This is a genomic window from Promicromonospora sp. AC04 (genome assembly GCF_003058225.1).
Lineage (GTDB): Bacteria > Actinomycetota > Actinomycetes > Actinomycetales > Cellulomonadaceae > Promicromonospora.
On the sequence record NZ_QBUG01000010.1, the window covers coordinates 114236 to 169387 of the forward strand.

57 protein-coding genes and 1 tRNA gene (2 of these 58 only partly in view) are annotated in these 55152 nt (G+C 71.0%); 36 read left to right on the forward strand and 22 right to left on the reverse strand.

Translation table 11 applies throughout. The features are described 5' to 3' along the window. Positions 1-804 carry the 5' portion of a D-alanyl-D-alanine carboxypeptidase family protein gene (locus C8K30_RS31035; protein WP_233257393.1) on the reverse strand. Its footprint begins 582 nt before the window's first position, so only the first 804 of its 1386 coding nucleotides appear in the window; its start codon is at positions 802-804; the stop codon falls past the left edge of the window. Positions 805-1217: 413 nt separating this feature from the next. Here C8K30_RS31035 and C8K30_RS23590 point away from each other — a divergent pair, with 413 nt between their 5' ends. Further along, positions 1218-1826, forward strand: a complete 609-nt coding sequence (locus C8K30_RS23590) for an antibiotic biosynthesis monooxygenase (RefSeq protein WP_108495342.1) — start codon at positions 1218-1220, stop codon at positions 1824-1826. A gap of 61 nt (positions 1827-1887) precedes the next feature. Here the strand turns inward: C8K30_RS23590 and C8K30_RS23595 are convergent, their stop codons facing one another. After that, positions 1888-2736: a glycerophosphodiester phosphodiesterase family protein gene (locus C8K30_RS23595; protein ID WP_108495343.1), complete on the reverse strand. Its 849-nt coding sequence runs from the start codon at positions 2734-2736 to the stop codon at positions 1888-1890. A gap of 190 nt (positions 2737-2926) precedes the next feature. Between C8K30_RS23595 and C8K30_RS23600 the strand changes: the two genes are divergently transcribed. Then, a complete protein-coding gene (locus C8K30_RS23600) occupies positions 2927-3430 on the forward strand; it encodes a hypothetical protein (RefSeq protein WP_132233024.1) in 504 nt (167 codons plus the stop codon). On the opposite strand, the gene C8K30_RS23605 is transcribed toward C8K30_RS23600, so the two are convergent. Both C8K30_RS23605 and C8K30_RS23610 read right to left on the reverse strand, forming a co-directional pair. Continuing rightward, positions 3405-4853, reverse strand: a complete 1449-nt coding sequence (locus C8K30_RS23605) for an FAD-binding protein (RefSeq protein WP_108495345.1) — start codon at positions 4851-4853, stop codon at positions 3405-3407. The two genes, C8K30_RS23600 and C8K30_RS23605, sit on opposite strands and share 26 nt — an antisense overlap. An 81-nt stretch (positions 4854-4934) precedes the next feature. After that, positions 4935-5453 (reverse strand): TrmH family RNA methyltransferase, encoded by a 519-nt coding sequence (locus tag C8K30_RS23610; protein ID WP_108495346.1) that lies wholly within the window; start codon positions 5451-5453, stop codon positions 4935-4937. Between the two features lie 701 nt (positions 5454-6154). Between C8K30_RS23610 and C8K30_RS23615 the strand changes: the two genes are divergently transcribed. Further along, positions 6155-6439, forward strand: a complete 285-nt coding sequence (locus C8K30_RS23615) for a hypothetical protein (RefSeq protein ID WP_108495347.1) — start codon at positions 6155-6157, stop codon at positions 6437-6439. 246 nt (positions 6440-6685) lie between these two features. Here the strand turns inward: C8K30_RS23615 and C8K30_RS30475 are convergent, their stop codons facing one another. From C8K30_RS30475 to C8K30_RS23630, 3 genes are all read right to left on the reverse strand, one after another. Beyond that, positions 6686-8866 (reverse strand): hypothetical protein, encoded by a 2181-nt coding sequence (locus tag C8K30_RS30475; RefSeq protein ID WP_146197579.1) that lies wholly within the window; start codon positions 8864-8866, stop codon positions 6686-6688. Positions 8867-9029: 163 nt separating this feature from the next. After that, a complete protein-coding gene (locus C8K30_RS23625) occupies positions 9030-9830 on the reverse strand; it encodes a protein phosphatase 2C domain-containing protein (protein ID WP_108495349.1) in 801 nt (266 codons plus the stop codon). Then, positions 9830-10648: a sigma-70 family RNA polymerase sigma factor gene (locus C8K30_RS23630; RefSeq protein WP_108495350.1), complete on the reverse strand. Its 819-nt coding sequence runs from the start codon at positions 10646-10648 to the stop codon at positions 9830-9832. Before C8K30_RS23630 ends, C8K30_RS23625 begins: the two co-directional genes overlap by 1 nt. A gap of 124 nt (positions 10649-10772) precedes the next feature. On the opposite strand from C8K30_RS23630, the gene C8K30_RS23635 reads away from it, so the two are divergent. Genes C8K30_RS23635 through xerC form a run of 12 tightly spaced genes read left to right on the forward strand, consistent with a single transcriptional unit; the run spans position 10773 to position 17988 of the window. After that, a complete protein-coding gene (locus C8K30_RS23635; protein WP_108495351.1) occupies positions 10773-11225 on the forward strand; it encodes a plasmid replication, integration and excision activator in 453 nt (150 codons plus the stop codon). After that, positions 11225-11485, forward strand: coding sequence for a hypothetical protein (locus C8K30_RS23640; RefSeq protein ID WP_108495352.1), 261 nt, complete (start codon positions 11225-11227; stop codon positions 11483-11485). Before C8K30_RS23635 ends, C8K30_RS23640 begins: the two co-directional genes overlap by 1 nt. 41 nt (positions 11486-11526) lie before the next feature. Next, positions 11527-11733, forward strand: a complete 207-nt coding sequence (locus C8K30_RS23645; protein ID WP_146197580.1) for a hypothetical protein — start codon at positions 11527-11529, stop codon at positions 11731-11733. Beyond that, complete coding sequence (locus C8K30_RS23650; RefSeq protein ID WP_108495354.1) at positions 11733-11978, forward strand: hypothetical protein; 246 nt, start codon at positions 11733-11735, stop codon at positions 11976-11978. Before C8K30_RS23645 ends, C8K30_RS23650 begins: the two co-directional genes overlap by 1 nt. Continuing rightward, on the forward strand, positions 11978-12196 hold the full coding sequence (locus tag C8K30_RS23655; RefSeq protein WP_146197581.1) for a hypothetical protein: 219 nt from the start codon (positions 11978-11980) through the stop codon (positions 12194-12196). The genes C8K30_RS23650 and C8K30_RS23655 overlap by 1 nt, the downstream gene beginning before the upstream one ends. Next, positions 12196-12438, forward strand: coding sequence for a hypothetical protein (locus C8K30_RS23660; protein ID WP_108495356.1), 243 nt, complete (start codon positions 12196-12198; stop codon positions 12436-12438). Before C8K30_RS23655 ends, C8K30_RS23660 begins: the two co-directional genes overlap by 1 nt. Beyond that, positions 12438-14081 (forward strand): FtsK/SpoIIIE domain-containing protein, encoded by a 1644-nt coding sequence (locus C8K30_RS23665; RefSeq protein WP_108495357.1) that lies wholly within the window; start codon positions 12438-12440, stop codon positions 14079-14081. Before C8K30_RS23660 ends, C8K30_RS23665 begins: the two co-directional genes overlap by 1 nt. Positions 14082-14083: 2 nt before the next feature. Beyond that, complete coding sequence (locus tag C8K30_RS23670) at positions 14084-14758, forward strand: DUF2637 domain-containing protein (RefSeq protein WP_108495358.1); 675 nt, start codon at positions 14084-14086, stop codon at positions 14756-14758. Beyond that, positions 14755-15027, forward strand: a complete 273-nt coding sequence (locus C8K30_RS30480) for a hypothetical protein (protein WP_146197582.1) — start codon at positions 14755-14757, stop codon at positions 15025-15027. The genes C8K30_RS23670 and C8K30_RS30480 overlap by 4 nt, the downstream gene beginning before the upstream one ends. Continuing rightward, positions 15024-16601 carry a replication initiator gene (locus C8K30_RS23675; RefSeq protein ID WP_108495359.1) on the forward strand — a complete coding sequence of 526 codons (1578 nt, stop codon included), beginning with the start codon at positions 15024-15026 and terminating at the stop codon, positions 16599-16601. Before C8K30_RS30480 ends, C8K30_RS23675 begins: the two co-directional genes overlap by 4 nt. An 8-nt stretch (positions 16602-16609) precedes the next feature. Beyond that, a complete protein-coding gene (locus C8K30_RS23680) occupies positions 16610-16807 on the forward strand; it encodes an AlpA family transcriptional regulator (RefSeq protein ID WP_108495489.1) in 198 nt (65 codons plus the stop codon). Continuing rightward, a complete protein-coding gene (gene xerC / locus C8K30_RS23685; RefSeq protein WP_108495360.1) occupies positions 16804-17988 on the forward strand; it encodes a tyrosine recombinase XerC in 1185 nt (394 codons plus the stop codon). Before C8K30_RS23680 ends, xerC begins: the two co-directional genes overlap by 4 nt. Positions 17989-18090: 102 nt before the next feature. Here xerC and C8K30_RS23690 read toward each other — a convergent pair. After that, positions 18091-18163 (reverse strand) — tRNA-Lys (locus C8K30_RS23690). A gap of 222 nt (positions 18164-18385) precedes the next feature. Here C8K30_RS23690 and C8K30_RS23695 point away from each other — a divergent pair. Then, the gene (locus C8K30_RS23695) at positions 18386-18670 is read left to right on the forward strand and encodes an iron-sulfur cluster biosynthesis family protein (protein WP_108495490.1); all 285 of its coding nucleotides are present in this window, start codon (positions 18386-18388) and stop codon (positions 18668-18670) included. Between the two features lie 119 nt (positions 18671-18789). Here the strand turns inward: C8K30_RS23695 and C8K30_RS23700 are convergent, their stop codons facing one another. Beyond that, positions 18790-19557: a M50 family metallopeptidase gene (locus C8K30_RS23700; protein ID WP_108495361.1), complete on the reverse strand. Its 768-nt coding sequence runs from the start codon at positions 19555-19557 to the stop codon at positions 18790-18792. 189 nt (positions 19558-19746) lie between these two features. On the opposite strand from C8K30_RS23700, the gene C8K30_RS23705 reads away from it, so the two are divergent. Together C8K30_RS23705 and msrB are read left to right on the forward strand one after the other, a co-directional pair. After that, complete coding sequence (locus C8K30_RS23705; RefSeq protein WP_233257394.1) at positions 19747-21297, forward strand: DEAD/DEAH box helicase; 1551 nt, start codon at positions 19747-19749, stop codon at positions 21295-21297. Between the two features lie 121 nt (positions 21298-21418). Continuing rightward, complete coding sequence (msrB, locus tag C8K30_RS23710; protein WP_108495362.1) at positions 21419-21817, forward strand: peptide-methionine (R)-S-oxide reductase MsrB; 399 nt, start codon at positions 21419-21421, stop codon at positions 21815-21817. Positions 21818-21833: 16 nt separating this feature from the next. Here msrB and C8K30_RS23715 read toward each other — a convergent pair whose 3' ends face one another. The 10 genes from C8K30_RS23715 to mshD all read right to left on the reverse strand — a co-directional run bounded on the left by C8K30_RS23715 (position 21834) and on the right by mshD (position 33555). Next, on the reverse strand, positions 21834-22382 hold the full coding sequence (locus C8K30_RS23715) for a MarR family winged helix-turn-helix transcriptional regulator (protein WP_108495363.1): 549 nt from the start codon (positions 22380-22382) through the stop codon (positions 21834-21836). A gap of 72 nt (positions 22383-22454) precedes the next feature. Next, entirely contained in the window at positions 22455-24071 is a 1617-nt protein-coding gene (locus tag C8K30_RS23720) for an MDR family MFS transporter (protein WP_108495364.1), read from the reverse strand. Then, positions 24068-24571 carry a MarR family winged helix-turn-helix transcriptional regulator gene (locus C8K30_RS23725; RefSeq protein WP_108495365.1) on the reverse strand — a complete coding sequence of 168 codons (504 nt, stop codon included), beginning with the start codon at positions 24569-24571 and terminating at the stop codon, positions 24068-24070. Before C8K30_RS23725 ends, C8K30_RS23720 begins: the two co-directional genes overlap by 4 nt. Before the next feature lie 190 nt (positions 24572-24761). Then, positions 24762-26201, reverse strand: a complete 1440-nt coding sequence (locus C8K30_RS23730; protein ID WP_108495366.1) for a sugar porter family MFS transporter — start codon at positions 26199-26201, stop codon at positions 24762-24764. 135 nt (positions 26202-26336) lie between these two features. Continuing rightward, positions 26337-27341, reverse strand: a complete 1005-nt coding sequence (locus C8K30_RS23735) for an inorganic phosphate transporter (RefSeq protein ID WP_108495367.1) — start codon at positions 27339-27341, stop codon at positions 26337-26339. Between the two features lies 1 nt (position 27342). Next, positions 27343-27960 (reverse strand): DUF47 domain-containing protein, encoded by a 618-nt coding sequence (locus tag C8K30_RS23740; RefSeq protein ID WP_108495368.1) that lies wholly within the window; start codon positions 27958-27960, stop codon positions 27343-27345. A gap of 339 nt (positions 27961-28299) precedes the next feature. Further along, positions 28300-28899 (reverse strand): hypothetical protein, encoded by a 600-nt coding sequence (locus C8K30_RS23745; protein ID WP_108495369.1) that lies wholly within the window; start codon positions 28897-28899, stop codon positions 28300-28302. A gap of 82 nt (positions 28900-28981) precedes the next feature. Further along, the gene (locus C8K30_RS23750; protein WP_199230664.1) at positions 28982-29977 is read right to left on the reverse strand and encodes an NUDIX hydrolase; all 996 of its coding nucleotides are present in this window, start codon (positions 29975-29977) and stop codon (positions 28982-28984) included. A 35-nt stretch (positions 29978-30012) separates the two neighbouring features. Further along, on the reverse strand, positions 30013-32268 hold the full coding sequence (locus C8K30_RS23755; protein ID WP_108495492.1) for an RNA degradosome polyphosphate kinase: 2256 nt from the start codon (positions 32266-32268) through the stop codon (positions 30013-30015). A 303-nt stretch (positions 32269-32571) separates the two neighbouring features. Further along, a complete protein-coding gene (gene mshD / locus C8K30_RS23760) occupies positions 32572-33555 on the reverse strand; it encodes a mycothiol synthase (protein ID WP_108495371.1) in 984 nt (327 codons plus the stop codon). A gap of 168 nt (positions 33556-33723) precedes the next feature. On the opposite strand from mshD, the gene C8K30_RS23765 reads away from it, so the two are divergent. From C8K30_RS23765 to C8K30_RS23795, 7 genes are all read left to right on the forward strand, one after another. Beyond that, complete coding sequence (locus C8K30_RS23765) at positions 33724-35073, forward strand: amidohydrolase family protein (RefSeq protein WP_108495372.1); 1350 nt, start codon at positions 33724-33726, stop codon at positions 35071-35073. A gap of 6 nt (positions 35074-35079) precedes the next feature. Continuing rightward, entirely contained in the window at positions 35080-35850 is a 771-nt protein-coding gene (locus C8K30_RS23770) for an ABC transporter ATP-binding protein (RefSeq protein ID WP_233257395.1), read from the forward strand. Further along, positions 35847-36731: an ABC transporter permease gene (locus C8K30_RS23775; RefSeq protein WP_108495374.1), complete on the forward strand. Its 885-nt coding sequence runs from the start codon at positions 35847-35849 to the stop codon at positions 36729-36731. Before C8K30_RS23770 ends, C8K30_RS23775 begins: the two co-directional genes overlap by 4 nt. Positions 36732-36813: 82 nt before the next feature. Beyond that, on the forward strand, positions 36814-37998 hold the full coding sequence (locus C8K30_RS23780) for a hypothetical protein (RefSeq protein ID WP_108495375.1): 1185 nt from the start codon (positions 36814-36816) through the stop codon (positions 37996-37998). Next, complete coding sequence (locus C8K30_RS23785; protein WP_108495376.1) at positions 37998-39350, forward strand: FAD-binding oxidoreductase; 1353 nt, start codon at positions 37998-38000, stop codon at positions 39348-39350. The genes C8K30_RS23780 and C8K30_RS23785 overlap by 1 nt, the downstream gene beginning before the upstream one ends. Continuing rightward, on the forward strand, positions 39350-40174 hold the full coding sequence (locus C8K30_RS23790; RefSeq protein WP_108495377.1) for a creatininase family protein: 825 nt from the start codon (positions 39350-39352) through the stop codon (positions 40172-40174). Before C8K30_RS23785 ends, C8K30_RS23790 begins: the two co-directional genes overlap by 1 nt. Then, positions 40171-41613 carry an amidohydrolase family protein gene (locus C8K30_RS23795; RefSeq protein ID WP_233257396.1) on the forward strand — a complete coding sequence of 481 codons (1443 nt, stop codon included), beginning with the start codon at positions 40171-40173 and terminating at the stop codon, positions 41611-41613. The genes C8K30_RS23790 and C8K30_RS23795 overlap by 4 nt, the downstream gene beginning before the upstream one ends. On the opposite strand, the gene C8K30_RS23800 is transcribed toward C8K30_RS23795, so the two are convergent. Further along, positions 41582-42178: a helix-turn-helix domain-containing protein gene (locus C8K30_RS23800; RefSeq protein ID WP_108495378.1), complete on the reverse strand. Its 597-nt coding sequence runs from the start codon at positions 42176-42178 to the stop codon at positions 41582-41584. The two genes, C8K30_RS23795 and C8K30_RS23800, sit on opposite strands and share 32 nt — an antisense overlap. A 138-nt stretch (positions 42179-42316) precedes the next feature. Between C8K30_RS23800 and C8K30_RS23805 the strand changes: the two genes are divergently transcribed. Genes C8K30_RS23805 through C8K30_RS23815 form a run of 3 tightly spaced genes read left to right on the forward strand, consistent with a single transcriptional unit; the run spans position 42317 to position 45739 of the window. After that, positions 42317-42847 (forward strand): flavin reductase family protein, encoded by a 531-nt coding sequence (locus tag C8K30_RS23805; RefSeq protein ID WP_158281110.1) that lies wholly within the window; start codon positions 42317-42319, stop codon positions 42845-42847. Continuing rightward, the gene (locus C8K30_RS23810; RefSeq protein WP_108495380.1) at positions 42844-44238 is read left to right on the forward strand and encodes an FAD-binding oxidoreductase; all 1395 of its coding nucleotides are present in this window, start codon (positions 42844-42846) and stop codon (positions 44236-44238) included. Before C8K30_RS23805 ends, C8K30_RS23810 begins: the two co-directional genes overlap by 4 nt. 13 nt (positions 44239-44251) lie before the next feature. Continuing rightward, positions 44252-45739, forward strand: coding sequence for an amidohydrolase family protein (locus C8K30_RS23815; RefSeq protein ID WP_108495381.1), 1488 nt, complete (start codon positions 44252-44254; stop codon positions 45737-45739). Between the two features lie 152 nt (positions 45740-45891). Here C8K30_RS23815 and acs read toward each other — a convergent pair whose 3' ends face one another. Further along, a complete protein-coding gene (acs, locus tag C8K30_RS23820) occupies positions 45892-47922 on the reverse strand; it encodes an acetate--CoA ligase (RefSeq protein ID WP_108495382.1) in 2031 nt (676 codons plus the stop codon). 179 nt (positions 47923-48101) lie between these two features. Between acs and C8K30_RS23825 the strand changes: the two genes are divergently transcribed. After that, the gene (locus tag C8K30_RS23825; RefSeq protein ID WP_108495383.1) at positions 48102-49193 is read left to right on the forward strand and encodes an NADH:flavin oxidoreductase/NADH oxidase; all 1092 of its coding nucleotides are present in this window, start codon (positions 48102-48104) and stop codon (positions 49191-49193) included. 523 nt (positions 49194-49716) lie between these two features. Here the strand turns inward: C8K30_RS23825 and C8K30_RS23830 are convergent. Beyond that, entirely contained in the window at positions 49717-50547 is an 831-nt protein-coding gene (locus C8K30_RS23830) for an HAD family phosphatase (protein WP_108495384.1), read from the reverse strand. Positions 50548-50835: 288 nt separating this feature from the next. Between C8K30_RS23830 and C8K30_RS23835 the strand changes: the two genes are divergently transcribed. The 7 genes from C8K30_RS23835 to C8K30_RS23865 all read left to right on the forward strand — a co-directional run. Next, on the forward strand, positions 50836-51624 hold the full coding sequence (locus C8K30_RS23835) for a pilus assembly protein FlpE (protein WP_108495385.1): 789 nt from the start codon (positions 50836-50838) through the stop codon (positions 51622-51624). Next, positions 51621-52781: a TadA family conjugal transfer-associated ATPase gene (locus C8K30_RS23840; protein ID WP_108495386.1), complete on the forward strand. Its 1161-nt coding sequence runs from the start codon at positions 51621-51623 to the stop codon at positions 52779-52781. The genes C8K30_RS23835 and C8K30_RS23840 overlap by 4 nt, the downstream gene beginning before the upstream one ends. Beyond that, positions 52775-53917 carry a type II secretion system F family protein gene (locus C8K30_RS31390; protein WP_233257397.1) on the forward strand — a complete coding sequence of 381 codons (1143 nt, stop codon included), beginning with the start codon at positions 52775-52777 and terminating at the stop codon, positions 53915-53917. The genes C8K30_RS23840 and C8K30_RS31390 overlap by 7 nt, the downstream gene beginning before the upstream one ends. Before the next feature lie 198 nt (positions 53918-54115). Next, positions 54116-54334 carry a DUF4244 domain-containing protein gene (locus tag C8K30_RS23850; RefSeq protein ID WP_108495387.1) on the forward strand — a complete coding sequence of 73 codons (219 nt, stop codon included), beginning with the start codon at positions 54116-54118 and terminating at the stop codon, positions 54332-54334. Between the two features lie 3 nt (positions 54335-54337). After that, positions 54338-54682 carry a TadE family type IV pilus minor pilin gene (locus tag C8K30_RS23855; RefSeq protein WP_108495388.1) on the forward strand — a complete coding sequence of 115 codons (345 nt, stop codon included), beginning with the start codon at positions 54338-54340 and terminating at the stop codon, positions 54680-54682. Beyond that, positions 54679-55083 (forward strand): Rv3654c family TadE-like protein, encoded by a 405-nt coding sequence (locus C8K30_RS23860; RefSeq protein ID WP_108495389.1) that lies wholly within the window; start codon positions 54679-54681, stop codon positions 55081-55083. Before C8K30_RS23855 ends, C8K30_RS23860 begins: the two co-directional genes overlap by 4 nt. 54 nt (positions 55084-55137) lie before the next feature. Next, positions 55138-55152, forward strand: the 5' portion of a protein-coding gene (locus C8K30_RS23865) for an ABC transporter ATP-binding protein (RefSeq protein ID WP_199230665.1). Its footprint extends 942 nt past the window's final position; the window shows 15 of its 957 coding nt (coding positions 1-15); the start codon lies at positions 55138-55140; its stop codon lies beyond the right edge, outside the window.

Genomic DNA, 55152 nt, shown 5'->3' on the forward strand with positions numbered 1-55152 from the left:
CTTCTGGAGGGACGTCGCCACCTTCTCGATGCGGTCGGCCGACGGCGCTGTCGCGTCCGCCGACGTCTCCGCGGCGTCCTTGGCGTCCGAGGTCTTCTCGGCCGCTTCCTGCGCCTCGGCGGTGTCCGAGACCGAGTCCGCGAGCGGGGTGTCGAGGACGGGAAGGTCCTCGGCCTCCTGCTCGATGATCGGAGTGACGCCGGCGACCGCACCGGCCAGGTTCGTCGGCTCGACGGCGGCGGCCGTCTCAGTGGTCGCCTCGTCGGTGGTCTCGGCGGTGGCCGATGTGTCCGTCGCGCGCTCCGCGAGCGACGTGCGGTCGGTGCTCCGGGAGGCGGCAGCGGTCAGGCGCGTCTCGACGGCGGTGCCGGCGGTGTCACGTGCCTGCTCCAGCATGGTCCGCAGCTTCTTGGCCGCCGCCCGGACCTGCTTGCGGTCCTTGACGGTGAGGTCGCCCTCGCGGGTCACGTAGTCGGCGTCGGTCAGGACGGCGTCCGCCTTCGCGGCGGCAGTCTTCACCGCGTGGTCGATGGCGACCGCGCTGGTGGCGGTGACGACGGCCGGCTCAGCGGCCGCGGTGCCACCCGAGGATCCGACGGCGCCGCCGTCGTTCCCGGTGAAGCTGACCGCCGCGGTGGTGGTCAGGGCAACCGTGGTGAGTGCGGCCGCGAGCGCGAAGGACGAGCGGCGCACGAGCTGGCTGGACCGAGCGAAGTGCCCTGCGGCGGGGACGGCTGCGTGCGCACCCTGTGCGCCCGGGCGTCGCGTACGACGGGGGACGAGGGTGTGGTCGCCGCGCCTCAAGGGCGCTCCAGACACTCGGGGACAGGGGCAAGGCACACGATGGGGTGCGCGACGGGGTTCGGCGTCTGGGGCACGCTGACTTCCGTTCTGCGGCTGGGCACGGGCGACACCGTGAGGGACTCTTCCCTCGGGTGGACGGCGACGCCTGCTCCGGCTGCTGTCTGGCCACGGCGCGCGACGTGTCGCGAGGGTCATGGCGGTTGCCGCGAAGAACTCGGCTCGAGGGCCCAGGGGGTTAGTTCTTCGCGGCAACGCTTCAATCTTGAACGACCGTCCAAGAGTTATGTAACCCCCCATTCGGAGGCGTGCCTCACAAAAACAGCGCAGAGACCGTGGCGTAGGCGTGAAGGGTGGACAACCCGGGTGTGAGCGCTCACATTGAGGCGCGCGAGGCCATGCGTGAGACTTCGGGTATGGCCCATCACGATCAGGCCGCGAACGGATCCGTGCCCACCCCCGCCGGACAACCCGTGACCGTGTCCATCCACCGCATCGTCAACCCCGACCACGTTCCCGAGGTCACCCGCTGGGTGCAGTCGGGCGTCAACCTCGCCAACCGCTGGGACGGCTTCCTCGGCTCAGGCTGGATCCGCGCCGCCGAGGGGTCGCGCGACTGGCACATGCTCTACCGCTTCGCCGACGCCGACCGGCTCGCCGCCTGGGAGCGGTCCACCGAGCGCCGCGACTGGCTCGCGCAGGGCACGGGGCTCGTCGAGGAGCTGCGCTACCAGCAGCGGACGGGCATCGAGGGCTGGTTCGACGACCCGGCGCGGACGGACGAGCCGGCGGACGTCGCGGCCGTCGTCGTACCGCCGCGGTGGAAGCAGGCGACGAGCATCTGGCTCGGGTTCTTCCCGGTGAACCTGCTGTTCACCGCCCTGTTCACCTATCTGGTGCCCGGGTGGGACGACGTGCCCCTCGTGCTCAAGGTGCTCGTCTCGACGCTGATCCTGACGCCGATCATGGCGTACTGGGTGCTGCCCTGGGTGACTCGCCGCCTGCACGGCTGGCTGCACCGGTAGTGGTCCTTTGGCGTGTCAGGCATAGGGGCCACCCGGGTGACCCGTATGCCTGACCCGGAGATCAGGCCCGGCCGGCTGCAACCCGCCTGACCGGTGCGCGTCGCGGACGCCGCAGCCGGATCCCGCCCCTGCCCGGCACGGGCACGGACGCGGACTGGTCGGTCCGGCCCGCGAGCCAGCCGGTGAGCCGCTCCGGCCGGTCGGTGATGACGGCGTCGACGCCCTTGCCGTCGTCGGCCGTCACGAGGGTGGCCCACGCGGCCGGGTCGTTCGCGGTCCAGGACATCACCCGCAGGCCGGCGGCGTGCAGGCGGGACACGAGCCGCGGGCTGCCGGCCACCGTCGAGACCGAGGGGTTGCAGGCGACGACGTGAAGCCGCTCGCACAGGCGCAACAGCCCGGGCGGGTCGAACGAGACGAGCAGGCCGCCCGGCAGGTGCGGTGCGACGTCGCGCACCGTGGCGACCGTGCCCGGCCAGAAGCTCTGCACCAGGACCCGGTTGTCGAACCCGGCGGCGTCGATGGTGGCGGCGACCCGCTCGACCTGCTCGGCGTTCCAGGAGCCCTTGAGCTCGAGCAGCAGGTCCGTGTCGGGGTGGCGGGCAAGCACGCCGAGCACGTCGTCGAGCGTGGGGACGCGCTGGCCCGCGAAGGCCGGAGCGAAGCGCGACCCGGCGTCGAGCCCGAGCACCTCGTCCGAGGTGAGGGCGGAGACCTTGCCGGTGCCGTCGGTGGTGGCGTCGACGGTCTCGTCGTGGATCACGGCGCCCACGCCGTCGGCGGTGGGCTGGAGATCGATCTCGACGGCGTCCGCGCCCGCGTGGCACGCGGCCTCGACCGCGGCGAGCGTGTTCTGCGGCGCCACCGCGGAGTACCCACGGTGGGCGATCACTGCGGGACGAGCGGCCATGCTGACCTCCGGTTCTGCGGTTCTGCCCGCCATGCTAGGCCGCCGCCGAAGGCCTTCCCAGCTCCCTGGTGCGAGTTCGGGGAGAGTTCCAGGACCGTTCACCGGGCGGCCCCGAGGGCGCCGTGTCGGCCAACCGGGCGAAACCCGCAGGATGCGCAGATTCTCAGCGCCGGGTGGTTTCATGTGCGCCATGGTCCGACCTGTCATGCACGCTGCCCCCGGCCTCCGGGTCCGCGGAGGGCTCGCCGCCGTCATCGCGACGCTCGTCCTGCTCGCCGGCTGCTCCGCCGGAGCAGAAGGAGGGGCCGACGCCGAGGCGAGCGCGTCGCCGTCGGGCAGCGGGAGCGCCGCGCCGACCGAGACCTCGGACCCGGAAGCGCCCATGGACGCGAACCAGGCGTGTGCCGCCATGTACGTCAACGGCGACAAGACGCTCGAGGAGCGCATCGGTGCGGCGCTCGTCGGCGCGAGCGACGGGCTGGACGTCGCCGCCGCCGACCAGATGCACGCGATAGCGGTCGAGCTCGGGCGGCTCGAGCCGCGCGTGCCCGAGGAGTTCCAGGGCCCGGTGGAGAAGGTCCGGGTGCCGTTCCTCCAGCTCCAGGAAGCGCTCGACCTGGGCACGGAGCAGCAGATCGAGCTCGACGTCGCCTCGACGGTCGAGGGGCTCAAGCAGTATCAGAAGCTCTGCTGAGGTCCTCGAAGATGCCCTGACCCGGCGTGAGCACCCGGCGCGGGTCGTAGCGGAGCTTGGCGCGCAGGACCGCCGGCCAGCGGTCACCGTAGTGGATGCGCCAGTCGGCAGGGCTCAGGTGCAGGGCGTTGACCGGGTACTGGGTGCCGCCGGCGGCGAGGACCCGGGCGTACAGCGCGTCGTTCTCGGCGATCAGGCGCTCCGCCTCGGCGCCGTTGGGCGGGCTCACCGCGCGCAGGAGCGCGAGCAGGAAGAAGACCGGGCCGTCCGGGACCATCACCTGGGGCCGGGTGATTGGCGCCCGGCTGGTCGGGTACAGCAGGGCGACGCCGCCGGCGTCGGCCGGGGTGAGCGTGGTGAGGAGGTCCGTGACGATCTCGTCAGTGGCCGCGTCCGGGATGAACGCGTTGAGCCACGGCCCGGGCAGGCGGAGGGCCTCGATCTGCTCGACGGTCTCGTAGATGCGGTTCAGCCACTCGAAGTACGGGACGTCCACGACGTCGATGCCGGACGGGTCGAGGCCGGCCAGCAGGGCGTCGTCGTCGGGCGGCTGGGTCGTGAACCACGCCCCGCCCTCCAGGACGAAGGCGAAGCCGTCGTCGTCCGTGGGGACGAGCTGTCCCTCCAGGTAGCCGAAGCGGCCGTCGGCCAGGGCCGTGCGCTGCGCCGCGGTCAGGTCCGTGATCAGCGGGTAGGTCAGCGTGTAGATGCGCGCCATGCTGGGAGCGGGCACGAGCCGGACCGTGGCGCGCACGATGACGGCGAACTGGCCCAGCCCGCCGAGCACCGCCTCGAACAGGTCGGGCTGGTGGTCGGCGGAGCAGGTGACCAGGTGGCCTTCGCCCGTGACCACCTCGAGCTCGAGCGTGTTGTCGGCGATCGTCCCGAAGTGCTGGGAGGCGCCGCCGATCCCGCCGACGCAGAGCGTGCCGCCCACGGACAGGCCCAGGTAGTCGGTGCTGACGGGCGGCGCGACGCCGTCGGTCAGGGTGGCGCGGATCAGGTCGAGCCACTGCACACCGGCGTCGACCACTGCCCGGTCGGGTGCGATCTCGTGGATCGTGGCCAGGGTCCGCGAGTCGATCACGACGCCGCCGTCGGCCTGCGCCTGGCCGAACGTCGAGTGGCCCTGGCCGCGCACGGCCACCGTGAGCCGGTGCTCGTTCGCGAACCGGACCACGGCGACCACGTCGTCGACCGAGCCAGGGCGCAGCACCGCCCGGGGGCGGTGGTGGGCCAGGTGCCCGTAGTCGGTGGCGGCCTCGGTGAGCGACTCCTCGTCGGTGACGAGCTCGCCGTCGAGACGGGGGATCTGAATCGCTGCGGAGTTCTCCGGGAGGCTGGTGAGCCAGCGCGAGGTCACCGGGTCGAAAGCGACGACGGCGGCGCCTGCCAGGAATGTACGGCGATCGAGCTGTGCCATGTGAGCCCCTCAGCGTCAGGTCGGGCGACCACGGTACAGGCCGGAGCGCGCGCGGAGTGGGAACGTTCGGTGGACGTGGTGTCACGACAGGCCCGCGAGACGGTAGGCGACGAGGCTGCCGGCCACGGCGACGTTCAGGCTCGCGCCCCAGCCGACCATCGGGATCTCGACGCACTCGTCGACGCCCGTGAGGACGTCGTCGGGAACGCCGTTGTGCTCGTGGCCGAGCAGCAGAACCGTCGGGATCCGGGCGGGCTCGAGGCGGGACAGGGGCGTGGCTCCGTCAGCCAGCTCGACGGCGACGAGCCTGAAGCCGCCGGCGCGCTGCTCGTCGAGCCAGTGCTCCTTGGACGGCGCCACCCAGTGGATGCAGGGCCGTCGCCCGCGCAGGGTGTCACCCCTGGCCAGGGCTTCCTTGTAGTGCGGGGTACGGGGAACGGCGAGGCACGCGCCGACGGCGTCGCAGGTGCGCAGCAGCGTCCCGAGGTTCGCGTCGTACGCCACCCAGAGCGGGGCAACGATGAGGTGGCCCCAGCAGCCGTGCTGCCGAGCGCGTCGCTGTCGGCGGAGCTCGGTGGGCTTCGACTTGGACCCGCTCACCGGATCGTGGTGGTGGCTCCCGGAAGAGTGAACATGCGTGGGTGCCTTTCAGCGGCGGCACCGGTCCATCGAAGGCGGCGTGAAGATCGCCGAGGAGTCGCTGACGGTACACCGAGGGATGTGGTCGTGACCAGTGCTTTCGCGCGTGCATCGCACACTTCGTCGCACATCTACGGGCGGTGGTCCGCCCCGCCAGGAGACGAGCGGAGACGGATGGGTGATCAGGGCGTTGCTGTGGTGGGCCCCCCGGGGATCGAACCCGGAACCCGCGGAGTCCTGTCAAAGGCGGGGCGTGAGCACTTTTGGCCCGTGACCGCTCGGGATGCGCTGCGGTTCGTCATGGACGTTTGTGGTTACTCGTCACCCGCGACGTCACCCTTCCTATCGCGGCCGTGGGTGGGCATCGCCCGGCTCCCTGCTGCGTCTTGTCGACGTCGGATCGGGTCAAGGGTGGGCGGAGCCCATCGCGCGCGACGCGTAGCGCCCTTGATGCGGTCCGACGTCGATAAGAACCTCCGAGAGCCGGTCGTTGCCTGTCTCGTGAGAACTACCGCGCCACAGCTCGGCGCAACCCTGTCGTCGTCGGGCGGGCGGTTGTTAGGCGGGTTCGGGACCGTTCTGGTTACGGATGCCGTCCGCCGTGACCGTCCGCGATCTACGGGCCAGATTCACAGCGATGCATGCGAACGTATGATCGAATCGTGCACTACACCGATCGACGGGACGCGTGGGACGCCTACCGGGACATCTGGCAGCGGATCACGAACGCGTATGAGATCCCGCCGCGTCGCTCGCAGCGTGACTGTCAGATCGCGGTCGCCGCGCGGTTGGTCTGGGAGCGTGACGGCGTCGAGTTCCTGGACACGACGGCCTACGCCTGGTCGGGTGACCTGGTCTTGGTCGAGGTGCTCGATCATCGCATTCGGTCCAATGGCGTATGGGTCCACAAGAGTGACGTCCGGCGGCGGCCAGCTCGTGAGCGGTGACGAGCTGCCTCCTCGAGCCTGACTCGGCCTCACGACGAACAGGACGGTCCTGGTACTGAAACCGGGACCGTCTTCGTCATGTCTGGGGCCGGTAGGCCGTCGGGGTGCGGTGGGGTGCGCGCAGGGCGCGCAGCGCCCGGAGCGCGGGGCCCCATCGCGGGCCCCCGCCGGCCGGACGGCCCAGCGCGGCGCAGCCGCGCCTTGAGCCAGTAAAGAAAGTCCTCACAACGAGATTCGCGATCCGAGCTAGGGTTCACCGTCCATGAGCTGATCGTCCACTGCGGCACTCAACCTGTCCTGCGACGCCGCCGTCGCGATCCGCGCGTGATCGAGGGCGTCCCGGACCTCGCGCCGGATTCTCAGCTCGCTATATCCGGCGTACTTCTGCCGGGTCTCGCTCGCGATCTTCATCAGTTCATGCGGGACGTTCTCGAATCTCCTAATCTCGATAGTGACCGGGAGGGGCGAGATATCTTGAGTTTCTGGCCTACGACGAAGCGGTCCGAAGCGCAGCATCTGCGAAAAATAGTCTGGGCTGATTGCGGGCGAATGCGGAGCTTCATCACCCAACTTGTCCTTCAACCACGTCTGCAGTTTGAAGGCAGTTCGATCTAGGGTGAGGAGCCAGGCTGTGTAACCTAATGGGGATGCCTGGGCGCGCTTGCGATACTCGATGACGCCAACCACATTCTCCACATCATGCTCCGCCAGCTTATCCACAGTACCGATGTTCATCGTCGATCCCTGCCGACGCTTAGAGTGCGAATCTATCCAAAGTTCTTGCACAGCTCCCCTGAGCGCGATTTCCGCGACGTCGGAATACTCGGACAGGTCTCGCCGCTCGATTCCAAAGCGCCCCTTGAGCGCCTCAGTGATATCAAGCTCCGGGCGATGGTTGCCCCGGAACTCCGCCACCCATTCGGAAAGTTCCTCTTCGGCGCGGCCCGACGACATGTATGCCGAGAGTACGTACGGGATGCGGTCGCGCCACTCTGCGCCCAGCTTCACGCAGAGCAGACAGTTGGAGAGATGGTGGCTTATCTCTTCGATGACACCAAGCGTCACGTACAGCTTCAGGCCTGACTCACGGGCGGCAACGAAAAGAGCCGTAAACGGCCTCTCTTCCTCCTCATCAAAAGCAGTCTCAGCGATAAGAGGCAAGACCGCTGAGGTGTCGAGCCATATCTCGCCGCCATCAAAGACCTTGGACAGCACCTTCTGCACATCAGGAGTCTGCTGAAGGAACGCCATGAGCGTGTAGGCGTCCATAATCCGTCTGAGATAGTTACGCGTCCGATCCGACGGCATCGACAAGACCGTCACGATCGCAGTTGCGGCCTGTTCAGTTCTCACCCGGAAATCTAGCTCGTAGGAAGCCAGGTTCTCCGAGACGTCGCGCATTGCAATATCGGCCAACGATCCCTGGGCAATCGAGTTAGCAAACGACTCCCCGCTCTCAAGCAAAAGGCGCTCTAGCCCACCACGGAGCCGTTCGGCCTCCTCAGCCAGCGCTGTGGGTGAATCGTCGAGCTCGTCATTAATCCCGAAGAGAGCTGCTGAGAGGTCGCGCTCAAGCTCCTCCTGTTCGAGCAGGAACTCAGCTGCACCTGCCCGCCATTGGGTAGAACTTTCGTAGCTAACGTGGTAACTGTCGCTCCCGCGAATATGCTTTATCGGCCCTCGCTTCTTCGAGAGGCGCGAAAGCGCACTCGCAGTGAGGGCTCTAACCTGCTGAGGCTTCGAGGTTGCAAGCATCCGCTCGACCGCCGCACACACCTGGTCTTTTGTGCGCGCCGATTCTGCTGATGTTTCAATCAAAGCCGCCTGCACGAGTGCGTCGAAACATGTCTTTGTGAGTGACTGGTCGGATTTTCTATCACTGTCATTGAGCGCGAGCTGCAGTAGAGCAACCTTGCTCTCGTCTTGCGTGATCGGAGTTACGATCTGGTCAATGATGTTCCGCTTCTTGAGAAACGGTTCGACAATCATCTGCGCAAGTTCTTCACTTGCGGTACGTCGGACCGCCGAGTCGGCTTCGCGTTCAATGAACCAGTTTCGATCCCTCAGGTCCACCTGAATGCCGTGCTTGTCCCATATATCCTCGCGAAGTTGGTCAATCTGCGCTCCAATTTCTCGGCTCGTGCAATAGATCAAGCGATTGGCACCGGGCCAGGTCGTCCCGATCCTCTCGATCGTGTCCTTGATCTTTTCTTTCCAGTTGGCCGTAACGGAGTACTGGAAAACAGTCTTCGGAAGCTCGTTAAGGCGAAATACTTCCGCATCTCTCCCCCCGTCACCGCTAGGGGATGCCGTTGTGCGTATCGCCGGAAAGTCCGAGGCGAGGAACTCTGATGCGAATTTCTCAAAGTAGCGCCACTCGCCTGGACCCAACTTTTCGAGTGCTAGTTCGAGTCTGGGATTCACCATGAAGAGATGCTAGCGGTGTACGCCTTAGCTGCGCACTCACTCACGAGGCCTCTGTCGGAAGATCACCCTCGTCGCGATTGCGACTGAAATATATGCGAGTGCATCAATATGGAGAGGCCTGGCTGTCGTGTGGCGTAGACGCTCAGGCGGAAGGGGAAGATTGCTACGACGGGATCGCGATCACGATGGTCTTGTCGTCGTGGGGCTTCGAGCGAGGCCAGCGCGACCCGTCGGGGTCGGCATCCTCTGCGCCGTGGATGCTGCGGAGGACGTTGTCAGGCCCGTGCTGCTGCACTTCGGCGAGGAGTTCAGCCCAGGTCGTTGCGTTCGGGTGCCGTTCTAGCGCGACGCCGTCGCTAGCGAGGATGACAGCAGCTACGTCGCTCAATGCCGTGATGTCGGTGATCCCGTGCTGCGCGGCGTCGGGGTCTGTACCCGCGATCCAGTAGCCGCCTGGCCGGTTGCGCCGCTCGGCTTGTTCGGCCTGTAGGTCGAGGAGTGTTTCGCGGTGCGCTTGGCCGTATCCGTGCCCGGCGGCGAGCTGTGACCTGTAGGTGGTGCGTTTTGCTGTGGCGACGGCGGCGAGGCGGTCGTCCTCGTGGACGCTCGCGGTGCCATCGGGATGTAGGACGACGGCGGGGCTGTCGCCCAGGACGTACGTTTCCAGGGCGTCGCGGCTCCACCGCGCGATCGCGATGGTGCTTGTCGGCGCGGAGTCGGGCTGCAGAGCGTGGGTGTCGCGAACGGTCCGGATGGCTCGTTCAACGTGGTCGGCGAGCGGACCCCCCTCGGGGATGGTCCGGGCGAGGGAGTCGGCGAGCTGCTGCGCGAACCAGCCTGGATCGTGCGAGCGGTCCCCCGCGACGGAAGTCGCGCCGTCCAGAACGGCGGCGAAGTTGTCGCCCACGACGTAGCGGTCCTGGTTTCGTGATGCGCCGCCAAGAGTCGCAGCGAGTGTCTTCATCAGTGCACCTTTGGTCCCCACAGCGCATCGGTCTCTGTCACGGTGAGGTCGTCGAATGTGCTCTCGACGACGAGCGAGAACGGCTCTTCGCGCACGGTGTCGAACAAGTCATCGAGGTTGCGTCGGAGGTACTCCACCGCCCCGATCGATCCGAGCGCGTGTACGCCCGCAACGACGAGCACCTGACGGTTGTTACGGACGAGGCGCGCCACGTAGGCGATGTCCTTCGTCTTGTCACCGACGTCCCATGGTGAGACGAACACCTCCCCGGTCTGCCGATCTGTGATGACCCATCGGCCCTCGCTGTCAGGCTCGAATGACAGGTAGGGGTCGGCCTCGATCGCCTCGGCTGTGACGTGGGATGACTTGGGGCCGCAGATTGCCACGGCGTCGGCGGGCGGCTCCCACTCGCCGCCGGGTGGGATCTCGTAGGAGCGTGGCTGATGCCCGAGGAGTACGAGCAGTTCCGCCATCGCATCCGCTGCCGCCTGGTCCTCGCTGGCGATGACGCCGAGTGGTCGTTCATCCAGTGCGCGTCGGGGAATAGCCACGGTGACCGGGCCGACGCCAAAGAACGCCCGGGCGACCGGTGGGGCGCTCTTCCGGATCTGCGTGATCCGGCCCTTGGTCACTCCGCTCGCCTTCGCGATATCCGTGTACGAGCGGCCCTCTGTGTACGCGCGATCGATCGCGGCCCTGCGAAGGCGGGCGAGCTCGGCGCTCCGGTTCTTGTAGACGTCGATGAGTTCGGTGGCGCGTTGCGCCTGGCGGAGTGGGTCTTTCTCCGCCCTGATCTGCTCGAACTCGTCGGTGTCCATGGTTCCCGAGTTTAGACCCCTTGACGGATCGCCCTGCGGGGCCTACCTTCGTGTTTAGACCCCTCAACTCGACGGGTTCTGAAGCGGGTCGGGTGTTTAGACCCCTCAACAGGAGGAGAAGAGCATGGCGATGCAGCGACGGTTTGCGGTGGCTCACGGGGACGTGTTCCCGGCGGGTGCGGTGATGAAGGGTGAGGTCCAGCCGGTGGGGGACTTCGATGCTCCGAAGCGTGAGGACGGGTCGCGTCCTCAGCAGCTCGACAAGGAGACGGGTCTGCCGCTGTGGCAGGTGGTGGTGGCTGACCTGGATGACGAGGGGAACAAGAGCGACGCGGGTGTGTCGGTCAAGATCCCGTCCCGGGTCCAGCCGGTGCCTCCGGTCGCGGTCTCGATCCCGGGCACGCCGATCACGCTGCGCCTGGTGGAGTTCGTGGGGCTGACGGCTCTGCCGTACGTGGACGACAACGGCAACCGGCCGCGTCTGGCGTGGTCGTACAAGGCCGAGGACATCTGCGCCCCGGGCAAGGCGGATGTGGCCACCCCGGCCCGCCCGGACGCCGGTAAGGCCGCGGCCTGATGTCCCGGGCGTCGTCGCTGGCGGCCGCTGCGGACTACCTGTCTGAGGCCGTCCGTGGCCTGGCTGGTGCCGCTCGGTTGCTCGACCACGCCGGGGTGCTGGGTGGCGCGGACTCGGCTCGGGACCTGCACGGGCGGGCCGAGTCCCTGCACACCGATATCAGTCTCGCGGCCTCGGTCGCGCACCGGGCGGAACGCCCTGAGTTCTACGACGAGTCCGGCCGGTGGGTCGGGCGCACGGATGGAACGGAGAAGAGCTGATGGCACGCACGCGTACTACCCGGCGGGTCAACCGTCGTGTCGTGGCAGCGCTGGAGGCAGCGGCGCAGACCGCTGAGACGGGCCGTGAAGGGCTGCGCAAGGCAGCGATGGCGATGGACGTGGTGCAGGCGGAGACGCGGCTGCATGACGACCTGGCCGACCGGGTCAATCACGCATGGGTCAACGCGGCAGACGCCGCTTTCGAGCTGCGGGCCCGGCTGGCCGCTGAACAGAACGGAGAGCGCTGATGGCACTGGATGAGACGACACGGCAGGTCAACCGGCGCGCGATCGCGGCGTTGGAGGCGGCGAAGAAAGGGCTCGGTGATGCGGCCAATGAGCTCAGGGTGGCGTGCTGGCCGCTGGAGGACCTGAGCCAGGTCACCAACGCCCATGACCCGGCGCTGGAGGAGATGCACGCGGTCCTGGCCCGGGTCCGGGCTGCCCGGGAGGACGTGGCCCGTCGCTGGCTCGCTGAGAGCGAGGGCGAGTGATGAACCAGGCAGAGCGGGAAGCCATGCAGGCAGTCCAGTGGTCGCTAGGTCAGGCGCTGGACGAGCTGGCGTGGGCGCTTACCCGAGCACCCGAAGCCCCGGGTACCGAAGAGACCGTGGCCCGGCTGGACAAGTGCGCGGACGTGCTCGATGAGGTCAAGACCGAGGTGGAGCGCCGGTTAGGCGTCCCGCTGTTCGTACCCGAAGGAGAGAGCTGATGTTTGAGCTGTTCAAGCGAGACAAGCGCCAGGTCCTGGAGCCCGAGGACGTCTACCACTTCGAGTCCGGATACCAGCACATGGACTTGGCCGCCGAGGCAATGCGCGTCGCCGCGTCACAGGTCGGAGAACTGGACATCGACCTCGGCGAACGCGCCTACAAGCTCGCCCAGCGAGCCCACCAGCTCCAGATCGACTTCCGCGCCGCCTACCAGCGCGCCGAGCAGGACGGAGAGTACTGATGGATACCGACCGCCTGCGCTTGGCGCTGGACGAGCGAGTCAAGGCCGCCCGGGCACGCCTGCGGGCCGCCACGGTGGGTCGTCCCGGGTGGTCCGGCCGCACCTGGCGAATCCTGGCCTGGATCGCGTACCGGGACTGGATGTTCACCCGTGGCCTGACCATGTGGATGGCCAAGCACGCCGTGTTCGTCCTGGTCGTCGGGGCGGTCTCGTTCGGGTGGTGGGGCATCCTCACCCTCGCCGACCTCCCCGGCGACCGGATCACCGGCCCGGTACTGCTGGCCCTGGTGTTCCTGTCCCCGGGCCTGGTGCATGGCCTGTGGGCCGCGATCACGCCGTACGGGTACCTGGTCCGCATGCACGGCCGCAAGATGGTCGCCTCCTGGCCCGCCGTCGCTGCCGCCTGCGGGATCGGTGAGCGTCAGGTCGGCGGTGAGGTCTTGGTCCCGAAGCTGTCCAAGATCCGCTACGAGACCGGTGCGATCGTCCTGCGGATCCACACCATGGCCGGACAGACCCTGGACACCCTGCACCGTGCCGCCCCCGCGATCACCACGACCTACAAGGCCCACGGGTTCTCCACCACGACCGTCCGCCCCGGGGTGCTCGACCTGGGCCTGTTCACCACGGCACGCATCGCCGGGGCTGTTGCCCGGCTGCCGCGCCTGGAGGCCGCGACACCCGACTGCCTGGCCGTCGGCCGGACCCGCTCCGGACAGGTCGCCCAACTCGTTGTCCGGGGACGGCACACCCTCGTCGTCGGTGCCACCGGCGCGGGCAAGGGCTCGGCGTTGTGGTCGGTGGTCGGCAACCTCGCCCCCGCCGTCCACACCGGCGCTATCGAGCTGTCCGGCCTGGACCTCAAGGGCGGCATCGAGCTGGAGATGGGCCGGACCCTGTTCACCCGCATCGCCTACGAATCCACCGACTCCCTGCGGGTCCTGAACGAACTGGTGGCCATCATGAACCGCCGCAAGGAGACCATGCGCGGCGTCTCCCGCCTGCACGAGCCTCGCCCCGGTGACCCGCTGCACGTCCTGGTCATCGACGAGCTCGCCGACCTGATGGCCTACTCCGACTTCGAGACCCGGCGCGAGGCAGACCGGCTCATGTCCAAGCTCCTGACCCAAGGCCGCGCCCTCGGCGTCGTCGTCCTGTCCTGTGTGCAAAACCCCCGGCAGGAAGCCGTCGGGCAACGCAACCTCTACCCGCAGAAGATCGCGCTACGCCTGGACTCCGACATCGAAACGGACATGGTCCTTGGCCCGGCGATGGCTCTTGCGCCGGCGCACACGATCCTGGAGACCGACCCGGGCACCGCGTACCTCGTGCGGGAGGACGGCTCCCCGGAGCTGATGCGGTTCGACTACTGGCCCGACGATCTGATCCGCGACGTCGCCCTCCGGTTCGCCGCGCCCCGCCCGGCTCGAGCCCCCTCGGGCTCGGTCTCCGTATCGGACGCGGACGCCGTGACGGCCTGGGCCACTGCCGGTCGACGCCTGCACACCGTCGCCGCCGACGTGCCCAACGAGAACGGGCCCGGCAAGACCAGCGACAACCCCACACCACGCCAGCGCAAGCCCCGCGCACCGCGCAAGCCCCGCGCGCCCCGCCCGGCCGCTCCGGCCACTGAGGAGGTCTGACCATGAACCGCACCGTCGTCCGGATCGCCGCTGACTCTCGCCCGGTGCTGACGTTCACCGTCGTGCTGACCGTGGCCGTCGCACTGGCCTCGTTCGCCCTGTCATTCGCGTCACTGCGGGACGCCGCCCTGTGGGGCCGGGTCCCCGAGTCACTGGCGTTCCTCGTCCCCGTCGTCATCGACGCGAGCGTGCTCGTCTACGGCCTCGTCGCCCTGGTGCTGCGGGCTCGTGGCCGGTCCTCGGCGTGGGCCTGGACCCTGATGTTCGGCTTCACCGTCGTATCCATCGGCGCGAACGCCGCCCACGCCTACGACGTCGACCCCGAACTCAAGACCCTCGTCGGCGTCGTCCTGGTGGCCCTCGCACCCCTGTCGGTCCTCACCTCGACACACGCCCTCGCGTCACTCGTCGTCGCAGACGGTCCCGCCGTCGAACCGGAGCCGGTCCCGGCTACTGAGCCAGTCGCCGTCGCAGTCGCACCCGAGCCCGTTCCGGTCGTGATCGAACCGGCGCTACCCGTCGCCACGCCTGCCCCTGAGGCTTTGCCGGCCGAACCGGTAAGTGCCCCGGTCGGTGCCGCTCCCGCTGCTCGCCGTCCCCGTCTGGGGCGGGTCCGCCCGGTCACTCAGGACGCCCTGGACCTGCCCGGTCTGAACATGGTGGGGGCCGACGCATGATCGCCTCACCGGGAGCAACGTTGCGCGCTTCTTGCGCCCGGCCGGAGAACCAGGACCTGCCCTGGATCGCTGAGGACGCCTCGCCCCTGGCACGGGCGCTGATGGCCCGGGTGTGCGCCTCCTGCCCGATTCTGGCCGCCTGCGCCCTCGAAGTCGCCACCACGTCGACCACGGCGGGGTTCTGGGCCGGACGGGACCGCACCCTGTGGCGTGATCCCGTGACGGTGCAGGACACCCTGCCCGGTCTCGAACTCGGCACGGCAGCATGAACACCGAAACACAGGGCACGTTCCCCGGGTTCGGGGAGCATGCACCGCTGGAGGTCGGTCCCGGTGCCCTGGGGTTCGCTACCCAGTCGGCCCGGGGCCGGTCCCTGCGCTCCGCCCTCCAAGCCTTCTCCGAGACTGCTGCCGCCGTCGGGTACTGCTCGCACCCGGTCAAGCTCTCCGGGTCCTCCATGACGATCGACACCACCACTGGCGAGGTCGTCGGGCAGTACTCCTCCGACGACGCACCCATGGGCCAGCTCTACCGCCCCTGCGGCAACCGGCGTGAGGACGTCTGCCCGGCCTGCTCCCGCGTCTACGCCCGCGACACGTTCGCGATGATCCGATCCGGCCTGCTCGGCGGCAAGACCGTGCCCGAGACGGTGGCAGACAACCCGCTCGTGTTCGCCACGCTGACCGCACCCTCGTTCGGCCACGTGCACGGCATCCGGTCCAAGAACGGGCACAAGTCCGGGGGCATGTGCCGCCCCTACGACCGGAACAAAACCTGCGAGCACGGCCGGTCCAAGTCCTGCATGACCACCCACTCGGAGAGTGACCCGGTGGTGGGTGCTCCGCTGTGCTGGGACTGCTACGACTGGACCTCAGCCGTCGTGTGGCAGTGGCACGCCCCGGAGCTCTGGCGGCGCTTCACGATCGCCCTCCGCCGTGCCCTGGCGGGCTACCTCGGCCTGACCGACTCCGAGTTGAAGCGGGCGGCGTCGGTGCAGTACGCCAAGGTCGGCGAATACCAGTCCCGCGGCCTGATCCACTTCCACGCCCTGGTCCGCCTCGACGGCCCCGACGGACCCGGCACGCCCGCCCCCGTCGACGGCGTGACGCTTGCCGAGCTGATCGAGTCGGCCGCACGGGGTGTGCGGGTCGAGGTTCCTCCGGTCGATGGTGCAGACGTGCCGCGCGTGCTGGCCTTCAGGTCCCAGCTCGACACACGGACCGTCCGCACTGGCCTACCGGGGTCGGCTGCCGACGACGCTCGTTCGTCCGGCACTCTCGTGCCCGAACAGGTCGCGGGGTACCTCGCGAAGTACGCCACGAAGTCGACCGACGTCGACCCCGCATCACCCCGGCCGCACCTGGCCCGGATGACCCGTGAGTGCCGCCGGTTGGCTGACCGTGCCGCCACCTCGTGCCGCCGGCCCGGGTATGAGCCGGAGGAGGACGAAGACGGATGCGTCTGCGGGACGTGCGCTGAGTCGCCGTACCGGCTCCTGGCCAAGTGGGCGCACATGCTCGGCTTCCGAGGCCACTTCTCCACCAAGTCACGCCAGTACTCCGTGACCCTCGGGCGGCTGCGGCAAGCACGAGCACGGTTCGCCCGCCTCCAAGCCGAAGCCCAGCGAGCCGGTGAACCCCTCGACGTGACCGACCTGGAACGCCGCCTCCTGGCCGACGACGACGAAACAACCCTCGTCGTCGACGGCTCCTGGTCCTACGTCGGGACCGGCTGGCCAACCAACGGCGAGAAAGAACTCGCCGAGGCTGCCGCAGCTCGAGCACGCGAATACGCCAAGTGGAAAGCCGACCAGAACCGACAGGGAGGAAAGGCAGGGAAATGACTACGGACATGGCAACGCCAATCACTGATCGCTTGTGGACGGTGCAGGACGTCTCGGCGTTCCTCGGTGTGCCCGTCGGCACGCTTTACGCCTGGAGGTCTACCGGTAAGGGTCCGGATGCTCGCCGCATCGGTAAGTACGTGCGCTATCGACCTGATGACGTGCGTGCGTGGGTTGCGGCCCTTCCCGTCGGGGTGGCGTCATGAAGCAGCGACTGGAGCCGGGGGAGCGCGGTGAGGTCTACTACGAAGCTGTTTCGGCTGGCTGGCGTGCGGTGCAGTACTACCGCGACAACGCGGGGCGCCGGCGTAAGGGCACGGGCGTCGGAAAGACAAAGGACGCGGCCCGGCGAACGGCGAAACGGAACATCGATGCTGCCATTGCATCGGACGGCGAGACCTTCAAGAAGGGCACTCTCCTGGAGGTCGCGGTCCGGGAGTGGCTGAAGACGTATCGAACGCTTGTGGCCGATGGCTCACGCGCGCCGACGACGCTCGACCAGTACGAGCGCTACGCGCGGGTTGAGATCTACAAGACGATTGGACGAACGCGCATCTCGGATCTGACGACTGGCCGGGTCGATCAGTTCATCGCTGACCTGCGCGGTCGCAAGGGGTTCGCGACCGCAAAGGCGGTCCGTTCGATCCTGAACGGAACGTGCGGGATGCTCGTTCGTCGCGATGTGCTCCGTTACAACCCGGTGAGAGATGTCGCGCGCCTCGAACAGGGGCGTCGAAATGCTCCACGTGCGCTGAGTATCGATGAAGCTGCCCGATTCCTTGCCATGCTCGATGGCAGTGAGTTCGCCCGGCGCCGTGACCTTCCGGACCTGATGCGTTTCCTGTTGGCGACCGGTGTTCGGATCGGTGAGGCGCTTGCGTTGCGGTGGTCCGAGATTGACCTCGACGCGCAGGTGGTCCAGATCGATTGGACGGTCACGCGGGTCAAGGGGCGGGGGCTGGTGCGCAGTCCTGTCAAGACCGAGACGTCTGAGCGTTCGCTTCAGTTGCCGATCTGGTGCGTGGAGATCCTGCGCCGGCGTGCCGTCGGCCAGGCGCCGGACGCCCTGGTGTTCACCGATGCGAAGGGTGGGCTTCGGGATGTCGGGAACACGGGGAAGGACCTGCGGAAGGCGCGCGGCGAGGAGTTTGCTTGGGTCAAGTCGCACACGGCGCGGCGGACGGTGGCGACTCTGCTCGATGTCCAGGGGCTGAGTGCGCGGGCCATTGCTGACCAGCTCGGACACGCGCGCCCGTCGATGACGCAGGACGTGTACATGGGTCGCAAGATCGTGGGGCAGGTGACAAGCCCGCTCGATGGCCTGTTCGCGTCGACCAACGAAGAAGACCCCACCAGGAATGCCGACACGGACGGGGACGCTGCGTGATCTGGGGAGACGTCGTCACCCGTGTTGTCACCCGTGCGGTGGTTCGGGAGCGGGCTGACCGCCTCGTTGGGTGCGAATTGCCTGGTGGTGGCGCTGTCAGGGTGGGCCCCCCGGGGATCGAACCCGGAACCCGCGGATTAAAAGTCCGCTGCTCTGCCAGTTGAGCTAGAGGCCCGCGTGCCCGGGGACCGGGCGGCGCGAGTAGAAAGCCTACCGGTCAGGTCTCGCATAGTGGTTGGGCCCTCCGAGCGGGGCACCATACGTCTCCTGGCGGTGGCTGTCACGCGCTGTCCCACCCAGTGGGAGATATCGGGTTAAATGCGTCTCACGCTTGCAGTGTGGGTGCGGGCTTGGTTCGGTGGACGGGACCGCGGAGAACCAATGTGAGGAGCTCATCGTGCTCACCGTGACTGACAACGCTCGTACGGCCGTCCAGGACCTCGCCCAGCAGGCTGGGGTACCGGTCGAGGGCGGGCTGCGCATCGCGCAGGCCTCCGGCCAGCCGGGGAACTTCGAGCTCGCGCTGGTTCCGGCGCCGCAGCCCGACGACCAGGTCGTCGACGCTTCGGGTGCCACCAACGTGTTCGTCGAGGCGCAGGCTGCTCCCGCTCTGGAGGCGCTGACCCTGGACACCGACCCCCGCGCCGAGGGCCCGGGATTCGTGCTCACGCCTTCGGCGTGACCTCCGGCGCCCAGCACTGGGCGTCGACCGGACGACAAGCCCCCCGGGACCCACCTGCCAGGTGGACCCCGGGGGGCTTGCCGTTGCTGGCCCAACCGACCTCGCTGAGGTGCCGGCTGTTAGAGCGCCACGTCGAGGATCCACGCGCCGCCCAGCGCCAGCGCGCCCAGGGTGACCAGCAGGAACAGCGCGACCCAGAAGAAGCCGGCGACGCCGGTCAGGCGGGAGAGCATGTCGGCGTCGGACGTCCGCGCGTGGCCGCGGGAACGCTGGATCTGCAGCTCGAACACCGGGCGTACCGCGCCGAGCAGCAGGAACCACGTCACGGCGTAGGCGACGGCGCTCTGCACCTCGGGCGCCAGGAACCAGGTGACGAACACGAGGGCCGTGCCGCTGACGAGGATCGACCACAGGCCGAACCAGTTGCGGATCTGCAGGAGCAGCAGGGCGAGCAGCACCACGAGCAACCACAGGAGCCCTACGGCGTATCCCTGCCGCAGCAGCCATGCGGCACCCAGGCCGATGATGCCCGGCCCCACGTAGCCGGCGAACGCCGTGATGACCATCCCCGGGCCGCGGGGCTTGCCGCGCGAGACGGTGAGGCCGGAGGTGTCGGAGTGCAGCCGGATGCCCTCGAGCTTTCGGCCCGTGAGCAGGGCGCCGAGGGCGTGCGACGCCTCGTGGGCGATGGTGATCACATGCCGCGTCATGTGCCACAGGGGGCGGAAGATCACGACCACCAGGGCGATCGCGCACATGCCGAGCACCATCAGGTTCGACGGCGGGTCCACCGGGGTGACCGCGTTGGTCCAGATGGTGCCGAGCACGTCGCCGATGGCGGCGAACGGTCCGGCGGAGCTGGTCGCTGCGGGAATCATGCGCCACATAGAACCACACCGAACGTGACGTGCGCCGCAGCCATCGACGATCAGGCCGTGACACAATGGGTAGCCGTGGGCGGCTTCAGCCGCCCGACGTCGTGGCCCCGGCCCGGGTTAGCACCCCGCCGCCTGGTGTGAGCACGGCGGACCACCGGCGCGATACGCGCCGCCACCGAGCCCGAGAGGCCCATCTCCTTGACTACCTTTGCCGACCTCGGTCTGCCCGCGCCCGTTCTGCGCGTTTTGACAGACCGCGGCATCACCTCGCCGTTCCCCATCCAGACGGCGTCCCTGCCGGACTCCCTCGCCGGTCGCGACGTGCTCGGCCGCGGCCGCACCGGCTCCGGCAAGACCCTCGCGTTCGCGCTGCCGGTCGTGACCCGCCTCGCCACGTCCGCCGCTCGTTCCGCCTCGGCGGGACAGTCGCGCCGCGCGGCGGGCCGCCCCCGTGCGCTGATCCTGGCTCCCACGCGTGAGCTCGCCAACCAGATCGACGAGTCGATTGCGCCCCTGGCGCAGGCCCTCGGTCTGAAGACCACCACGATCTTCGGCGGCGTGGCGCAGTCGCGCCAGGTCACCGCGCTGAACGCGGGCGTCGACATCGTCATCGCCTGCCCGGGCCGGCTCGAGGACCTGCTCGGCCAGCGGCACCTGACGCTCGACGACGTCGAGATCACCGTGCTCGACGAGGCCGACCACATGGCCGACCTCGGGTTCCTGCCCGGCGTGAAGCGCATCCTCGACCGGACGGGCTCGCGAACGCAGCGCCTGCTGTTCTCGGCCACTCTCGACAACGGCGTGGACGTGCTGGTCAAGCGCTACCTGCACCAGCCGGTCACGCACTCCGTGGACGACGCCGCGGCGCCGCCGCCGCAGATGACGCACCACATCCTCGCCGTCGCCGACAAGGACGTGAAGAAGAACGTGGTGCACCAGCTCGCGCAGGGCACCGGCCGCCGCATGCTGTTCACGCGGACCAAGCACCAGGCCAAGAAGCTCGCCAAGCAGCTCACCGCCGCGGGCGTGCCCGCCGTCGACCTGCACGGCAACCTCGGCCAGGGTGCGCGCGAGCGCAACCTCGCCGCGTTCTCGTCCGGCGAGGTGAAGGTGCTGGTCGCGACCGACATCGCCGCCCGCGGCATCCACGTCGACGACGTCGAGCTCGTGGTGCACGTGGACCCGCCCGCCGAGCACAAGGCGTACCTGCACCGCTCCGGGCGGACGGCGCGAGCCGGCTCCGGCGGCGACGTCGTGACCATCATGCTGCCCGAGGAGCGCGGGGACGTGCGTGACCTGACCCGCAAGGCGAAGATCACCGCCCGCCCGCAGGACGTCCGCCCCGGCGACGCCACGGTGACCAGCCTGGTCGGCGAGGTCGCGCCGTACGTCGAGTACGTGCCGCCGGCCCCGCAGCAGCAGCCGGCCCGCCAGGGCCAGCCGCGGCGGCAGGGTGGGCGCTCGCGCTCCGGTCAGGGCGGCTCGGGTCAGGGCGGCGCCCAGGGCGGGCGTCAGGGCTCCGGCCAGGGCGGCGCGCAGGGCGGCGGCCGGCAGGGCCAGTCGCGCGGTCAGGGCACCGGCGGCGCCGGCCAGGCGGCAGGGCAGCGCGGGGCCGCGCGTCCGGCGTCGGGCGGCGGGCGTACTGCCGCCGACCACTTCCCGCGGCCGGACGGCGCCGCCCCCCGCCGTCGTCGGCGGGGCGGCCGTGGCCGCGGCGCGGGCAACGCGAACGCGTCCGCCGCGAGCTGACGCGGCCACAGCAGGACTTGTGGGGCCTTCCGACCGGTCGTCCGGTCGGAAGGCCCTACGTGTTCGTCACCGCCGGAACACCGGCGGCGAGCGGGGAGTTGCTCTGTGCGGAGGTGTTGAGATGACGTACAAGATTTCGAAGTCCGACCAGGAGTGGCGCGAGCAGCTCTCGTCCCAGGAGTACGCGGTGCTGCGCCAGGCGGGCACCGAGCGGGCCTGGACGGGCGAACTGCTGGACGAGAAGCGCACCGGCGTCTACCGGTGTCGCGCGTGTGACGCCGAGCTGTTCCGCTCCGACACCAAGTTCGACTCGCACTGCGGCTGGCCGTCGTTCTACAGCCCGCTCGCCGGCGACTCCGTCGAGCTGATCGAGGACCGCTCGCTGGGCATGGTGCGCACCGAGGTGCGCTGCGCGACCTGCGGTTCCCACCTGGGGCACGTGTTCGACGACGCGCCGCAGACCCCGACGGGCGACCGGTTCTGCATGAACTCGGTGAGCCTCACGTTCGAGGAGAGCTGACGGCGAGCCGGCCGGCTCAGCGCCCGGCCAGCTTCCACGCCACGATGTCGGCAGAGTAGCGGTTGAGGAGCCGGGCGAGCTGGGCGACGTCGTCGGTCGCCCAGGTCGCGAGCGCTCCCTCCAGCATGGCGACCCGGCTGGTGCGTGCCCGCTCGAAGCGGGCGCTGCCGTCTGGCGTCAGGGTGATGTTCTGTCCGCGGCTGTCGTCGGGGTCGACCGTGCGCTCGACGAGCCCGAGCTCGACCAGGCGGCTGAGCTGTCGCGACACGGTGGCGCGCCCGACGCCGAAGAAGGTCGCGAGGTCCGAGCCGCGCGCGCCGGGCCGTTCGGCGATGTGTGCCAGGAGCGGGTAGGCGCTGGCGTCGAGCTCGGGGTGGACTCGCTGGGCGATCGACGCCCCGTTGGACTGCGCGCGGCGGATCACCAGCCGGAGCTCGCGCTCCAGGCCCTCGAACGGCCCCGGACCGGTCACCCTGTCACCGACCGTGTCGTCGCCGGCACCCGTGCCGGCGACGACACCGTCTTCGGACGTGTCCGTGCTGGACCTGCCTGTACTCGAGAGCATGCGCCAATGATGGCGTGTCAAGCGCCCGGATCACAGTCCTGGGGCACGAATTCCCCCGCTTGCTGCGCACACTTAGCCCACTGCTGGTTCGAGGTCCTTGAGCTGGTCGATGCCCGACCGGTGGCCCAGCGGGACCTCCTTGATGAGGGACACGCAGAGCAGCGCGATCAGGGCGAGCGGGACGGCGGCGAGGAAGATGTCCGCGATGCCGTTCGCGTACGCCTTCTCGACGACCTCGACCAGGATGGGCGGCAGGGTCGAGAGGTCGGGCAGGGTGCCGCCTCCGGACTGGAGCGCGGCCGGGTCGATCCCCTGCTTGGCCAGCTCGGGGGCGATCTCGGTGATGCCGTCCCGCAGGCCGCCCTGCACGCTGTGCCCGAGGATCGCGCCGAGCGCGGAGACGCCGATCGCGCCGCCGAGCGAGCGGAAGAACGTCACGGTCGACGTGCCACTGCCCGAGTCCTTGATGTGCAGCGTGTTCTGCGTGGCCAGCACCATGTTCTGCATGAGCAGGCCGACGCCGGAGCCCAGGACGAACAGGTAGATCGACACCAGCACGAACGACGTGTGGTAGTCGAGCGTCGACAGGAGCAGCAGTCCACCCGTCAGGAGCACACCACCCGCGACCATGAAGGGCTTGTACCTGCCGGTCTTGGAGATGAGTTGCCCGCCGACCGTGGACGACAGGAACAGGCCGACGACCATCGGGATGGTGTAGAGGCCGGACTCGGTGGGCGTCTTGCCGCGCGAGAGCTGCATGTACTGGCTGAGGAACACCGACGAGCCGAACATCGCGACACCCACGGCCACCGAGCCGATGACGGCCAGCACCAGCGTCCGGTTCTTGAACAGGTACATCGGGATGAGCGGGTTCTTCACCCGTAGCTCGACGAGCACGGCGGCGGCGAGGACCGCGAGGGAGCCGCCGACCATCACCGCCGTCTGCCAGGAGAGCCAGTCGTACTCGGTGCCCGCGAAGGTGATCCACAGCAGCAGGGTCGCGATCCCTGCGGCGATCAGCGTGGCGCCTGCGACGTCGATCTTCGCGGAGCCGCGCGGCCGCTTCGGCAGCTTGAGCGTCATCTGCAGCACGATGATCGAGGCCACCGCGAACGGCAGGCCCACGAAGAAGTTCCAGCGCCAGCTGATCGCGTCGGTGAGGAAGCCACCCAGGATCGGGCCGCCGACCATGCCGATGCCCATGATCGAGCCCATGAGGCCCATGTACCGGCCGCGCTGGCGCGGGCTGATGATGTCGGCGATGAGCACCGCGGCCAGGGACTGCAGGCCGCCTGCGCCGATGCCCTGGAAGGCGCGGAACGTGATGAGCTGGCCGACGTCCTGCGAGAACCCGGCGGCCGCGGCCGACAGCACGGAGATGACCAGGGCGACCTGGATCAGCGTCTTGCGGTTGGTGAGGTCGGCGAGCTTGCCCCAGATCGGGGTGGAGATCGTCGAGGTCAGCAGGGTGGCGGTCACCACCCACGTGAACGACGACTGCCCGCCCTCGAGGTCGGTGATGATCTTCGGCAGGGACGAGGAGACCACCGACATGGCCAGGACCGAGACGAACATGCCCAGGAGGATCCCGGACAGCGCCCGGAGCACCTCGCTGTGCGTCATGGCGGGTGGTTCGCCCTGGAGGTGGTCGGGCTCGACCGCTACGGACTGGGTGCTAGGGCTGGTCATGCATACTCCTGCTCGTTCTGGGGCGATCTCCGGTGCGCGGTGTCCGCACTGATGGTGTCGACGAGGCGGTCCAGCGTGCGGGTCGCCTCGGCGAGGTCTTCGGGCGACCAGGCGGCGAACGCCCGGTCGATCAGGTTCGTGTACTGCTCGGAAGCCTCGGCTGCGAGCGCGCGCCCGGTGTCGGTCAGCTCGATGGTGCGGACCCGCCGGTCCTCGTCGTCGACGGTCCGGACGACGTATCCGGCGTCGGCCAGGGTGCTCACCTGACGGCTCGCGACGGAGAGGTCGACCCGCAGGCGCGCCGCGATGTCGGTCAGCGAGACCGGGCCGCACTTGGTGAGCAGGTGCAGCACGGACAGGCCGGCCCTGGGCCAGTCGAGCTCGTTGGCGATGTGCGCCGCTGCTTCCCGCTGGGCGCGGGAAAGACTCTGGAGCGCGGTGATCAGGGCGACGGCTGGAGCTTCGGTGCCGGACGGCGTCCGGCTCATCTGGGAAGTCATAGTGCCTCGCATTTGATTGCTTAGGGCAACCATATCGCGATGGTTGCCGAATGCAAGGGTCTCCGGGAACTGTTTCGCCGGCCGCGGTGTGACCTGCGCGACACGGGTCCGAGCGCTGCTCCCGGCGCACGAGAACGGCGCCGCTCCCACGGGTGGGGGGCGGCGCCGTCGGATCGGCTGCGCGGGTGGGTCAGGCGCTGGTACGGGACTCCTCGCCCATGTCCTCGAGCTCCATGCCCTTGGTCTCGGGCACCTTGCTGAACACGAAGAAGAAGCTCAGCGCCGCGAAGGCCGCGTACATCAGGTACGGCACGCTGGCGCCGAAGGCGGACAGCAGCGGCGGGAACGTCAGGGTGATGGCGAAGTTGGCGATCCACTGCATGGCCGCCGCGACGCCGAGGGCGGCGGCGCGGATGCGGTTGGGGAACATCTCGCCGAGCAGCACCCACACGAGCGGGCCCCACGAGGCACCGAAGAAGACGACGAACGCGTTGGCGCAGATCAGCGCGATGACGCCCCACGGGCCGCTCAGCGAGATGTCCTCGCCCGCGCCGGTCGCCTGCGTGAACGCGAGGGCCATCAGGCCGAGCGACACGGTCATGCCGGCCGAGCCGATGAGCAGCAGCGGACGGCGGCCCACCTTGTCGATGAGCGCGATGGCGATGAACGTGACCGCGACGTTCGTGATCGAGGTGATGGTGGAGACCAGGAACGCCTGGCTCTCGTCGAAACCGACGGCCTGCCACAGCGTGCTCGAGTAGTAGAAGATCACGTTGATGCCGACGAACTGCTGGAACACCGAGAGCAGGATGCCCACCCAGACGATCGGCTTGAGGCCCAGCGCGCTACCCCTGAGCGAGCCCTGGGAGGCGTTGGCCTCGTCGATCGCGATGCTCCGGTGGATCTGGGCGAGTCGGTCGTCGGCGTCCTCGTCGGGGCCGAGCACGCTGGCCAGGACGGCGCGCGCCTCGTCGTCGCGCCCCTTCGCGGCGAGGTACCGCGGCGACTCGGGGATGCGCAGGGCGAGGATGCCGTAGACGGCGGCCGGGATCACGGCGACGAGGAACATCCAGCGCCAGGCCTCCCAGCCGAGCCACAGCACGTTGGCGGCGCCGCCGGCCGACTCGGCGAGGATCTGGTCGGAGAGCAGCGCGGCGAAGATACCCACGGTGATCGCGAGCTGCTGCAGCGAGCCGAGGCGGCCCCGCATCGCGGCGGGCGCGATCTCCGCGATGTACGCGGGCGCGATCACCGAGGCGATGCCGATGCCCACGCCGGCCATGAAGCGCCAGATCGCGAGGTCCAGGGCGGAGAACGCGATGGCGGACAGGATGGAGGACACGAAGAACAGGACGGCGCCGAGCACCATGACGTGGGTGCGGCCCCAGCGGTCGGCGAGGCGTCCGCCCGCCCAGGCGCCGAGCGCGCACCCGAGCAGCGCGATGGCGACCACGAGGCCGGTGACGGAGGCGTCGAGGGAGAACTGGCCTTCGATGGCGTTCACTGCGCCGTTGATCACGGAGCTGTCGAAGCCGAACAGGAAGCCGCCCACCGCTGCGGCGAAGGCGAGAGCCGTTGCCTTGCGGTGGGCCGATTGTGCAGTGTTCGTGGCCGAAGGGGTGGCGCTCATACGAACGATGCTAAATCGCCCGCCGGGCCGTTCGCGCGCGGAGCCGCTCGCTGTGAAAAGAGTCTCCGATCCGGCGCGGCTCCCCCTGCGGCCCGTTCCGGTCAGGTCGTCGGGTCGGGTCGTCAGGTCAGGTCGTCAGGTCAGGAAGGGCCACAGCGCCCACGTCGCCAGCGCGGCGACCAGGGCCGCGGCGGGGATCGTGAGGACCCAGGCGACGGCGATGTTCTTGGCCACGCCCCAGCGCACGGCGGAGAGCCTGCGGGTGGCGCCGACGCCCATGATCGCCGAGGTGATCGTGTGCGTGGTGGAGACCGGGGCGTGCAGCGCGAACGCATTGACGTACAGCACGAGCGCCGAGACGGACTCGGCAACGAAGCCGCGGGCCGGGTCGAGCTCGATGATCTTGCGGCCGAGCGTCCGCATGATGCGCCAGCCGCCCGAGTACGTGCCGGCCGAGATGGCGGCCGCGGCGCACAGCTTGACCCACAGCGGGATGCCCGTCGCCGGGTTGGCCCAGCCGACGGTCAGCAGCGCCAGGTAGATGACGCCCATCGTCTTCTGCGCGTCCTGCAGGCCGTGGCCGAGGGCCATCGCCGCGGCGGAGGCGGTCTGCGCGATCCGGAAGCGCCGGTGCGCCTTGGCCGGCGCGGCGTTGCGGAAGATCCACATGATGCCGACCATCACCGCGAAGGCGAGGCCGAAGCCCACCAGCGGCGAGATGATCATGGGCAGGACGACCTTGTCCACGATCGCGCCCCAGTAGACGCTCATGCCGCCCGCGAGCCCGGCGCCGACCAGGCCGCCGATGAGCGCGTGCGTGGACGACGAGGGGAGACCGAACCACCAGGTGATGAGATTCCACACGATCGCTCCGAGCAGCGCGCACAGCACCACCGTGAGCTCGGCTTGGGTACTGGCCCCGGTCAGGTTGACGATCGACGTCGCGATGGTCTCCGCGACCTCGGTGCCCAGCAGGGCGCCGGCGAAGTTCATGGCGGCCGCCATGAGGAGCGCGACGCGGGGCGTCAGCGCCCGCGTCGACACCGACGTCGCGATCGCGTTGGCGGCGTCGTGAAAGCCGTTGGTGTAGTCGAAGCTCAGGGCGAGCGCCACCACGAGGACGACGAGGGCGACCTCCAACTCACGACTCCTTGAGGGCGATGGTCTCGACCAGGTTCGCCACCTTCTCGAAGCTGTCCGCGGCGTTCTCGAGAACCTCCACGATCTCCTTCAGCTTCATGAGCTGGACCGGGTCGTTCGCCAGGTCGTCGAAGAGCTGGGCGATGAGCTTCCGGTGCAGCTTGTCCGCCTGGTTCTCCAGGCGGTTCACCTCGATCCAGTAGTCGGTGAGCTTGTCCATCGAGCGCAGCCGGGGCATGGCCTCGGCCGTGAGCTCGGCGCACCGCTGCAGCACCTGGACCTGGTCGGACACGCGGTCCGGCAGGCCATCTACCTTGTACAGGACGATGAGGTCGGCGGCCTCGTCCATCTCGTCCATGCAGTCGTCCAGCGCCGACGCCAGGCCGGAGATGTCCTCACGGTCGAACGGGGTGACGAAGGTCTGGTTGAGGCGGCGCATGATCGAGTGCGTGGCATCGTCGGCGAGATGTTCGACGTCGTGCATCTCGTCGGCGAGCTTCTCGCGGCCGGCCTTGTCCGCGCCGAGCAGCTCCGCCAGCAGGGACGAGCCCCGGACGAGGTGCTGGGCCAGGTCGGCGAGAAGATCGAAGTACTTGGTGTCGCGCGGAGTAAGGCGCACGAAGGCTCCCGTTCTGAGGGCTCTGGAACAGGCATCAGCGTAGGGCTGTTGCCGACCATCGCCAATTTGCAAGGTCGCACTTTGGCAACTCGTGACACACGGCACAGCCAGCGAGCACAACTCTGCCGACGGCATCGTCGGCCAGGAGGTGGGGGGAAAGAGAGCGACGCCGAACCGGGAGCGCCTCTCGGCGCGGGGCCGCTCGTAGCGGCTTGAGGTGGAGCCCGGGGCTTCCGCAGCCCGGCGTCGCCTGCACCATCTTAGTCGCGTGCGTGGATCTGCCAAGGGGGTCGGACGTCACACGGTGCGCCGGCGCGGAGGGCTTGACAGCGCTCGGAGCTATTCCAGGGCGCCGGTTCTCCACAGGTCACCGGCCCGTTCCAGCTCCTCGGCGGTGCGTAGCAGCGAGCTTGCGCTGCGGGTCATCCGGGTGGCGCCGGTGGGGTCGGCGACCTCGCGGGAGTCCGCGTCGAACGCCGCTCCGGTCGACAGGATGCGGCAGAACGCACCAGCCCGTTCGAGCGCTACGGCGAGGTCCCCGGTGAACACGCCGGACAGGACGGCGTCGGCGAGAATCTGCAGGTCACCCGGCTCCGGCGGGCTCGGCACACCAGCAACGGCCTCCTGGACGGGCGCGGCTTCCACACCGAGTCGATACCGGAGCATGACGGTAGCCATGTCGCGGCGTACCCACTCGCGCAGCACGTACAGCCGCCAGAGCGCGCCGGGCAGGGAGACGGCGGCGGCGTCCGCCCACAGGCCCGCCACCGTGTCCAGGCCCTCGTTCTCGACGAGGTGGATGAGCCGCTCCACCACCTTCGGGTCCTCGGTGGTGCGGGCGCGGTCCACGAGGGCGCGTGCCGTCGCGTGCGCGACCTCGTCGCGCAGAGCAGGGTCCACTTCACCCGGGAGCGCCTCGGCGTCCCGGGGGTCCAGCATGGCCGGCCGTCTCGGCGGTCGTTGGTCGCTGCTCATGGTGACCGATAGTGCGCCGAAGAAGAGCGTGTGTCCACCACCACGGTCACCAGACCTGCGGGCTTACCTTCTCTGTGGCCACCACCCGCGGTCCCGAGGGGGTGTCGGCGACGTGGGCCACGAGCGCCTCCCCGGGCTCGAGGAACGGGTCGCGCGTGGGCAGGCCGTCGGCCACGGTGCGCGACGCGTGCTGCGCGAGCGCGTCCAGCACGGTGGGCAGGACCGGGCGGTGGGTGCAGATCACCGACGACTCGGTGGCCTCCTCGAGCAGCTCGCGCACGGTCGCGGCGACGCGCGACGGCGACCGCTCGTGCTGCGCCTCGGTGAGGTACTCGCTGTAGCTCGGCCGCAGGCCAGCGGCCCGCACGTAAGGGTCGATGGTGGTGGCGCACCGCTCCCACCGCGAGCTGATCACGTGCTCGACGCCGTAGGCCGCCAGCACCGGGACCAGCGCGGACGCCTGCCCGTGCCCGAGCGGAGTGAGCGGACGGTCGCGCTCGGCGCCGTGCCAGGAGGTGCGCGGCACCGCCCGGCCGTGCCGCGCGATGACGAGCGTGCGGGTATCCAGCACACCCTCGGACTCGGCGGACACGAGGGCGTTCAGCGGCCCGCGGTCGGACGCCCGGGTGAGGCGCTGCGCGGCGTCGGCCGCGTTCAGCCACTCCACCCGGTCGACCTCCTCCCGGTCGACGGGGGCCACCGGCGCGCGCGCCGTGAGGGCCGCCGTGTCGTGGCCCCTGCGCGCGCGACGCGCCGCCCAGTAGTGCACGCGCTTCACGCGGCCCTCGGGCGTGAGGTACTGCAGGCCGGGCAGGGGCCGGCCGAGCACAATCTCCTTGCCCGTCTCCTCGCCGACCTCGCGGATCGCGGCGCCCTGGAAGGACTCCCCGAACTCGAGCTTGCCCTTGGGCCACGACCAGTCGTCGTACCGGGGCCGGTGCACCAGCTGCACCTGGAGCGCGCCGCCGCGCCGACGCCAGACGAGCCCGCCCGCCGTCATCACGACAGGGGTGTGCATCCCCGTGGCGGGGGACGTCGCCATCGTCGCCTCTGTACCCACCACGGACCTCCGGCCCGTCACCGGACAGGCTCGAGCCGGCGCCGCTGCCGCTGGATGAGGACCGCCTGCAGGTCGCGGAGGCCGTTGCCCTCCGAACCCGACGACGGGCGCTCCCATCGGCCGTCCGGCAGGAGGTGCCACGACGCCGTCGTGTCCGCCATGGACTCGTCGAGCAGGCCGAGCAGCTCGCCCACGTGGGTCGGGTCGGAGATCCGGATGAGCGTCTCGACCCGGCGGTCGAGGTTACGGTGCATCAGGTCGGCCGAGCCGATGTACACCTCGGGGCCGGACTCCGGCCCCTCGGCGATGGCCGGCCCGGCCGAGTTGGCGAAGACGAAGATACGCGAGTGCTCCAGGAACCGGCCCAGGATGGACCGCACCCGGATGTTCTCGCTCAGGCCCGGGACGCCCACGCGGATCGCGCAGATGCCGCGCACCACGAGGTCGACCTGCACACCGGCCTGGGAGGCGCGGTACAGGGCGTCGATCACCGTCTCGTCGACCACCGAGTTGATCTTCATCTTGACCCAGGCCTCGTGGCCGGCGCGGGCGGCGTTCGCCTCGCGCTCGATGCGCTCCACCAGGCCCGAGCGGACGGCGCGCGGTGCCACGAGCAGGCGGTGGAAGGTCGACTTGGGTGCGTACCCGGAGAGCTGGTTGAACAGGCGGGTCAGGTCCTGGCCCACGTCCGCGTTGCAGGTCAGCAGACCGTGGTCCGTGTAGAGGCGCGCCGTCTTGGGGTGGTAGTTGCCCGTGCCGACGTGGCAGTAGCGCAGCAGGGATCCGTCGGGCTCCTGGCGTACCACCAGCGACAGCTTGCAGTGCGTCTTCAGGCCCACGATCCCGTAGACCACGTGCACGCCCGCCTCCTCGAGCTTGCGCGCCCAGGAGATGTTGGCCTCCTCGTCGAACCGCGCCTTGATCTCGACCAGGGCCAGGACCTGCTTGCCGGCCTCGGCGGCGTCGATCAGCGCGTCCACGATGGGCGAGTCGCCCGACGTGCGGTACAGGGTCTGCTTGATCGCCAGCACGTTCGGGTCGGCCGCCGCCTGCTCCAGGAACGTCTGCACGCTCGTGGAGAAGCTGTCGTAGGGGTGGTGCAGCAGGATGTCCCGGCGCCGGATCGCGGCGAAGACGTCGGTGGGCTTGGAGCTCTCCACTTCCGCGAGGTGCCGGTGCGTGGACGGCACGAACGGCGGGTAGTGCAGCGACGTCAGGTCGAGGTCCGCGATGAGGTTGAGGCCCGTGAGGTCCAGCAGCGCGGGCAGCTCGTAGACCTCTTCGTCCTTCACACCGAGCTCCCGGACGATCAGGTCCCGGATGCGCGGGCTGATGTCCTTCGCGATCTCCAGCCGCACCGGCGGGCCGAACCGGCGCCGCAGGAGCTCCTTCTCCATGGCCTGGAGCAGGTTCTCGGCGTCGTCCTCCTCGACGTCCACGTCCTCGTTCCGGGTGACGCGGAACGTGTGGTTCTCCCGCACCTCCATGCCCGGGAACAGGTAGTCGAGGTGCTGCGCTATGACCTCCTCCAGCGGCACGAACGAGAGCGGCCCGCGCTGCGGGTCGGCCTTCTTGGTGCCGGGGCGGCGCGGCTTGCCAGACGCGTCGACCGCGATGAACCGCGGCAGCAGCGGCGGCACCTTGACGCGCGCGAAGTGTTCCTTGCCCGTTGCCGGGTTCGCCACCACCACCGCGAGGTTCAGGCTCAGCCCCGAGATGTAGGGGAAAGGGTGGGCCGGGTCCACCGCCAGCGGGGTGAGCACCGGGAAGATCTGCTTGCGGAAGAACTTGTGCAGCCGCTCCTGCTCCTTGGTGTCCAGCTCTTCCCAGTGCACCAGCGTGATGCCCTCGGCGGCCAGCGCGGGCTGCACCTCGTCCTCGAACACGCGCGCGTGCCGCTCCATGAGCGTGTGCGCCTCGTCCGAGATGCGCGACAGCGCCTGGCGCGGGCTGAGCCCCGACGCGCTCGTGACGGCGATGCCCGTCGCGATGCGGCGCTGCAGGCCGGCCACGCGCACCATGAAGAACTCGTCCAGGTTGGACGCGAAGATCGCCAGGAACCGGACGCGCTCCAGCAGCGGGATCCGCGGGTCCTCCGCGAGCTCCAGCACGCGCTGGTTGAACGCGAGCCAGCTCAGCTCACGGTCCGCGAACCGGTCGACGGGTAGCGGCTCACCCAGCAGCGGGTCGAGCAGGCTGGTCCCGGCGGGACCCTCCGCGATGTGCTCGGCGATGTGCGCGGCCAGGCTCGGGTCCAGGGTGTACGGGTCCATGATGTCCTCGGCCGAGGCATCGTCCGGCCTCGACGGGATCCGCTGGGCCTTCACGGCGTCGGCGGGTGCGGCCTGTGCCTTCACTGCCACGGCTCCCGCGCCGTCGCCGGACTTCTCCTCGCGGTTCCGGCCGCCGTCGGGCTTGCCGTTCGTGGACTCTGCGCCTGCGGTGCTGGGGCTCTGCTTCATGAATCGGCCGTTCTTGTCCCGGGTCCTGGCGGAGGAGTTCGCAGCGCTGTCCTTCATGTGGTTCATGGTGTCACCGTTCGGTACACAGCGGGTAACGCTCCCGGAGAGCGTTCGTCACGGGCGGGCGTATTGAACGTGTACGGCAGCCCGGGTGAAGCCGGCGCGCTCGTACGTGGCCAGCGCGGGCGAGTTGTCGCCCTCCACGTACAGCACGGCGCGCGTGGCTCCGGCCTGCGCGAGATGCGCCAGCCCGACGTCGGTCAGCAGTCGGCCCAGGCCCTTGCCCTGGTGCTCCGGGTCGACACCCAGCGCGTAGATCTCGCCGTCGCGCGCGTCGTCCGGCTGGCCCGGCTCGGTCTTGGTCCACTGGAACGCGACCGGGTCGGCGTCGTCCGCGCCGTCGGGAACGAGAAGGAAGAAACCCTCCGGGTCGAACCACGGCTCGGCCTGGCGGGCACGAAGGTCGTCGAGAGTCATCCGTCCCTGCTCGGGATGGGTGGCGAACGCTCGGGCATTGACGCGGAGCCAGGCGGCGTCGTCGGCCCCGGGACGGAACGTGCGCAGGCGGTAGCCGGCGGGCGCCTCCGGTAGCCCGGGCGCCGCCGTCTCCGCTGCGAGCGGGCGGGTCGGGGTGGTCGGGGTGGTTGGGCGAGTGAGGAACAGGAGCTCGCGCACCGCGCGGAGCCCCGACGCCCGGGCGAACCCGCGGGCGGACTCGAGGTCGCCGTGCGCCCAGACGCGCAGCTGCTTGCCGTGCTGGCCGGGCTCGCCCGAGCGAGAGGGCAGCGTGGCGTCCCGCTCCGCGGTCCGCAGGAGCACGCGGCCGCGCCCGTTCCGGCGGTGCTCCGGATGGACCACCAGCTCGGCGCTCGCGGTCTCGCCCGAGCGGTCGATCTGCACGTAGCCGATAGTGCTGCCCGCCGTGGTGTGCGCGACCACGTGGGTGATCCACTCCGCGTCCGTGCCGAGATTGAGCAGGGGCTGTTCGGACAGCGGTGCGACGCCGTCGTGCGCCTCCGCGGCCGCGGCCAGGCCTCGGACGGCCTGCTGGGCGTCGGCGTCGAGCGGGCCGATCTCGATGGGTGCAGCGATACGCATCTGCCCATCTTGCTCCATCTGCCGGAGCAGAACTTCGGCGCGGGGGCGTGGCCACGTTTCACACGTCCGCGCCGCCGCGGACACGCGGCGGAAACAGGTCGCCCCTAGCGTTCGGAATGTTCCTCTGATCAACATTCCGCTCGGTCGACACCTCTGGGAGGAGATGCCGTGCAGCATGACGCGACGAGATCCGCGCCGCTCCCCGTCGGTACGCCCGACGGCGCCGCGCCGCTCGCGGGCGCCCGTGTCGCCGCCCTGCTCGGGGTGCGGACCGTCGACGGAGCGGTCGTCGACGTCGAGATCTCCGGGGGCCAGGTCGCCGCGGTGGCGGCGAGCGGATCGTTGCCGCCCGTCCACGACCCGGCCGTGCGGCTGGACGCGAGCGGCTGGCTCGCGCTCCCGGCCGCGTGCGAGCCGCACGCCCACCTCGACAAGGCGCTCACCGCGGCGCGCGTCCCGGTCGAGACCGGGGAGGACCTCGTGGGCGCCGTCGCCCGGTGGCGGGAGCTCGCGCCCCATATCGACGGCGCCGACGTCCTCCGCCGCGCGCGGACCGCCGTCGAGCGCTACGTCGCCCGAGGCATCACGACCATCCGCACTCATGTCGACGCGCCCGCCGAGGGCGACCCGCTGCGTCTGCTCGACGCCCTGCTCACGCTTCGCGAGGAGCTCGCGGGGTCCGTGACGCTCCAGGTCTGCCTGCTCGGCGGCTGGCACACGCCGACCGAGGTCTTCGTCGAGGCGGCTGCTCGCGGCGTCGACGTGCTGGGCGGGTGCCCGCACCTCGCCCCGGACCCCCGCGCGGAGATCACGCGAGTGCTCGACGTCGCGGAGCGCACCGGGCTTCCCGTGGACCTGCACGCCGACGAGCAGACTGCCCTGCCGGACAGCGGCAAGCTCGACGTCGAAGAGCTCGCCGAGCAGGTCATCGCGCGCGGCCTTACCCAGCGCGTGACCGCGAGCCACGCCGTCCGGCTCGGGTCGCTGCCGCCGGAGCGCCTGGCCCCCGTCGTCGATCTCATCGCGCGTGCCGGACTCGGCGTCGTGACGCTCCCGATCACCAACCTCTATCTCCAGGGCCGCGACGCCACGCATCTCGCGCCCCGCGGCGTGACCGCCGTCCGCGCGCTCCTGGACGCGGGGGTCCCCCTGGCGGCCGGGGCGGACAACATGCGCGACCCCTTCAACCCCGCGGGTAGCGGCGACCCCTTCGAGACGACGTCGCTGCTCATGACCGCGGCGCACCTCTCGGCCCGGGAGTCGCTCGACGCCGTGACCGCCGGGGCGCGGACGGTGCTCGGCCTGCCGCCGGCAGGTCTGTCCGTCGGCGACCGCGCCGACCTGGTCCTCGTACCCGACGTGCCGCTCGGCGACGTGCTGGCCGGCGCGGACCACTCGCGCGTGGTCCTCGCGGGCGGGCGCGTCGTGGCGGACACGCGCGTGCGCAGCAGCCTTTCCCTCTGGCCGGTCGCTCCGCCGGCCGCCGAGGTCTCCGAACCCGAACAGCTCGTGAGGTGATGACCAGTGAGCACAGTGACCACGACGACGCCACGACCGAAGTCCATGACGCGCACGCTCGTGCTCGACGACGTGAGCAAGACGTTCCCCACCGGCACCGTCGCGCTCGACGGCGTGAGCCTCTCGGTCGCTGCCGGCGAGTTCGTCACTGTCGTCGGCCCGTCCGGGTGCGGTAAGTCGACCCTGCTGCGCCTCGCCTCGGGGCTCGACGAGGTGACCGGCGGGGAGATCGAGGTCAACGCCACCTCGACCTCCTACGTGTTCCAGGAGGCGACGCTGCTGGAGTGGCGCAGCGCGTTGCGGAACGTCGAGCTCGCCGGCGAGCTGCGCGGTGCCGCGAAGCCGGACCGGCGACGGCGGGCACAGGAGGCGCTCGACCTCGTGGGGCTGTCCGGCTTCGAGAAGCAGCACCCCCGGCAGCTCTCCGGCGGCATGCGGATGCGGGTGTCGATCGCCCGCGCGCTCGTCGCTGAGCCGGACCTCGCGCTGTTCGACGAGCCGTTCGGGGCGCTCGACGAGATCACCCGGCTGCGGATGCAGACGGAGCTGCAGAGCCTCTTCGAGCTCAAGAACTTCGCCGGGCTGTTCATCACGCACTCCGTCTCTGAGGCGGTCTACCTGTCGACGCGGGTCGTCGTCATGAGTGGCCGTCCCGGCCGGGTGGTGGCCGACATCCCCGTCCCCTGGTCCTACCCGCGCCCGCCCGAGCTCCGCTACGAACCCGAGTTCGCGGCGCTCACCGGCGAGGTCTCCGCGGCGCTCGGGGAGCACTCGTGAGCGCCGCCGCGGTGAACGCGCCCGCCGCAGACACCCAGAGCGGCACCCGTGACGTCGTCGCGCAGGCCCCCGCCCGGGCCGGCGTCCGACGTGGCCTGGTCTCGGCCGGGGCCAAGGTGTGGCCGCTCCTCGCCGCCGTCGGGGGCATCGTCGCCGTCTGGTACGCCGTCACCTACCTCGTGCTCAGCCCCGAGCGCCGGTTCCTGCTCCCGCCGCTGCACCAGGTCATCGGCACCACGGTGGGCAACCCGAACATCATGGGCCCCATGCTCGACGCCCTGGGGCAGACCGTCGGCGTAGCCCTGTCCGGCCTCGCGATCGCCGTGGTGCTCGGCATCGGGTACGCCGTGGTCATGGTGCAGGCGGGCTGGGTCGAGAAGATCCTCTACCCGTACGCGGTGATCCTGCAGACCATCCCGATCCTCGCGCTCACACCGCTCATCGGGATCTGGATGGGCTACGGGTTCAGCGCCCGCATCGTGGTGTGCGTGATCATCGCCCTGTTCCCGATGATCGCGAACACGCTGTTCGGGCTCCAGTCGGCCGGGCCCGCCGCGCACGACCTGTTCACGCTGAACCGGGCCACGCGCGCGCAACGGCTCTTCAAGCTCCAGTTCCCGGCCGCTCTCCCGTCGATCTTCACGGGTCTGCGCAACGCCGCGGGCCTGAGCGTGATCGGCGCGATCGTCGGCGACTTCTTCTTCCAGCAGGGCCTGCCGGGGATCGGCGGCCTGCTGCGCGTCTACACGCTGCGACTCAACATGGACGCCCTGTTCACGGCCATCATCCTCACCGCCCTGTTCGGGGTCGCGGTGTTCTCGGTCTTCGCGGCGCTGGACCGTGCGGTCATCGGCCGCTGGTACGGCCGCGGCGCGCCCTGACCGCGGCGCCGTCCGACCAAAGCACGCCTTCCTCAGCCCCAGACCCCCCAGCCACACCCCCCGCCCCACCCTTGGAGTCCTCATGTTCCGATCCCGGCCCCGACGCCTCGCCCTCGCCACGTTGACCGTCGTCCCGCTCCTCGCCCTGACCGCGTGCGGCGGGTCCGCCGACGCCCAGGGCGGAGCGGCCCAGCTCGACGTCCCGGCGGCGGAGGCGGACGGCCCGCTCGACCTCTCCGGCGTCTGCCCAGCGACCGTCGTCATGCAGCAGGACTGGCAGCCCGAGGCGGAGCACGGGGCGATGTACTCGCTCGTCGGGGCGGACCACACGGTGGACATCGAGGCCAAGTCGGTCACCGGCTCGCTGGTGGCCCAGGGTGTCGACACCGGGGTGGACATCGAGGTGCGCCCGGGCGGGCCGAACGTCAACTTCCAGCCCGTGCCGTCGCTCATGTACCTGGACGACTCGATCCTCCTCGGAGCGGTGACGACCGACGGGCAGATCGCCGGGCTGGCCGACAACCCCGTGGTCACCGTGGCGTCCCAGCTCACCAACAGCCCGCAGATGGTCATGTGGGACCCGGAGAGCCACGAGGGCGCGACCACCATCAAGGAGGCCGCGGCCGACGGCGACCCGCTGGTGGCCTCGGGCGACGTGTTCCCGCAGCTGCTCGCCGCCCAGGGCATCATCGACAAGTCCCAGATCGACCTCAGCTTCGAGGGGACGCCGCAGCGGTTCGTCTCCGACCCGAGCATCCTGCAGCAGGGGTTCGCGACTGCCGAGCCGTACAGCTACGAGAACGAGATCCCGCAGTGGAACAAGCCGGTCGACTACCAGCTGATCTCCGAGGTCGGCTACTCGGTGTACCCGGAGGCGCTCGCGGTCCGCGCGGACAAGCTCGAGGAGAACGCCGACTGCCTCGCCAAGCTCGTGCCGATCATGCAGCAGTCGCAGATCGACTACCTCGAGGACCCGCAGGCCACGAACGAGCTGATCGTCGACCTCGTGGACCAGTACCAGACCGGATGGACCTACTCGCTCGGCGTGGCCGACTACTCCGTCAAGGCCCAGAAGGACCTCGGCATCGTCACTGACGACCCGGCCTCCGGGGTGTTCGGCCAGATCGACCCCGACCGCATGGCGGAGATCGTCGACACCTTCGGCACGCTCCTCGTCAACGCCGGCCAGATCGACTCCGCGGACATCGACCCCGAGTCGCTGTACACGAACGAGTTCATCGACGACTCGATCTCGATGGGAAGCTGATGACCACTCCGACCACCGCCGAGCGGGCCGCGGCAGCCGCGACCGAGATCGCCGACCGGTTCGGGCCCGAGCTCGTCTCCACCGAGGCGGAGCTGCTGCTCAAGGCCTCCTCCGACTGGTCGCGCATGTCGCCGATCCTTCAGGAGAAGGTGCCGGCCGGCCGGTACCTGCCGGACGCCGTCGTGCGCCCCCGCTCGGCGGACGAGGTGGCCGAGGTCCTGCGGATCGCCTACGAGCACGACGTCCCGGTGACGCCCCGCGGCTCGGGCACGGGAAACTACGGGCAGGCCACGCCGTTCGACGGCGGGCTCGTGCTCGACCTGCGCGGCCTCGACACGATCCGGGTCAATGACTCGGGCACGGTGACAGCGGGCGCGGGGGCGAAGATCACCGCCATCGACGTCGCAGCGCGGGCCGCGGGCCGGGACATCTGGATCTACCCGTCCACCAAGGGATCGACCATCGGCGGGTTCGTCGGCGGTGGTTCGGCCGGTACGGGGACGATCGAGCACGGGTCCACCTCCGACGGCTACGTGCTCTCGCTCACCGTGGCGCCCATGGACGGTAGCGGCACCACGTTCACCGTGTCCGGCCCGGACGTCATGCCCTACGTGCACGTGTACGGGGTGACCGGGGTGATCGTCGAGCTGGAGATCGCCACCGACCCCGCGCGCGACTGGGTGGCGGTCTACGCCGAGTTCCAGGACTGGGCGTCGATGACGAGCGTGCACCGCTCGCTGCTCGACCTGCCGGTGCTGCCACGGCTCGCCTCCGCGGACCCGCCCGCGCTAGTGCCGAGCCTGCCAGCCGCCGTGCCGCTCGATCCCGCGCAGCACAGCCTGCGCGTGATCGCGGAGGCCTCGACCGTGGCGGAGATCGAGGCGCGGGTCGTGGCCGCTGGCGGCGTCGTCGTCGCGAGCCTCGCGGACTACGCGGAGACGGACAAGCTGTCGTCGATGTCGTACAACCACCCGGTGTACTTCCTGCAGAAGGCGCACCCCGACCGCACGTGGTTCCACATGGAGACCGGCGGGCTCGCGCACTGGGAGCGCCCCGACGACGTCCGGGCGGTGTACGACGGCGACGTCCACCTGCACCTGGAGCTCATGGGCAGCGCACCGCTCGCGATGGTCGTCGCCGACTACGTCTCCGAGCAGGAGGCGCTCGCGGGGATCGAGCGCCTCGAGGCGCTCGGCCTCGGCGTGCACTCGCCGCACCAGTGGTACGTGGACCGGCACGTGGACCTCGCCCGCGAAACGGCCCGGACCACGGACCCGAAGGGCCTGCTCAACCCGGGCAAGCTCGTGGACGCACCGCCGGTCGACACCCGCATCAACATCGGGGTGCGCTGATGGGCGCGGCCCGGGTCCCGCGGTTCGCGGACCTGACGTGGCCGGAGATCGAGGCGCTGCCGGCGGACACGGTCGCGGTGCTGCCGCTCGGCGCGATCGAGCAGCACGGCCCGCACCTGCCGGTGTCCACAGACCTCGTCACCGCCACGGAGGCGGCGGCAGCGGCGGTAGGGGCGGTGGCTGCCTCCGGCGCGGCCTCCGTCGTGCTGCTGGAACCGCTCGCGTACACGAAGTCGGACGAGCACGCGGGATTCCCGGGCACCATCTGGCTGTCGTGGGACACGCTCATGCGGGTCCTGGTCGACGTCGGGCGGTCGCTGGCGGCGTCGGGCATCACGCGGCTGGCGTTCGTCAACGGCCATGGCGGCAACTCCGCGCTGGGCCAGGTCGCGAACCGCGAGCTGCGCCGCCGGTTCGGGCTGCGCACGTTCTTCGCCCACCTCGCGACGCCGCGCGACCAGGGCGGTGCCTCGGTGTCGGACGGCGAGCACGGGCTCGGCGTCCACGGCGGCCACGGGGAGACGTCGCTCATGCTGCACCTGCGACCCGACCTGGTCCGCATGGACCTCGCGGAGCGCCGCGTGCCGGAGGACCTGCTCGCCTACGAGCAGATCGGATTCGGCCGCCCCACGTCGTTCGGCTGGCTGTCGAGCGACTTCGGTCCCGACGGTCATATCGGCGACCCGACGACGGCGTCAGCCGAGGCGGGCAAAGAGCTGTTCGAGCACGCCGTCGAGCAGCTGGCACGCACGCTCGTCGAGGCGTCCCGGTTCACGACGCCGGCCGACGGCGCGGGGGCGCTGGGCGCGCGGGAACGGGCGTGAGTGCGCCTGGGCTCGGCGGGTCCGGCGCGAGTGCGTCCGGGGCCGACGGCGCGGCGCCGCGGCTGATCGTTCGCGGGGCGCTCGCGATCCGCACGGGGCCGGCTGCGGGGACCGGGCCCGGTCCGGGTGCGGGCGACGGCGAGGGCGAGCCGGGTGGCGACGTCGTCGTCGGCGGCGACGGCCGGGTGGTGAGTGTCGGGGCCGGGACGGGCGCGCGCGGCGCGCCCGCCGGCGTCGAGACGGTGGAGCTCGACGCGACGGGCTGCGTCGTCACGCCGGGGCTGGTGAACGCGCACCACCACCTGCTCCAGACGGCGTTCCGGACGCTGCCCGGAACGCGCGGCGTGCCGATGCGCGAGTGGCTCGCCCTGATGGCCGCCGCGTACCGGCGCGCCTCCGTGGACGCCGAGCTGGTGGGCGCCGCGGCGCTCGCCGGGCTCGCCGAGGCGCTGCTCAGCGGGGTCACCACTGTCGCGGACCATCATCTGACGTGGCCGGCCGCGCTCGATCCCGCCGAGACCGTGGACCTCGCCCGGGCAGCCGCCGGCGCGGCCGACGAGCTCGGGGCGCGGCTCGTCCTCGTCCGCGGCACCGCGGGGGACGATCCCGAGACGGCGGCGCTGAGCGCCGACGCCATCGCTGCGGCGCTGGTCGGCGACGCGCCCGGCGGGGTGCGGGCGGACGGCGGCGTGCAGGTCGCCGTCGGCCCGGCCGGGGTGCACAGCGACAGCGAGGCGACCTTCCGGCTGCTGGGCGAGGTGGCGGCCCGCCGCGGGCTGCGGCGCCGCACGCAGGCCAACGAGCAGGTAGACGTCGCCGCGGCGCTCGAGCGCTACGGCAGGCGCCCGCTGGACCTGCTGGACGAGTGGGGCTGGCTCGCCCCCGACGTCACGGTCGCGCACCTGTGCGACGTCACCTCCGACGAGATCGCCCGCGTGGCGGCGTCGGGGGCGCACGCGACCCATGCGCCCGGGTGCGACGTGCCGATGGGCTGGGGCGTCGCGCCCGTCGCGAACCTCCTCGCCGCGGGCGTCGTGGTGGGTCTCGGCACGAGCGGCGGAGGGTCGAACGACGCGGGCCACCTGCTCGCGGACGCCCGGCTCGGCATGCAGGTCTCCGCGCTGGTGGGCCGGCAGCTCACGGCGCGCGAGCTCCTGGACGCAGCGACCTCCGGGTCGGCGGACGGGCTCGGCAGGCCCGAGCTCGGCCGGCTCGAGGCCGGCTCGGCGGCGGACCTGTGCGTCTGGGACGTCGGCGGGGTCGCCGACGCCGGGGTGGCGGACCCGGTGGCCGGCCTGCTCTGGGCCGCGCCGGGCCGCCGGCCGCGCCATGTGGTCGTCGGGGGCCGGGTAGTCGTGCGGGACGGACGCCTGGTGGCGGCCGACGAGCGCGAGGTCGCCCGCGGGCTCAGTCGGCGCCTGGCGCGAATCGTTGCTTGACGACCAGCAGGCGGTAGGGCCTGCCGTCGGCGCTGCCCCAGCGGTGGCGGATGCCGCCGCCGTAGTACGCGGAGTCGCCCGGCCCCAGCTCGTCGATGGCGCCGTCCAGGTCGAGCAGCACGTGCCCGTACACCACGTAGGCGTACTCGTCCTCGTCGTGCACCCAGTACGGGCCCGGGTCGCGCGTGGTGCCCGTGTACTCCAGCGGGTCGAACGGGCGGTCGCCGGCCGGCGCGAGCGCGCGGACCGTACCGCCGTTCGCCGAGGCCCACGCTTCGCCGGTGCTGCGCACCACCGACGCGCTGCCTGCGTCGGACGTCGCGGTCCCGGAGAGCAGGATCTGCTGGGTCGTGCCGAGCGTCGTCGCCACCCGGAACAGGGAGGACATGCTCAGCCGCGCCCGGCCGCGCTCGACCTGGCTGAGGAACGAGTGCGAGAGCCCCGATGCCTGGGCGAGCTGGACGAGGGTCAGGCCCTGGTCGTGCCGGAGCGCGCGGATCTTCTGCCCCAGGCTGGTGACCGAGCGACCGAGGGGGTCCGTGTCCTCGTCGATGAGCGCGTCCATTCCTCGATGTTAGGGGACCGCGACGGTCGGACGGCGGCCGACGCCGGGGGACTTGCTGCCGTACCGGCGTCCGTAACAGAACCCGCGCGCCGGGGTGATCCCGGTGAAACATCGACCACCGAGGATGGAGGAATGTTGATGTCATCAACATCGCATCCCGATTCCGTCGCCGACGGATTCCGGGACGCGATGGCCGGTCTGGCGAGCGGGGTGTGCGTGGTGACGACGGCGGCGGACGGCGTCCCAGCCGGGCTGACGACCACCGCGGTGATGAGCGTGAGCCTCGACCCGCCGCTGGTGGCCGTCGGAGTCGGGCGGTCCAGCCGGACGCTGGCGCCGCTGCGCGAGGCGCGACGTTTCGCCGTGCACGTGCTGCCGCACGACCGCGAGGAGGTGGCGAAGGTCTTCGCCTCCAAGGCCCCGGACAAGTTCGCCGGCCTGGCGGTCCGTCCCGGCCTGGGCGGGGTTCCCGTCCTTGCCGACGATGCGCGCCACGTCCTCGAGTGCGAGACCTGGGCAGAGGTCGAGGCCGGAGACCACGTGCTGCTCCTCGGGCAGGTTGTCCGGGTGCACTCCGCGGGGGCCGCCCAGGGACGTGCGCTGGTGCACTTCGACCGGACGTTCCACCACGTCGGCGCGACCCGCGCGCCGGAGGTGCGGCACGGGTGACCGACGGCGATGTCCTCGGACCCGTCGACCTGCCCGCGAGGGCGGTCCGCCCGGGCGACGACGCTTACGAGCCCGCCCGGCGGGCGCTCTCCGTCTCCGCTGTGGTGCCCGAGGACCGTCCCGCGCTCGTCGTCGCGGCGCACGACGTCGCGGACGTCGCGGCGGCCGTCCGACACGCCGGCCGGAGCGGCTTGCCCGTGACCGTCCGCTCCGGCGGGCACAGCACCGCGTTCGCCGCCCTGGGTGATGGCGCCCTCGCGCTCGACGTCGGCGCGCTCGACGACGTCGTCGTCGACCTCGGGTCGCGGACGGCGCGCGTCGGCCCGGGCGTGACGTCCTTGGCGCTCGCGGAGGCCCTTGACGGTACCGGGCTGGCGTTTCCGGTGGGGCACAAGGCAGGCGTCGGGTTCGGCGGTTTTCTGCTCGCCGGGGGCAACGGCTGGAACCAGGGCGCGTGGGGCAGCGCCTGCGAGTCGGTCCGGGATGCGGAGGTGGTGCTGGCCGATGGGAGGCAGGTCGTGCTCGACGCCGCCGCGGACCCCGAGGCGTTCGCGGTGCTGCGTGGCGGCGGTCCGGTGTTCCCGGGGGTGGTCACGTCCTTCGGGCTCCGCCTGTGGCCGGAGCCCGCCGTGCGGCGGTGTTCCGTGCACATGCGGGCCGCCGGCGCGGACGACCTCGCCGCCGTCGGGGCCTGGGCGGACAGCCTCGCCCGGGTGGTCGCGCCCGAGGTGGAGCTCACGCTGGTACTCGGAAAGGCCGACAGCGGACTCGGGATCGTCGCGTCGGTGACCGCGTTCGGGCGGGACGACCGGCACGCCGACGCGCTGCTCGCCCCCGTCACCCGGGAGCTGCCGCGCGTCACGGCCGCGGTCGTGTTCAGCTCGACGACCATGCCCGGCCTGCTCCGGGCCGAGCCCGCATGGCCGGAGTCGGGGTGCGTCGCGCAGCAGGCGTGGACCCGTGCGGGCTACGCAGAGGTGCTGCCTCGGCTGGCCCCATGGCTCCCCTCTGCGCCGTCGTCCGGGTCGAGCGTGCTGGTCAGCTCGGCGTCGTATCGCCGGTCGGCCCCGCCCGCCCCGGACACCCTGCACCGGCCCCTCGGGACGCTGACCGTCGCCGCCTACGCCGTCTGGCGGCCGGGTGACGCCGACGCCGCGAATCTCGCCTGGCCCACCGCGACGCTCGGCGCGCTCACCGACGTGACGACCGGACACTACGTCGGCGAGGCGGACCTGCGCCGCGCCCCTGGTCAGCTCGCCCGCTGCTGGGCGGACGGAGGAATCGACCGGGTCCGGGCGGTACGCGGTCGGCTCGATCCCACCGGCGTCTTCTCCGCGCCGCCCGGCCTGACCCCGGACCTGCTCCCGGCCGACCGCCCCGCTCGATCGTGACAGAAGGAGACCCGTGACCCACCCCGCTCCGCTTGCCCTCACCGTCGTCGACGCCCTGCTCCTGCCCGGTGCGGACACTGGACCCGAGTGGTACTTCGGCTGGCTCCAGGTCGGCACCGACGGGCGCATAGTCGCCCTGGGTCCCGGGGACCCGCCGTCCGACACGCAGGGTGCGCCGGTGCTGGACGCCGGCGGCGCGATGGTGGCCCCCGGCTTCGTCTCCGCGCACTCGCACCTGTTCACGTCCGGCCTGCGCGGCATCTCCCCCGACGCGACCCTGTACCCGTGGGTGCGCTCGATGATGGAGCTGTTCCGGCACACCGACGCGGAGGACATGTACTGGGCGACGCTGCACGGGTCGCTTGACTTCCTCGCCAACGGGGTGACCAGCGCGTACAACTTCATGCAGTCCGGTGTCACGTGGCTGTACGACCCGCGCACCGCACGTAACGTGCTCGGCCGGGTGCACCCCGACGACTACACGACCCGCCAGATGGACGGCACCGTCGATGCCGGCCTGCGTGCCGTGCACGCGATCCGGCTGGACGACGAGGCGGGTCCGGAGGACCAGGTGCTCGCGACCTTCGCGCGCAAGGTGGCCGCGGCGCGCGCCCCTGAGCGGGCGGGCCGCGACCAGCAGCTGGGGGTGTCCGTGATGGGCGCCGTCCAATGGGCGGCCACGTCGCGCACCGCGGAGCTCGAGGTGCGCGTGATGCGCGAGCACGGCATCACCGACCAGGCCCACTTCGTGGAGACCGCCGAAGGGCTGGCCGTCCAGCGGGCCAAGTTCGCCTGGTACGAGGACGCCGGGGCGCTCGGTCCCGACCTGCTCCTCGGGCACTTCGTCCACCCCACCGACACGATGGTCGACCGCGTCTCGGCGGCGGGCAGCCCCGTGGTCTGGCAGCCGACGTCGAACGGGCGGCTCGGGTCCGGCGTCGCGGACGTCGTGCGCTACCGCGACGCCGGCATCGCGGTGGGCATCGGCCTGGACGACCAGTCGTGCACCGACATCTCCGACCCCTGGTCCAACATGCGGCTCGGCCTGTACTCGCAGCGTGCGCTGCACCACGACGCCGGGGTGCTCTCCCCGCGCGACGTGCTCCGCATGCACACGCTGGGGGCCGCCGAGGTGCTCGGCGTCGCCGACCGGGTGGGGAGCCTGGACGTCGGCAAGTACGCGGACTTCCTGCTCGTCGACCACCGGGCGCCGAGCACCGGCCCCGTATGGGACGTCGTCGCGACCTACGTCCTCGCGTGCGGCCTGCGCAACCTGCGCGCGACGTACGTGGGCGGGCAGTGTGTCGCCCGCGACGGGCGCGGGACGACGCCGCTCGCCGAGCGCGCCGACGCCGAGCTGGCCGAGCGGATCGAGCGAGCGGCGCACGCCGACGGGCGCAGGCTCGCGGTCACCGCGGAGCAGCTCACCTCGGCGCGCGCCCGGAGGGACTCGCGCGGACCCGACAACGAGGCGGCCGGCGCGCACCAAGCCGCGAGATAGAACGCCAGCCAGACAGAACCATGGCGAAGTAGAACTGTGCACGATGTCCTGAGACATCACAGAACTGTGGCGAGATAGAACTGAAGCGCGATCTTCGGTTCTATCTCGCCGGGGTTCGCCTTCGCCCTGGTTCTACTTCGGCGAGAGGGGGGTCAGTCCTCCGAGGCGGCCGACGGCGCCGCCAGGCCCGCAGTGATCAGGTCCATCACGGAGGAGTCGGCCAGGGTCGTCGCGTCGCCCACCGCCCGGTCCTCGGCGACGTCGCGCAGCAGTCGGCGCATGATCTTGCCGGACCGGGTCTTGGGCAGCTCCTGCACCACGAGGATCTTCTTCGGCTTCGCGATCGGGCCGATCTCCTTGCCCACGTGGTCGCGCAGCTCCTTCTGCACGTCGGCCGCGCCCTCCGGCGTCGCCGCCCGGCTCGCATGGCTGCCGCGCAGGATCACGAACGCGACGACGGCCTGGCCGGTGGTCTCGTCGTTCGCGCCGACAACCGCGGCCTCCGCCACGATCGGGTTCGACACCAGCGCCGACTCGATCTCCGTGGTGGACAGGCGGTGGCCGGACACGTTCATCACGTCGTCCACGCGGCCCAGCAGCCAGATGTCGCCGTCCTCGTCCTTCTTGGCGCCGTCGCCGGCGAAGTAGAGGCCGTCGAACCGCGACCAGTACGTGTCCTTGTAGCGCTCCAGGTCGCCCCAGATGCCGCGGAGCATGGACGGCCACGGCTCGGACAGCACGAGGTAGCCGCCACCACCGTCGGGCACGGGCTTGGCCTCGTCGTCGACGACGGTCGCCACGATGCCGGGCAGCGCCACCTGCGCCGAGCCGGGCTTGGTCCCGGTCACGCCCGGGAGCGGGCTGATCATGATGGCGCCGGTCTCCGTCTGCCACCACGTGTCGACGATCGGGGCCTTGTCGCCGCCGATGACGCGGCGGTACCACATCCACGCCTCGGGGTTGATGGGCTCGCCCACCGACCCGAGGACGCGCAGGGAGGAGAGGTCGAACCCGCCGGGGATGTCGTCGCCCCACTTCATGCAGGTGCGGATCGCCGTCGGCGCCGTGTAGAGGATCGAGACCTTGTACTTCTCGATGAGCTCCCACCAGCGGCCGCGGTGCGGGGAGTCGGGCGTGCCCTCGTACAGGACCTGGGTCGCGCCGTTCACGAGCGGCCCGTAGACCACGTAGGAGTGCCCGGTGACCCAGCCGACGTCGGCGGTGCACCAGTAGACGTCGGTCTCCGGCTTCAGGTCGAACACGTTCTTGTGGGTGTATGCCGCCTGCGTGAGGTAGCCGCCGGTGGTGTGCAGGATGCCCTTCGGCTTCCCGGTGGTGCCGCTGGTGTACAGGATGAACAGCGGGTGCTCCGCCTCGACGGCGACCGGCTCGTGCTGGTCGGACGCCTCGGCAAGAGCCTCGTGCCACCACACGTCGCGGCCCTCTACCCAGTCCACCTCCTGCTCGGTGCGCCGGACGACGAGCACCTTCCGCACGGTCGTCGGGTCGGCGCCCTCCTTGGGGGCGAGCGCCTCGTCGACGGCCGGCTTGAGGGCGGACGGGGCGCCGCGGCGGTAGCCGCCGTCGGCCGTGATGACCAGGGTGGCCTCGGCGTCGGCGATCCGGCTGCGCAGGGCGTCGGCGGAGAAACCGCCGAAGACGACGGAGTGCGGGGCGCCGATGCGGGCGCAGGCCAGCATCGCGACGACCGACTCGACGAGCATCGGCAGGTAGATGACCACGCGGTCGCCGGTCTGCACGCCCAGGGCGGTGAGCGCGTTGGCCGCGCGGGACACCTCCTGCTGCAGGTCGGCGTACGTGACCGTGCGGGTGTCGCCCGGCTCACCCTCGAAGTGGATGGCGACCCGGTCGCCGTTGCCGGCCTCGACGTGGCGGTCCACCGCGTTGTAGGCGGCGTTCAACGTGCCGTCGGCGAACCAGCGCGCGACGGGGGCTCCGCTCCAGTCCAGGGTCTCGGTGAACGGCGTCTTCCAGGTCACGAGGTTCTGAGCCTGCTCGGCCCAGAAGCCCAGGCGGTCGGCCGACGCCTTCTCGTACAGGTCGGCCTTCGCGTTCGCCTGGGCAGCGAACTCCGCGCTGGGCGGGAAGCTCCGGGTCTCGTGCAGAAGGTTCTCGAGGCTGGGGCTGGATGCCGAGCCCGACGTCGGGTTGGTGTCTGTCACGGTGTCCTCCGGTGCGCGTCTTCGCGTTCTTTCGGGCAGGGGCTTGGCGCTGCCTTGACGGTCTCTCTGCCCGGGAGTGTAGTCCCGGACGGTGACACCCCTCACAATCCGATGTCACCAGCTGAGACACCAGGTGCCTGCCACGGAATGGCCCGGCGACCGGCCACGTTGGGGCAGGCGTGAGCCTCCTCTTCGAACCGATAGCTCTTCGCGGCCTGTCCCTGCCCAACCGCGTCTGGCTTGCGCCGATGTGCGAGTACTCGGCGGTCGACGGCGTCCCGAACGACTGGCACCTCGTCCACCTCGGTACCCGCGCCGTCGGCGGGTTCGGGCTGGTCCTGACCGAGGCCACCGCCGTCGTGCCGGAGGGGCGCATCTCGCCGGAGGACACGGGCATCTGGAACGACGAGCAGACCGCCGCGTGGAAGCGCATCGTGGACTTCGTGCACGAGCGCGGGGCGCGCATCGGCATCCAGCTCGCCCACGCGGGGCGCAAGGCGTCGACCTTCCGTCCGTGGTCGCCCGTGCAGGGCAGCGTCCCGGTGTCCGACGGCGGCTGGCCGGCCCTCGGTCCGTCGGCCTCGCCCTACCCGGGGTACGCGACCCCGGCGGAGATGACGCCCGCGCAGGTGGCGGACGTTCCCGAGCAGTTCGCCGCGGCCGCGCGCCGGGCGCGCGAGGCCGGGTTCGACACGGTCGAGGTGCACGCCGCGCACGGGTACCTGCTCCACGAGTTCCTGTCGCCGCTCGCGAACTCCCGCACGGACGAGTACGGCGGGTCCGCGGAGGGACGCGCGCGGCTCGTCGAGGAGACGGTGGGAGCCGTGCGGTCCGCGTGGCCGGACGACCTGCCCGTGCTGGTGCGGCTGTCGGCGACCGACTGGCTCGAGAACGGCCTCGCCGTGGACGACGTCGCCGCGGTCGCCGGCCGCATCGGCGCGCTCGGTGCGGACCTCGTCGACGTGTCGACCGGCGGTGTGGCGCCGGCGACGATCCCGGTCGGGCCGGGCTACCAGGTGCCGCACGCACGACGCGTGCGCGAGGTGACGGGCCTGCCGGTCAGTGCGGTCGGGCTGATCAGCGAGCCGGCCCAGGCCGAGCAGATTCTCGTGGAGGGCTCGGCGGACGCCGTCATGCTCGGGCGCGAGGCCCTGCGCGACCCGTACTGGCCGCTGCGTGCGGCACACACGCTGCGCGAGAAGATCGGGACGGTGCCCGTGGACTCCGGGGTGGGGGCGCAGCCGCAGTACAAGCGCGCGCAGTGGCGATGACTCGTGATGGCTGTGCGGTGAGCGTGAATCACGGCTGAGGGCGATTCAACGCCGAGGGAATGTCGAGCGCGGTGATTCTTTTCCGGCCGGCGTGCATTCCGCGAAACGATTCGCCGAGCGGCCGGGCCCCTCGCACTTTCCGATCGCGATCCGGAAGTGCAAGGGCCCGGCCACTACGGTGGCGAGATCTCGGCCCACGAGTACGGAATCCGGGAGCATCCTCAAGCCGGATACCGCTCTCACCAGCTGGCGGGGTGACCGTGCACTTCGCTCGCTGCCGAACGGGCCTAGACCCTTTCGACCCCCAGGGCACGGTCCCTGCCGCCCTGAATTCTTGCTGTGAACACAATCACACTGCCTTCCGCATACAAAAGCAACCTGGACACGCTGATCTTCACAATTGCCAATTCCTGTCATGCTGCCAATTGGCTGGGAAAATCTTCGGCCTTACCGTGGCTTGACCTGATGCGGTTGTTCGGTCGACCTCGAAGGGCTGATCTCGGGGTTGTTTCTGGCGCGGAGCTCAGCGGCGCCGCGACCGGCGTCGGGCCGCGCGCCAGACCAGCCAGACGGTGACGCCCACTGCCACCGCGCCCACCACCGCGAGGAGCGGGACGGGCTCGATGCGCGGGCGCAGCGCGATCGGGCGGGTGAACGCGAGCACACCCCAGCCGGACTGCGCCGCCCGGCGCTTGAGCACCCGGTCCGGGTTGACCACGTAGGCGTGCCCGACCGCGGACAGCATCGGGGCGTCCGTTATCGAGTCGGAGTAGGCGAAGCTGCGCGCGAGGTCGTAGTCCTCTCGCGCGGCGAGCCGGCGGACGCCCACCGCCTTGTTGTCGCCGTAGTTGTAGAAGTCGATCTCGCCGGTGAACCGGCCGTCCCGGACCGTCATCTGGGTGGAGAGCACATGGTCCGCGCCGAGCACGGCGGCGATGGGCTCCACCAGCACCGCGGCCGACGCCGACACCACCACGACGTCCCGGCCCGCCGCGTGGTGCTCGGTGATGAGCTCGACCGCTTCCGCGTAGACGTACGGGTCGATGAGCTCGTGCACCGTCTGGGTCACGATCTGCCGGACCTTCTCCACGTCCCAGCCCGTGACGAGCGACGACAGGTGCGCGCGCATCCGTTCCGTCTGGTCGGCGTCGGCGTTGCCGATCATGAAGACGAAGTGGGCGTAGGCGCTGCGCAGCACGTCGGCGTGCGAGATGAGCCCGCCCGCGATGAACGGCTTGGAGAACGCCGCCGACGAGCTGGTGGCGATGATCGTCTTGTCGAGGTCGAAGAACGCGGCGGCACGCGGAGCCCGCGGCAGCGGTCGAGGAGCGATCTGGGGAACCTGCTCGGTCACGCGACGAGCCTAACGGGGTGTCCGGTCGTAGGACGGCTCTCAGCAGTGTGTTCTCCCATTCTGGATGAAATTCGTCCGTTCGAACGACAGACCCTGTTCACGGCGGGTCGGGTGTGCGAGCCCGACCACAGGCACCACTTTCCCCGGCCTGTGCACAGTCGCGCCGATGCGGGCAGCGCGGGGCGGCGTCGAGCGCCCAACCTGATTCCGGAGCCCGGGTGAAGTGCCCGGGCCGGGCCTGGTGGGTGCCGGGCGGAGGCCCGGGTCAGCCCGGGCAGAGGAGGCGCGATGGTCAGCACAGTTGGCGGAGTGTCGTCGGAGCCGGGACGCGTGATCGGTGTGGTCGGGGCGTGCGGCGGAGCGGGCGCGTCAGTTGTGGCCGCGTGCGTGGCGCACGGGCTGCGGCGGAGCGGCGAGCGCGCAACGCTCGTGGACCTCGACGCGCACGCACCGGGGACGGACCTGCTTCTCGGGTCCGACGGCGGGCGCGGCGCACGCTGGCCGGACCTGGTCGGGGCGCGCGGCGAGGTGGAGGGGGTGGGCGTGGTTGCGGCCCTGCCCCGCTGGGGTGTGGTGCCGGTGCTGAGCGGCACCGCGCTGGGCGCACCGCCGGACGACGACGTGGTGCTCGACGTCTGCCGTGGGCTGGTGCGAGCCGGCGAGACCCTGGTGCTCGACCTGCCGCGGCCCGGCGCCTGGGGCAGCGCGACCCGGCGGGGCGCCGGGCCCGCCGCGGAGGCGCCGGGCAGCGACGGCCTGGCCGTCCGGACCCTGCTGGCGGGGTGCGAGACGGCGCTGCTCGTGGTGCCGCTGACGCTGCCGGCAACGGTCGGTGCGCAACGGGCGCGCGACGCCCTGCGGGGAGCTGGTGTGCCCGACGTGCGGGTGGTGGCGCGCGGCCCCGCCCCCGGGGCGATCGACCAGGACGACGTCGTCGCCGCCCTGGGGCTGCCCGTCGTCGGGGTGATGGGTCGGGACGCCGGGCTCGCCCGGGCGATCGAGCGGGGCGAGGGCCCGGCGATGTCGCACCGAGCCACGCTCGGCCGGTTCGCCGCCGACGTGGCAGGTGCCCTGTGAGTGCGCCGGCGGTCGAGGTCTCCCTGCTCGACGACGTCCGCGCGCGGCTTGCGACCGGACGCACCGGCGCGGACGCCGCCGTCCGTGACGCGGTACGGGACTCCGGGCGGGTGCTCGGGTCCGACGCACTGCGGGACCTGGAGCGTGCGGCCCGGGCCGAGCTCACCGGTGCGGGCCCGCTGCAGCCGCTGCTCGACCTGCCCGACGTGACGGACGTGCTCGTCAACGGCCCCCGCGACGTGTGGGTCGACCGCGGTGCGGGGCTCGTGCGGGTCCCGACCGACCTGGGATCGGCCACCGAGGTGCGGGCGCTCGCCGTCCGGCTGGCTGCGCTCGGCGGCCAGCGACTCGACGACGCCTGCCCCACCGTGGACGCGCGCCTGCCCGACGGCACCCGGCTGCACGCCGTGCTGGAGCCGCTCGCCGAAACAGGCGCGGTGGTCTCCCTCCGGGTGCTGCGGTCTCGCGCGTTCACGCTCGAAGAGCTCGTCGCCGGCGGCGCCCTGCCCGGCCAGTGGGCGGGCCTGCTGCGGTCGCTCGTCCTGCGGCGGGCGAACGTGCTGGTCAGCGGCGGCACGGGCACTGGAAAGACAACGCTGCTCAACGCCGTGCTGTCCCTGGTGCCCGACGACGAGCGCGTGGTGACCGTCGAAGAAGCCCGCGAGCTGCGACCAGCGCACCCGCACGTGGTGCACCTCGCCGCCCGACGCGCCAACGTCGAGGGCGCCGGTGCCGTGGACCTCGCAGACCTCGTGCGGAACGCGCTGCGCATGCGACCCGACCGGATAGTGCTCGGCGAGTGCCGGGGCGCCGAGGTGCGTGAGGTCCTCATGGCGATGAACACCGGGCACGACGGTGGCTTCGCGACCCTGCACGCCAACGCGGTCGCCGTCGTACCGGCTCGGCTGGAGGCGCTCGCGGGCCTGGCCGGGATGACCCGGGAGGCGGTGGCCGCGCAGGCCGCCGGCGGGCTGGACGTGGTGCTGCACCTCCGGCGGTCGCGCGGGTCCCGGTACCTGGCGGAGATCGGGCTGGTCGGACGCACCCGGGGCGGGGAGCTGGAGGTGCGGACGGCCGCGTGCTGGGACGGGAGTGGTGGCTGCGAGGTCGAGCCTGGCGCGTGGGGCGAGCTCGTGGGGAGGTACGGGCCGTGGTGAGAGTCGCGGAGTCGCTCGGTGTGGGCCTGCTCGTCGTCGTCGGTGCCTGGCTGGTGCTGGCGCGCGGTGGTCGTCGGTTGCGGGACGTGCTGGCTCCTTCCGGTCCCGGTCCTGTCTCTAGCCGCGCTCCGGGTGTTGCTCCAGGTGCCGCGGCGGTGTCGGTCGGGGCGGCTGAGGCTGGGCGGGGTCGCAAGCGACCGGCCGGACGAGGTCCCGGCGGTGACGTCCGCGTGGTCGTGCTGCAGGTCGTCGCCCTTCTCAGGGCAGGGTCGCCACCCGGTGCGGCGTGGTCGCGCGCGGTCGGCGTCGAAGTAGACCTCGCCGGCGTGCCCGATATCGCAGCGCTCGCCCGGGTGCTCGGCGTCCGGCACGCGGAAGCGGTGGTCGCCGCGACCAGGCTCGCGCTCGACGTCGGGGCGCCGCTCGGGCGGGTCCTGGAGCAGGTCGCCGGAACGCTCGTCGCGGAGGCCGAGGCGCGAGCCGAACGAGACGCGGCGCTCGCCGGTCCGCGGACGACGGGGCGGCTGCTCATGTGGTTGCCGATCGCCGGCGGGTTCCTCGGGTGGGCCCTCGGTGCCGACCCGGTGGCCACCGCGACGGACGGTGGTGTCGGCACGGCCGCGGTGGGCGCCGGCCTGGTGCTGCTCGTTGCCGGACGGGTCTGGTCGGACCGGCTGGTGGGCGCCGCCCGCGGCGCCGACCGGGCTGGCGTGGACGTCCAGGTGGTGCTGGAGCTCGTGGCTGGCGCCATGCGGGCCGGTGCGGGTGTGCCGCGCGCGCTCGAGGCGACGGGCGCCGCGGTCGGCGGGCCCGACGGCGAGGTGCTCACCCGGGCGGCGCACGCCCTGGTGCTCGGCGCCACGTGGGACCGGGCGTGGGCGTACGCCCCGGCAGTGCTCGACCCGATGGTCCGCGCGCTGCGCGGCGCCTGGCTGGACGGTGCCGCACCGGGGGAAGCGCTCCGCGCCGCCGGTGAGGAGGTGCGGCACGTCCGGAGCTCCGCGGCGCGGACGGCGGCCGCCCGGCTCGGGGTGCGGCTCGTGCTTCCGCTCGGCGTCTGCTACCTGCCGGCGTTCGTGCTGGTGGGCCTGGTCCCGGTGCTGCTGGCGCTGGGGATCGACCTGCTCACGGGCTGAGCCGGGACTCGCCTGGGGGCCCCAGAGGTCCCGGTGACCGGCGTCGGGCAGTCGGCGTCGGGCAGGAAAGAGGACTTCGGCGCGCTCGCGTGCGTCGATGCCGTCCGCCGCACGGCGGACGGGGCCTGCTGCGGCGGGCCGTACAGGGTGCCCGCGTGCGGGCCGGATGCCCGGACACGGGCTGGAGAAGGAGGAGACATGACGATGACGACGGCGGTGGCCTGCCCCGAACCGGAGGACCGGTCGCAGGCGGAGGTCGACGGGCGCGAGTCGGAGAGAGGGCTGGCTACCGCCGAATACGCGATCGCGACGCTCGCCGCGGCCGGCTTCGCGGGCGCGCTGATGGTGGTCCTCAAGGGGGGTGACGTGAAGGGGATGCTCACGTCGCTGATCCACTCGGCGCTCTCGATCGGCTGACCCATGGCGGAGCGTGAGTCGGAACGGGGCACGGTCACGGCGGAGCTGGCCATCGGGCTGCCCGTCGTGGTCCTCGTGCTCGTCGCCGTGCTCACCCTCGCGGCCGCGTCCACGGCGCAGATGCGTGCCCTGGACGCGGCCCGTGCGGGGGCGCGGGCGGTGGCGATCGGGGAGCAGGGGCCGGCGGTGGCAGCCGCGGTGACGCGGGTCGGAGGGCCCGAGGCCGAGGTGTCGGTCGCTCACGAGGGCGAGTGGGCCCGCGTGACGGTTACGCGGCCGGTCGCGGGCGGCTGGCTGGCCGGGCCGCTGCGAGCCACCGGCACGGCGGTTGCCTGGGTGGAGCCATGAGCGCCAGGTGGCGTGATCCGGAACGTGGCGCGGGCACCGTCCTGGTGCTCGGGATCGTCGCCGCGACGCTGCTGCTCGCCCTCGGGATCGCGGCGCTCGGCACCGCCCAGAACGTCCGCGGCGCGACACAGGCAGCGGCGGACCTCGGCGCCCTCGCCGGCGCCACCGCCCTGCGTGACGGCTTCGACCCGTGCGGGACGGCGGGCGCGGTCGTGGCGCGCAACGGTGCCGAGATCGCGTCGTGCGAGGTGCTCGGCGGAGGTGTGGTGCGGGTAGTGGCGACACGTGCAGCCGCCGGGCCGGGCGGGGAGCTCGGTAGCGCCCTGGGTCAGGCGCGGGCGTCCGCGCGAGCCGGGCCGCGGGTCGGTGCGCCGCCGGAGAACGGATCAGAAATGGGATGACATGGCTTCCATACGCCTCGTAGTATTCCTGCTATGGATAGTACGGAGGATGCGATGAGCGCTCAGGAT

Coding starts and splice junctions, on each gene's coding strand:
- C8K30_RS23590 (WP_108495342.1), top strand. CDS start 1,218: ATGGCCCATCACGATCAGGCCGCGAACGGATCCGTGCCCACCCCCGCC.
- C8K30_RS23595 (WP_108495343.1), bottom strand. CDS start 2,736: ATGGCCGCTCGTCCCGCAGTGATCGCCCACCGTGGGTACTCCGCGGTG.
- C8K30_RS23600 (WP_132233024.1), top strand. CDS start 2,927: ATGGTCCGACCTGTCATGCACGCTGCCCCCGGCCTCCGGGTCCGCGGA.
- C8K30_RS23605 (WP_108495345.1), bottom strand. CDS start 4,853: ATGGCACAGCTCGATCGCCGTACATTCCTGGCAGGCGCCGCCGTCGTC.
- C8K30_RS30475 (WP_146197579.1), bottom strand. CDS start 8,866: ATGGTGAATCCCAGACTCGAACTAGCACTCGAAAAGTTGGGTCCAGGC.
- C8K30_RS23625 (WP_108495349.1), bottom strand. CDS start 9,830: ATGAAGACACTCGCTGCGACTCTTGGCGGCGCATCACGAAACCAGGAC.
- C8K30_RS23630 (WP_108495350.1), bottom strand. CDS start 10,648: ATGGACACCGACGAGTTCGAGCAGATCAGGGCGGAGAAAGACCCACTC.
- C8K30_RS23635 (WP_108495351.1), top strand. CDS start 10,773: ATGGCGATGCAGCGACGGTTTGCGGTGGCTCACGGGGACGTGTTCCCG.
- C8K30_RS23640 (WP_108495352.1), top strand. CDS start 11,225: ATGTCCCGGGCGTCGTCGCTGGCGGCCGCTGCGGACTACCTGTCTGAG.
- C8K30_RS23650 (WP_108495354.1), top strand. CDS start 11,733: ATGGCACTGGATGAGACGACACGGCAGGTCAACCGGCGCGCGATCGCG.
- C8K30_RS23655 (WP_146197581.1), top strand. CDS start 11,978: ATGAACCAGGCAGAGCGGGAAGCCATGCAGGCAGTCCAGTGGTCGCTA.
- C8K30_RS23660 (WP_108495356.1), top strand. CDS start 12,196: ATGTTTGAGCTGTTCAAGCGAGACAAGCGCCAGGTCCTGGAGCCCGAG.
- C8K30_RS23665 (WP_108495357.1), top strand. CDS start 12,438: ATGGATACCGACCGCCTGCGCTTGGCGCTGGACGAGCGAGTCAAGGCC.
- C8K30_RS23670 (WP_108495358.1), top strand. CDS start 14,084: ATGAACCGCACCGTCGTCCGGATCGCCGCTGACTCTCGCCCGGTGCTG.
- C8K30_RS30480 (WP_146197582.1), top strand. CDS start 14,755: ATGATCGCCTCACCGGGAGCAACGTTGCGCGCTTCTTGCGCCCGGCCG.
- C8K30_RS23675 (WP_108495359.1), top strand. CDS start 15,024: ATGAACACCGAAACACAGGGCACGTTCCCCGGGTTCGGGGAGCATGCA.
- C8K30_RS23680 (WP_108495489.1), top strand. CDS start 16,610: ATGGCAACGCCAATCACTGATCGCTTGTGGACGGTGCAGGACGTCTCG.
- xerC (WP_108495360.1), top strand. CDS start 16,804: ATGAAGCAGCGACTGGAGCCGGGGGAGCGCGGTGAGGTCTACTACGAA.
- C8K30_RS23700 (WP_108495361.1), bottom strand. CDS start 19,557: ATGTGGCGCATGATTCCCGCAGCGACCAGCTCCGCCGGACCGTTCGCC.
- msrB (WP_108495362.1), top strand. CDS start 21,419: ATGACGTACAAGATTTCGAAGTCCGACCAGGAGTGGCGCGAGCAGCTC.
- C8K30_RS23715 (WP_108495363.1), bottom strand. CDS start 22,382: ATGCTCTCGAGTACAGGCAGGTCCAGCACGGACACGTCCGAAGACGGT.
- C8K30_RS23720 (WP_108495364.1), bottom strand. CDS start 24,071: ATGACCAGCCCTAGCACCCAGTCCGTAGCGGTCGAGCCCGACCACCTC.
- C8K30_RS23725 (WP_108495365.1), bottom strand. CDS start 24,571: ATGACTTCCCAGATGAGCCGGACGCCGTCCGGCACCGAAGCTCCAGCC.
- C8K30_RS23730 (WP_108495366.1), bottom strand. CDS start 26,201: ATGAGCGCCACCCCTTCGGCCACGAACACTGCACAATCGGCCCACCGC.
- C8K30_RS23745 (WP_108495369.1), bottom strand. CDS start 28,899: ATGCTGGACCCCCGGGACGCCGAGGCGCTCCCGGGTGAAGTGGACCCT.
- C8K30_RS23750 (WP_199230664.1), bottom strand. CDS start 29,977: ATGGCGACGTCCCCCGCCACGGGGATGCACACCCCTGTCGTGATGACG.
- C8K30_RS23755 (WP_108495492.1), bottom strand. CDS start 32,268: ATGGACCCGTACACCCTGGACCCGAGCCTGGCCGCGCACATCGCCGAG.
- mshD (WP_108495371.1), bottom strand. CDS start 33,555: ATGCGTATCGCTGCACCCATCGAGATCGGCCCGCTCGACGCCGACGCC.
- C8K30_RS23780 (WP_108495375.1), top strand. CDS start 36,814: ATGTTCCGATCCCGGCCCCGACGCCTCGCCCTCGCCACGTTGACCGTC.
- C8K30_RS23785 (WP_108495376.1), top strand. CDS start 37,998: ATGACCACTCCGACCACCGCCGAGCGGGCCGCGGCAGCCGCGACCGAG.
- C8K30_RS23790 (WP_108495377.1), top strand. CDS start 39,350: ATGGGCGCGGCCCGGGTCCCGCGGTTCGCGGACCTGACGTGGCCGGAG.
- C8K30_RS23800 (WP_108495378.1), bottom strand. CDS start 42,178: ATGGACGCGCTCATCGACGAGGACACGGACCCCCTCGGTCGCTCGGTC.
- C8K30_RS23805 (WP_158281110.1), top strand. CDS start 42,317: ATGTCATCAACATCGCATCCCGATTCCGTCGCCGACGGATTCCGGGAC.
- C8K30_RS23835 (WP_108495385.1), top strand. CDS start 50,836: ATGGTCAGCACAGTTGGCGGAGTGTCGTCGGAGCCGGGACGCGTGATC.
- C8K30_RS23850 (WP_108495387.1), top strand. CDS start 54,116: ATGACGATGACGACGGCGGTGGCCTGCCCCGAACCGGAGGACCGGTCG.
- C8K30_RS23855 (WP_108495388.1), top strand. CDS start 54,338: ATGGCGGAGCGTGAGTCGGAACGGGGCACGGTCACGGCGGAGCTGGCC.
- C8K30_RS23860 (WP_108495389.1), top strand. CDS start 54,679: ATGAGCGCCAGGTGGCGTGATCCGGAACGTGGCGCGGGCACCGTCCTG.